The 55,343-nt window shown below is 54.1% G+C and carries 58 protein-coding genes, 1 tRNA gene and 3 pseudogenes (2 of these 62 only partly in view); 32 read left to right on the top strand and 30 right to left on the bottom strand.

Translation table 11 applies throughout. The features are described 5' to 3' along the window. Positions 1-1,086, top strand: partial view of a beta-N-acetylhexosaminidase gene (locus ACMGGH_RS07945; RefSeq protein ID WP_232948684.1) — the end only. It extends 1,299 nt beyond the left edge of the window; the window shows 1,086 of its 2,385 coding nt (coding positions 1,300-2,385); the start codon falls outside the window, past its left edge; its stop codon occupies positions 1,084-1,086. An 83-nt stretch (positions 1,087-1,169) separates the two neighbouring features. On the opposite strand, the gene gbpA is transcribed toward ACMGGH_RS07945, so the two are convergent. The 5 genes from gbpA to ACMGGH_RS07970 all read right to left on the bottom strand — a co-directional run bounded on the left by gbpA (position 1,170) and on the right by ACMGGH_RS07970 (position 4,766). Continuing rightward, complete coding sequence (gene gbpA, locus ACMGGH_RS07950) at positions 1,170-2,621, bottom strand: N-acetylglucosamine-binding protein GbpA (protein WP_232948683.1); 1,452 nt, start codon at positions 2,619-2,621, stop codon at positions 1,170-1,172. 139 nt (positions 2,622-2,760) lie between these two features. Next, complete coding sequence (gene ridA, locus ACMGGH_RS07955; protein ID WP_003863373.1) at positions 2,761-3,147, bottom strand: 2-iminobutanoate/2-iminopropanoate deaminase; 387 nt, start codon at positions 3,145-3,147, stop codon at positions 2,761-2,763. A gap of 73 nt (positions 3,148-3,220) precedes the next feature. Continuing rightward, entirely contained in the window at positions 3,221-3,682 is a 462-nt protein-coding gene (gene pyrI, locus ACMGGH_RS07960) for an aspartate carbamoyltransferase regulatory subunit (RefSeq protein WP_010427352.1), read from the bottom strand. Between the two features lie 12 nt (positions 3,683-3,694). Next, positions 3,695-4,627 (bottom strand): aspartate carbamoyltransferase, encoded by a 933-nt coding sequence (pyrB, locus tag ACMGGH_RS07965; protein WP_028015316.1) that lies wholly within the window; start codon positions 4,625-4,627, stop codon positions 3,695-3,697. A 34-nt stretch (positions 4,628-4,661) separates the two neighbouring features. Next, entirely contained in the window at positions 4,662-4,766 is a 105-nt protein-coding gene (locus ACMGGH_RS07970) for a pyrBI operon leader peptide (RefSeq protein WP_022646880.1), read from the bottom strand. On the opposite strand from ACMGGH_RS07970, the pseudogene ACMGGH_RS07975 reads away from it, so the two are divergent. Beyond that, a pseudogene (locus ACMGGH_RS07975) lies at positions 4,746-4,863 on the top strand (hypothetical protein). The gene ACMGGH_RS07970 and the pseudogene ACMGGH_RS07975 overlap by 21 nt on opposite strands. Positions 4,864-4,866: 3 nt before the next feature. Here ACMGGH_RS07975 and ACMGGH_RS07980 read toward each other — a convergent pair. From ACMGGH_RS07980 to arcA, 5 genes are all read right to left on the bottom strand, one after another. Then, positions 4,867-5,346, bottom strand: a complete 480-nt coding sequence (locus tag ACMGGH_RS07980; RefSeq protein ID WP_028015317.1) for an arginine repressor — start codon at positions 5,344-5,346, stop codon at positions 4,867-4,869. 80 nt (positions 5,347-5,426) lie between these two features. Beyond that, a complete protein-coding gene (locus ACMGGH_RS07985; RefSeq protein ID WP_045259604.1) occupies positions 5,427-6,830 on the bottom strand; it encodes a YfcC family protein in 1,404 nt (467 codons plus the stop codon). 47 nt (positions 6,831-6,877) lie between these two features. Beyond that, entirely contained in the window at positions 6,878-7,882 is a 1,005-nt protein-coding gene (argF, locus tag ACMGGH_RS07990) for an ornithine carbamoyltransferase (RefSeq protein ID WP_232948682.1), read from the bottom strand. Between the two features lie 26 nt (positions 7,883-7,908). After that, positions 7,909-8,820, bottom strand: a complete 912-nt coding sequence (gene arcC, locus ACMGGH_RS07995; protein ID WP_232948681.1) for a carbamate kinase — start codon at positions 8,818-8,820, stop codon at positions 7,909-7,911. Positions 8,821-8,829: 9 nt separating this feature from the next. After that, positions 8,830-10,050: an arginine deiminase gene (arcA, locus tag ACMGGH_RS08000; RefSeq protein ID WP_008501384.1), complete on the bottom strand. Its 1,221-nt coding sequence runs from the start codon at positions 10,048-10,050 to the stop codon at positions 8,830-8,832. Positions 10,051-10,725: 675 nt separating this feature from the next. On the opposite strand from arcA, the gene ACMGGH_RS08005 reads away from it, so the two are divergent. The 5 genes from ACMGGH_RS08005 (at position 10,726) to ACMGGH_RS08025 (ending at position 17,502) form a co-directional block, all read left to right on the top strand. Further along, positions 10,726-11,178 carry a YhcH/YjgK/YiaL family protein gene (locus tag ACMGGH_RS08005; RefSeq protein ID WP_028015322.1) on the top strand — a complete coding sequence of 151 codons (453 nt, stop codon included), beginning with the start codon at positions 10,726-10,728 and terminating at the stop codon, positions 11,176-11,178. 202 nt (positions 11,179-11,380) lie between these two features. Beyond that, positions 11,381-12,289: a 2-keto-3-deoxygluconate aldolase gene (gene yagE / locus ACMGGH_RS08010; RefSeq protein ID WP_232948680.1), complete on the top strand. Its 909-nt coding sequence runs from the start codon at positions 11,381-11,383 to the stop codon at positions 12,287-12,289. Between the two features lie 14 nt (positions 12,290-12,303). Next, the gene (gene yagF / locus ACMGGH_RS08015; protein ID WP_232948679.1) at positions 12,304-14,271 is read left to right on the top strand and encodes a xylonate dehydratase YagF; all 1,968 of its coding nucleotides are present in this window, start codon (positions 12,304-12,306) and stop codon (positions 14,269-14,271) included. A 226-nt stretch (positions 14,272-14,497) separates the two neighbouring features. Then, positions 14,498-15,880: an MFS transporter gene (locus ACMGGH_RS08020; protein WP_227441993.1), complete on the top strand. Its 1,383-nt coding sequence runs from the start codon at positions 14,498-14,500 to the stop codon at positions 15,878-15,880. Between the two features lie 11 nt (positions 15,881-15,891). Further along, a complete protein-coding gene (locus ACMGGH_RS08025) occupies positions 15,892-17,502 on the top strand; it encodes a glycoside hydrolase family 43 protein (protein WP_069733171.1) in 1,611 nt (536 codons plus the stop codon). Here ACMGGH_RS08025 and xynR read toward each other — a convergent pair. The 3 genes from xynR to argL all read right to left on the bottom strand — a co-directional run bounded on the left by xynR (position 17,487) and on the right by argL (position 19,498). Beyond that, positions 17,487-18,248 (bottom strand): DNA-binding transcriptional repressor XynR, encoded by a 762-nt coding sequence (xynR, locus tag ACMGGH_RS08030; RefSeq protein WP_100170992.1) that lies wholly within the window; start codon positions 18,246-18,248, stop codon positions 17,487-17,489. The genes ACMGGH_RS08025 and xynR overlap by 16 nt on opposite strands. 180 nt (positions 18,249-18,428) lie before the next feature. Continuing rightward, positions 18,429-19,433: an ornithine carbamoyltransferase gene (gene argF, locus ACMGGH_RS08035; RefSeq protein WP_232948678.1), complete on the bottom strand. Its 1,005-nt coding sequence runs from the start codon at positions 19,431-19,433 to the stop codon at positions 18,429-18,431. Then, the gene (argL, locus tag ACMGGH_RS08040) at positions 19,403-19,498 is read right to left on the bottom strand and encodes a putative translational regulatory protein ArgL (RefSeq protein WP_226848185.1); all 96 of its coding nucleotides are present in this window, start codon (positions 19,496-19,498) and stop codon (positions 19,403-19,405) included. The genes argF (ACMGGH_RS08035) and argL overlap by 31 nt, the downstream gene beginning before the upstream one ends. A gap of 99 nt (positions 19,499-19,597) precedes the next feature. On the opposite strand from argL, the gene rraB reads away from it, so the two are divergent. From rraB to ACMGGH_RS08065, 5 genes are all read left to right on the top strand, one after another. Further along, positions 19,598-20,023 (top strand): ribonuclease E inhibitor RraB, encoded by a 426-nt coding sequence (gene rraB / locus ACMGGH_RS08045; RefSeq protein ID WP_008501374.1) that lies wholly within the window; start codon positions 19,598-19,600, stop codon positions 20,021-20,023. A gap of 46 nt (positions 20,024-20,069) precedes the next feature. Continuing rightward, a complete protein-coding gene (gene miaE / locus ACMGGH_RS08050; RefSeq protein ID WP_232948677.1) occupies positions 20,070-20,828 on the top strand; it encodes a tRNA isopentenyl-2-thiomethyl-A-37 hydroxylase MiaE in 759 nt (252 codons plus the stop codon). A gap of 30 nt (positions 20,829-20,858) precedes the next feature. Then, positions 20,859-21,581: a topoisomerase II gene (locus ACMGGH_RS08055; protein WP_232948676.1), complete on the top strand. Its 723-nt coding sequence runs from the start codon at positions 20,859-20,861 to the stop codon at positions 21,579-21,581. A 106-nt stretch (positions 21,582-21,687) separates the two neighbouring features. After that, positions 21,688-21,772, top strand: a tRNA-Leu gene (locus tag ACMGGH_RS08060). Positions 21,773-21,972: 200 nt separating this feature from the next. Further along, positions 21,973-23,244: a tyrosine-type recombinase/integrase gene (locus ACMGGH_RS08065; protein WP_420299086.1), complete on the top strand. Its 1,272-nt coding sequence runs from the start codon at positions 21,973-21,975 to the stop codon at positions 23,242-23,244. A 327-nt stretch (positions 23,245-23,571) separates the two neighbouring features. On the opposite strand, the gene ACMGGH_RS08070 is transcribed toward ACMGGH_RS08065, so the two are convergent. The 10 genes and pseudogenes from ACMGGH_RS08070 to ACMGGH_RS08115 all read right to left on the bottom strand — a co-directional run bounded on the left by ACMGGH_RS08070 (position 23,572) and on the right by ACMGGH_RS08115 (position 33,564). Beyond that, positions 23,572-24,405 carry an ATP F0F1 synthase synthase gene (locus tag ACMGGH_RS08070; RefSeq protein WP_420299087.1) on the bottom strand — a complete coding sequence of 278 codons (834 nt, stop codon included), beginning with the start codon at positions 24,403-24,405 and terminating at the stop codon, positions 23,572-23,574. Next, complete coding sequence (locus tag ACMGGH_RS08075; RefSeq protein WP_420299088.1) at positions 24,402-24,965, bottom strand: hypothetical protein; 564 nt, start codon at positions 24,963-24,965, stop codon at positions 24,402-24,404. The genes ACMGGH_RS08070 and ACMGGH_RS08075 overlap by 4 nt, the downstream gene beginning before the upstream one ends. Positions 24,966-25,100: 135 nt before the next feature. Then, positions 25,101-28,016 carry a type I restriction endonuclease subunit R gene (locus tag ACMGGH_RS08080; RefSeq protein ID WP_420299089.1) on the bottom strand — a complete coding sequence of 972 codons (2,916 nt, stop codon included), beginning with the start codon at positions 28,014-28,016 and terminating at the stop codon, positions 25,101-25,103. Between the two features lie 55 nt (positions 28,017-28,071). Then, entirely contained in the window at positions 28,072-29,313 is a 1,242-nt protein-coding gene (locus ACMGGH_RS08085; RefSeq protein WP_420299090.1) for a restriction endonuclease subunit S, read from the bottom strand. Next, complete coding sequence (locus tag ACMGGH_RS08090) at positions 29,313-30,920, bottom strand: type I restriction-modification system subunit M (RefSeq protein ID WP_420299091.1); 1,608 nt, start codon at positions 30,918-30,920, stop codon at positions 29,313-29,315. Before ACMGGH_RS08090 ends, ACMGGH_RS08085 begins: the two co-directional genes overlap by 1 nt. 41 nt (positions 30,921-30,961) lie before the next feature. Beyond that, positions 30,962-31,549: a restriction endonuclease subunit S gene (locus ACMGGH_RS08095; protein WP_420299092.1), complete on the bottom strand. Its 588-nt coding sequence runs from the start codon at positions 31,547-31,549 to the stop codon at positions 30,962-30,964. Positions 31,550-31,725: 176 nt separating this feature from the next. Next, positions 31,726-32,154 (bottom strand): annotated as a pseudogene (locus ACMGGH_RS08100) (putative zinc ribbon protein). Beyond that, on the bottom strand, positions 32,142-32,570 hold the full coding sequence (locus tag ACMGGH_RS08105; RefSeq protein ID WP_420299093.1) for a putative zinc ribbon protein: 429 nt from the start codon (positions 32,568-32,570) through the stop codon (positions 32,142-32,144). The pseudogene ACMGGH_RS08100 and the gene ACMGGH_RS08105 overlap by 13 nt, the downstream one beginning before the upstream one ends. Positions 32,571-32,682: 112 nt before the next feature. Continuing rightward, a complete protein-coding gene (locus ACMGGH_RS08110; RefSeq protein WP_420299094.1) occupies positions 32,683-32,889 on the bottom strand; it encodes a helix-turn-helix transcriptional regulator in 207 nt (68 codons plus the stop codon). Between the two features lie 99 nt (positions 32,890-32,988). After that, a complete protein-coding gene (locus ACMGGH_RS08115; protein ID WP_420299095.1) occupies positions 32,989-33,564 on the bottom strand; it encodes a hypothetical protein in 576 nt (191 codons plus the stop codon). Positions 33,565-34,644: 1,080 nt separating this feature from the next. Here ACMGGH_RS08115 and ACMGGH_RS08120 point away from each other — a divergent pair. The 14 genes and pseudogenes from ACMGGH_RS08120 to ACMGGH_RS08185 all read left to right on the top strand — a co-directional run bounded on the left by ACMGGH_RS08120 (position 34,645) and on the right by ACMGGH_RS08185 (position 42,079). Continuing rightward, complete coding sequence (locus ACMGGH_RS08120; protein ID WP_420299096.1) at positions 34,645-35,571, top strand: hypothetical protein; 927 nt, start codon at positions 34,645-34,647, stop codon at positions 35,569-35,571. 96 nt (positions 35,572-35,667) lie between these two features. Continuing rightward, entirely contained in the window at positions 35,668-36,555 is an 888-nt protein-coding gene (locus tag ACMGGH_RS08125) for a GTPase family protein (RefSeq protein ID WP_420299097.1), read from the top strand. Positions 36,556-36,753: 198 nt separating this feature from the next. Further along, a complete protein-coding gene (locus ACMGGH_RS08130; protein ID WP_420299098.1) occupies positions 36,754-37,158 on the top strand; it encodes a hypothetical protein in 405 nt (134 codons plus the stop codon). 64 nt (positions 37,159-37,222) lie between these two features. Beyond that, the gene (locus ACMGGH_RS08135; RefSeq protein WP_420299099.1) at positions 37,223-37,687 is read left to right on the top strand and encodes a hypothetical protein; all 465 of its coding nucleotides are present in this window, start codon (positions 37,223-37,225) and stop codon (positions 37,685-37,687) included. A 131-nt stretch (positions 37,688-37,818) separates the two neighbouring features. Then, positions 37,819-38,052: pseudogene (locus tag ACMGGH_RS08140) on the top strand (DUF905 domain-containing protein). A 199-nt stretch (positions 38,053-38,251) separates the two neighbouring features. Next, entirely contained in the window at positions 38,252-39,070 is an 819-nt protein-coding gene (locus ACMGGH_RS08145; protein WP_420299100.1) for a DUF932 domain-containing protein, read from the top strand. Beyond that, the gene (locus ACMGGH_RS08150) at positions 39,070-39,324 is read left to right on the top strand and encodes a hypothetical protein (RefSeq protein WP_420299101.1); all 255 of its coding nucleotides are present in this window, start codon (positions 39,070-39,072) and stop codon (positions 39,322-39,324) included. Before ACMGGH_RS08145 ends, ACMGGH_RS08150 begins: the two co-directional genes overlap by 1 nt. A gap of 16 nt (positions 39,325-39,340) precedes the next feature. Continuing rightward, positions 39,341-39,811 (top strand): antirestriction protein, encoded by a 471-nt coding sequence (locus ACMGGH_RS08155; protein ID WP_420299102.1) that lies wholly within the window; start codon positions 39,341-39,343, stop codon positions 39,809-39,811. Positions 39,812-39,822: 11 nt separating this feature from the next. Then, positions 39,823-40,302 carry a RadC family protein gene (gene radC / locus ACMGGH_RS08160; protein WP_420299103.1) on the top strand — a complete coding sequence of 160 codons (480 nt, stop codon included), beginning with the start codon at positions 39,823-39,825 and terminating at the stop codon, positions 40,300-40,302. Between the two features lie 14 nt (positions 40,303-40,316). Then, a complete protein-coding gene (locus ACMGGH_RS08165; RefSeq protein ID WP_241950344.1) occupies positions 40,317-40,538 on the top strand; it encodes a DUF987 domain-containing protein in 222 nt (73 codons plus the stop codon). 23 nt (positions 40,539-40,561) lie between these two features. Continuing rightward, positions 40,562-40,921, top strand: a complete 360-nt coding sequence (locus tag ACMGGH_RS08170; RefSeq protein WP_420299104.1) for a type IV toxin-antitoxin system YeeU family antitoxin — start codon at positions 40,562-40,564, stop codon at positions 40,919-40,921. A 50-nt stretch (positions 40,922-40,971) separates the two neighbouring features. Further along, entirely contained in the window at positions 40,972-41,349 is a 378-nt protein-coding gene (locus tag ACMGGH_RS08175; protein ID WP_420299105.1) for a TA system toxin CbtA family protein, read from the top strand. Then, positions 41,346-41,837 carry a DUF5983 family protein gene (locus ACMGGH_RS08180; RefSeq protein WP_420299106.1) on the top strand — a complete coding sequence of 164 codons (492 nt, stop codon included), beginning with the start codon at positions 41,346-41,348 and terminating at the stop codon, positions 41,835-41,837. The genes ACMGGH_RS08175 and ACMGGH_RS08180 overlap by 4 nt, the downstream gene beginning before the upstream one ends. A 29-nt stretch (positions 41,838-41,866) precedes the next feature. After that, positions 41,867-42,079: a hypothetical protein gene (locus tag ACMGGH_RS08185; RefSeq protein ID WP_277284111.1), complete on the top strand. Its 213-nt coding sequence runs from the start codon at positions 41,867-41,869 to the stop codon at positions 42,077-42,079. A 34-nt stretch (positions 42,080-42,113) separates the two neighbouring features. Here ACMGGH_RS08185 and ACMGGH_RS08190 read toward each other — a convergent pair whose 3' ends face one another. Both ACMGGH_RS08190 and ACMGGH_RS08195 read right to left on the bottom strand, forming a co-directional pair. Next, positions 42,114-42,581: a hypothetical protein gene (locus ACMGGH_RS08190; protein WP_420299107.1), complete on the bottom strand. Its 468-nt coding sequence runs from the start codon at positions 42,579-42,581 to the stop codon at positions 42,114-42,116. A gap of 3 nt (positions 42,582-42,584) precedes the next feature. Continuing rightward, positions 42,585-43,556: a glycosyltransferase gene (locus ACMGGH_RS08195; RefSeq protein ID WP_420299108.1), complete on the bottom strand. Its 972-nt coding sequence runs from the start codon at positions 43,554-43,556 to the stop codon at positions 42,585-42,587. 463 nt (positions 43,557-44,019) lie between these two features. Between ACMGGH_RS08195 and ACMGGH_RS08200 the strand changes: the two genes are divergently transcribed. Both ACMGGH_RS08200 and ACMGGH_RS08205 read left to right on the top strand, forming a co-directional pair. Beyond that, positions 44,020-44,853 (top strand): DUF4942 domain-containing protein, encoded by an 834-nt coding sequence (locus tag ACMGGH_RS08200; RefSeq protein ID WP_420299109.1) that lies wholly within the window; start codon positions 44,020-44,022, stop codon positions 44,851-44,853. Between the two features lie 143 nt (positions 44,854-44,996). Next, positions 44,997-45,782 (top strand): helix-turn-helix transcriptional regulator, encoded by a 786-nt coding sequence (locus ACMGGH_RS08205; protein WP_420299110.1) that lies wholly within the window; start codon positions 44,997-44,999, stop codon positions 45,780-45,782. Positions 45,783-45,910: 128 nt separating this feature from the next. On the opposite strand, the gene ACMGGH_RS08210 is transcribed toward ACMGGH_RS08205, so the two are convergent. After that, entirely contained in the window at positions 45,911-46,780 is an 870-nt protein-coding gene (locus ACMGGH_RS08210) for a phosphorothioated DNA-binding restriction endonuclease (protein ID WP_232948674.1), read from the bottom strand. Between the two features lie 301 nt (positions 46,781-47,081). Here ACMGGH_RS08210 and ACMGGH_RS08215 point away from each other — a divergent pair, with 301 nt between their 5' ends. Next, positions 47,082-47,537: a SymE family type I addiction module toxin gene (locus ACMGGH_RS08215; protein ID WP_194386353.1), complete on the top strand. Its 456-nt coding sequence runs from the start codon at positions 47,082-47,084 to the stop codon at positions 47,535-47,537. Between the two features lie 44 nt (positions 47,538-47,581). Here ACMGGH_RS08215 and trpS read toward each other — a convergent pair whose 3' ends face one another. After that, a complete protein-coding gene (gene trpS, locus ACMGGH_RS08220) occupies positions 47,582-48,583 on the bottom strand; it encodes a tryptophan--tRNA ligase (protein WP_232948673.1) in 1,002 nt (333 codons plus the stop codon). Positions 48,584-48,781: 198 nt separating this feature from the next. On the opposite strand from trpS, the gene fosA reads away from it, so the two are divergent. After that, positions 48,782-49,207, top strand: a complete 426-nt coding sequence (gene fosA / locus ACMGGH_RS08225; RefSeq protein WP_232948672.1) for a FosA/FosA2 family fosfomycin resistance glutathione transferase — start codon at positions 48,782-48,784, stop codon at positions 49,205-49,207. On the opposite strand, the gene ACMGGH_RS08230 is transcribed toward fosA, so the two are convergent. Then, on the bottom strand, positions 49,193-50,200 hold the full coding sequence (locus ACMGGH_RS08230; protein ID WP_232948671.1) for a LacI family DNA-binding transcriptional regulator: 1,008 nt from the start codon (positions 50,198-50,200) through the stop codon (positions 49,193-49,195). The two genes, fosA and ACMGGH_RS08230, sit on opposite strands and share 15 nt — an antisense overlap. A 185-nt stretch (positions 50,201-50,385) precedes the next feature. Here ACMGGH_RS08230 and ACMGGH_RS08235 point away from each other — a divergent pair, with 185 nt between their 5' ends. Together ACMGGH_RS08235 and ACMGGH_RS08240 are read left to right on the top strand one after the other, a co-directional pair. Then, complete coding sequence (locus ACMGGH_RS08235) at positions 50,386-51,474, top strand: cellulase family glycosylhydrolase (RefSeq protein ID WP_232948670.1); 1,089 nt, start codon at positions 50,386-50,388, stop codon at positions 51,472-51,474. A 45-nt stretch (positions 51,475-51,519) separates the two neighbouring features. Next, entirely contained in the window at positions 51,520-52,944 is a 1,425-nt protein-coding gene (locus ACMGGH_RS08240; RefSeq protein WP_232948669.1) for an MFS transporter, read from the top strand. Here the strand turns inward: ACMGGH_RS08240 and ACMGGH_RS08245 are convergent. After that, complete coding sequence (locus ACMGGH_RS08245; RefSeq protein ID WP_044597222.1) at positions 52,907-53,728, bottom strand: alpha/beta fold hydrolase; 822 nt, start codon at positions 53,726-53,728, stop codon at positions 52,907-52,909. The genes ACMGGH_RS08240 and ACMGGH_RS08245 overlap by 38 nt on opposite strands. A gap of 30 nt (positions 53,729-53,758) precedes the next feature. Further along, positions 53,759-55,343 carry the 3' portion of an MFS transporter gene (locus ACMGGH_RS08250; RefSeq protein WP_232948668.1) on the bottom strand. Its footprint extends 35 nt past the window's final position, so 1,585 of the gene's 1,620 nt are visible here — the last part of the coding sequence; the start codon falls outside the window, past its right edge; its stop codon occupies positions 53,759-53,761.

The raw sequence follows: 55,343 nt of genomic DNA on the forward strand, positions 1-55,343 counted from the left end.
GACAGCGTCCAGAGCTGGGCTTTCTCCATGCCGCGCCTGAAGGGCAAGCCGGTGGAAGGCAGCTTTACGCTGGTGAAAGGCGACGCCGGCTGGCGCGGTTTTATTGATTTTGCCGGGAAATCGCGTCGGGCGGTGAATAACATTCAGTGGCGCGACGACAACCAGGTGACCTTTACCGTCGACACCTGGATGGGTGAAACGCGCCCGGTGGTCAACGTTGATAACGACAAACTCACCGGCTATTTCCTGGTGGGAAACACCCGCTACCCGATTAGCGGCGCGCGTCTGGACGACGTGCCGAAAGGTACCCCTCCGGTCGTGCCGGACGTGGCGAATCAGGCCAACCTGCTCGGCGGCGAAGCCGCGCTGTGGGCGGAAAACGTGGTCGCGCCGGTGCTGGACATTCGCCTGTGGCCACGCGCCTTTGCGGTGGCGGAGCGGCTGTGGTCCGCGCAGGACGTCAACGACGTCGATAACATGTATACCCGCCTGCAGGCGATGGACAGCTGGTCCACGGTGTCGGTTGGGCTACAGCAGCACACCCAGCAGTTGGTACAGTTTACGCGGCTGGCAAATAATGCGGATACCCTGCCGCTGCAAATCCTCGCTCAGGCGCTCGAGCCGGCCCAGTATTACACCCGCCAGCACCTGAAGTTCCAGGCCGGAAACTACCATCAGTTTGAGCCGCTTAACAGACTTGCAGATGCGTTGAACGCCGAAAGCGCCACCGTGCGTCAGATGCACAAGTGGGCGGACCGCCTGGTGAGCGACGCGGAAGACACGGAGAGCGCCGAGGCGCTGCGCCACGTCTTTAACCGCTGGCAGAACAACACCAGCGACGTGCTGGCCTTGAGCGAAAACAGCTATCAGCTGAAGGCCATTAAGCCGGTCATTCTGGAGGTGGATAAGCTGGCCTCGATTGGCCTGAGGCTGACGGATCTGGTGGCGCGTCAGGGGACGCTGGACGACAAAGAGATCGCGTCGATCCAGAGCGAGCTGGAGAGCGCGGCGAAGGTGCAGGATGAGGTGGTGATTGCGGCGGTCTATCCGCTGGAGACGCTGCTACGCGCCACGCGAAATCAGTAACACACATGCCCGGTGGCGCTGCGCTTACCGGGCCTACGTGGTGTAGGCCCGGCAAACGAAGTGCCGCCGGGCATAAAGGCCACTCAGTTCTTCAGAACCCACGCCTCTTTCCAGTGTGCGCCAACGCCTGGCTCATACTGGTTTGCGGTTGGGCTGTACTGCACGCAGAAGCCGCTGTACGGGAAAGGCTTACATTCGTAGGTCTTACCGTCTTTAGGCTGAAGCACCACGGTACCAGCCTTGTACGACGCGATATTGTCCGGGAAGGTAAAGTCGTGGTGGCCGGTGCTATCCGCAGCGGCATCGCCTTCCAGCATCAGGTTCAGGACGTCCTGCGCGAACAGGGTGCCGTCTTTATTGGTCGCGTAGTATTTCAGCATGTGGTGACCGGCGGTCACGTCGGTCAGGGTCATGGTGACGTCCTGATTGCTGTTGTTCATGTCCTGCTTCAGGTAGCCTTTTTCCGCACCGTGGTGGTTCATCACGTGTGCTTCAAAATTCACGTCACCCTGCGTATTCACGTGGAAGGTCACGGTCGCGTTGCCATGTTCGATTTTGCTGTATTGCAGATCGGTAACGGCAATGGTTTCGCTCACCTGCGCTTTCTGCTCTTTATAAGAGATAGCAACGGACTGCAGCGTGCTGCCGTCTTTCACGAATACGCTGTTGGCGCCGTGAACCGGGCTGATGTCACCGGCTTCATCCTTCACACCGACGCGCACGTCGTGCTGCGCGGTGTTGATCTTCTGCGCCAGATCGTAGGACCACTGGTTAGCGTCGCCTTGTTCAGCAGAGCCGATGGTCATCTCGGTGCGCATGGCGGTCACTTCGCCGTGGGCGTCGAAGAAGCGTGCGATAACTTTATCGCCCACGTTCAGGTTATTACCGGCAATCTGGCCGCTCAGGGTTTTGCTCCACTCGGACACAACCGCAGGCGTTTCGTCCGGGGTAACGTTGCCGCCATTCCCGAAATCAACGTCGATAGCCTGATAGAAGCTGTTTGTGGTATCTGCAATTTCCCATACGCCGTAAATTACCTGATAGCCTGTGCGTTCAGGAACATTACAGGTCATGGATTTAGTTACGGCTGGCGCCTGGCTATTTCCGTTAATTGTACAGAACGGGGTTAATTCAAACTGATCGCGGGTTAGCGGCTTATTTGGGTCCCAGTTTTGTTTGGTAATGTAATAACGCCAGTTGGTGGTTTTGTGCGGCGCAGTATGGTGCCAGACAAATTCATGCGGGCCCGCGGTCATCGGGTTTTTAGTCCACGCATTCAGGCTCTGCTTATCCAGCTGAGAATATTGAGAGATACCCGCGCTGGCGAGGTGTCCGTCTGCTGGCTCTGCCCCGGTCGGGAAGCCGGAGGTTTTCTCTACGCTCTGCGGTTCATACTGTACGGAGCCGCAATCAATATTTTGACCCAGCTTACACATATAGGCGCGGCTGGCAGGAGATTCAATATATCCGTGAGCAAATGCCGAAGACGCAACGGTCACTGTTGCGAGGGCAAGTGCAATTTTTGAAAGTTTCATTACTCATCCATTATTAGAGAATATTACTAGGCGAGGGAGAGTCTAATAATGGATCTGGCTCTGTGTCATTTTACCCGGAGAGTAAAAATAACCGAAATAAAAAAGGCAGCCCGAGCTGCCTTCTGTTTATTGAAATGTATTAACGACGTACGGCGATCGCTTCAATTTCAATTTTCACGTCTTTTGGCAGACGCGCCACTTCCACGCAGGAGCGCGCCGGGAAGGTGGCGTTGTGCTCGGTGAAGAACGCTTCATACGTAGCGTTAACGGTGGCGAAGTCGTTCAGATCTTTCACGAACACCGTCGTTTTGACGATATCACCCACTTTCAGGCCCGCAGATTCAACGATAGCCTGCACGTTTTCCAGCGACTGACGCGCCTGCGCCGCCACGTCGGCCGGTACTTCACCGGTTTTCGGGTTTACCGGGATCTGGCCAGAGGTGATGATCATGCTGCCCAGATCAACGCCCTGAACGTATGGGCCGATAGCCGCTGGTGCATTTTCCGTCGCGAGTACTTTGCTCATTTTTTCTCCAGAATTACAGCGTTAAGAATGTTCCCGGCCATTATAACAGCCGGGATTTCATTACCAACCTCAATTAGTTGGCCAGCACCACATAATGGGAAAACTCTTTTTCGCAGTATTTGCATTTGAGCGCGATGTCATTGGCGCGCTTTTTCACTGCAAAGCTGGACGAAACCGGCTCGGCGTGGCTGATGCAGTTGCTGTTCGGGCAGACCAGCACGCTTTCGATGCGCTCCGGCAGGCTCGGGCGGGATTTGCCCACCACGTCGTAATCGTCGATGCGGTTAACCGTGGCGTCCGGCGCGTACAGCGAGAGCTGGTTGACCTGCTCGTCGGTCAGGAAGGTGTTCTCGATCTTGATCAGATCTTTACGGCCCATTTCGCCGGACGGCAGGTTCAGGCCGATGGTAATGCGCTGGTCGGTTTCGGTCAGTTTGAACAGCGTCAGCAGCTTAAAGCCCACCTGCGCAGGGATGTGGTCAATCACGGTGCCACGCTTGATGGCTTCAACCTGGAGTTTGTTATCGTGTGTCATGGTCGTCTCCCCTTACAGAGCTAATTCGCGATTCAGAACCAGTGCCAGTAACGCCTGGCGGGCGAAGATGCCGTTCCCGGCCTGCTGGAAGTACCAGGCGTGCGGCGTTTTATCCACGTCGGTGGCAATCTCATCGATCCGCGGCAGCGGGTGCAGCACCTTCATGTTGTCGCGCGCGCCGTCGAGATCGCTGGCGCGCAGCACGAACTGCGCCTTCACGTTGGCGTATTCGGACGGATCCAGACGCTCTTTCTGCACGCGGGTCATATAGAGAATATCCACGTTGCCCACCACCTCTTCGATGCTGGCGTGCAGGCTCCACGTAATGCCTTTCTCGTCCAGCATGTCGAGGATGTACTGCGGCATCGCCAGCGCGTCCGGGGCGATGAAGAAGAAGCGGTTGCCGCTAAATTTCGCCAGCGCCTGGGTCAGGGAGTGGACGGTGCGGCCGTACTTCAGGTCGCCGACCATGGCGATGTTCAGGTTTTCAAGCGTGCCCTGGGTCTCCTGAATGGTGAACAGGTCCAGCAGGGTTTGCGTCGGATGCTGGTTGGCGCCGTCACCGGCGTTCAGCACCGGAATACCGCCAGAAAACTCGGTTGCCAGACGCGCCGCGCCCTCCTGCGGGTGGCGCATCACAATCGCGTCAACGTAGGTGCTGATCACTGAAATGGTATCCGCCAGGGTTTCGCCTTTTTTGCCCAGCGACGTGTTGCTGCTGTCCGAGAAGCCCACCACGCTCGCGCCCAGGCGGTGCATGGAGGTTTCAAAGGAGAGGCGGGTGCGCGTCGAGGCTTCAAAGAAACAGCTCGCGATCACCTTGTGCTTCAGCAGCTCTGGCTGCGGATTGGCCTTCAGTTTTGCCGCGGTTTCCAGAACCAGTTCCAGCTCTTCGCGGCTGAGGTCGTTTATGGAAATGATGTGTTTTTGATAAAGCGGATTCATGTTTATCTCCTGACGCCGGGCAAAAAAAAGCCCCTCAAATGAGGGGCTCTGGGAATAGGTTTAGCAACGGGAAGAAAAACGGCAGGCCAGCGTCTGATTTCAGACGCGGTAAGACGTTATGTCGTACACGCTTGACCATGCTTCCTCCCGGCAAATTGTCGGGCATTATACGCAGCTCGTTTTTGGGATCAAGCGATTTAATGCACGCTTTACTCAATGCAAACGGTTCTTTATGAATATTAATGCATTCTGAGTAAATAATTAATTTGCTTGTGCACCAGCGCGGTACGCTTCACCACCCGGGGCGCGACCCAGACGATACTGCTTCCCGCCACCACGCCTAAAATTTCCGGTAACTGGTGATAATCCAGAATACGCGCCACCGCGCGGCCATATCCGGCAACGGTATGAATAAGGATAAATTCGCTATTGTGCTCCACGCTCACCACCATTTCGGAGACGGTACGCGCGGCGTCGGGGGCAGGGCGCAGCTGGGGATTCAGCGAATAAATCTTTAGCCCTTTGGCATTGCGAATTTTTATGACGCCAAGCAGCTTGAGCAGACGTGAAACGGTGGACTGGCTGATGGTCTCAAAACCCCGCTCCTGCAAGTCGCGGCGGATCTCTTCCTGAGAGAGATAGCTCTTTTCCGCGATCAGACGCTGGCAGACCGTTAGCTGTAGTTGCTCTTTGGGAGAGTACTCTTCGTAATCCATCATAGTTCCCATATCAGTTCCCGAAATAACCGGTGGCACCGCACCGATCCGTAGGCCGGATGAGCGCAGCGCCATCCGGCAAATCACAACAACGCGCCCAGGCTTAACGCCACCATAATCACCACCGTCAAAATCCCCAGCAGCGGCGCGACCCATTTCAGATAACGCACGTAGGGCACGCGGGCGATAGCCAGCCCGCCCATCACGACGGCAGAGGTGGGGGTGATAAGGTTAACGATGCCGGACGCCGACTGGTAAGCCGTAACCACCAGGTCGCGGTTGACGTTAGCGAAATCGGCAAGGGGCGCCATGATCGGCATCGTCAGAACGGCCAGGCCGGACGAAGAAGGCACAAGAAACGACAGCACCACCTCCAGCCAGTACATCACGTTAATGAACGCCACCGTCGACAATCCGGTGACCATCCCCTCGGCGCTGTGCAAAATGGTGTGGGTAATCATGCCCTTATCCATAATCACTACGATACCGCGCGCGATGCCGATAATCAGCGCGACGCCCAGCAAATCTCGCGCGCCGTTGATAAAGGTTGAGGTCAGCTCCTCTTCGCTCATGCGGGCGATAAGCCCAACGATAATGGCGCTGGCGAGGAACACCGCCGAGATCTCCGCCATCCACCAGCCCAGCACCGCCACGCCGTAGATCATCACCGCGAAGGCGAGGGCGAAAATCACCAGGATGAGTTTGCGCACCGGGGTAAATTCCAGCGACTGCTCGCCCTTGTTGCCGAGGAAGTGGGCGAGGTTCTCCTCCTGTTTATCCGCCACGATCGACAGCGACGGATCTTTGCGCACCTTGCGGGCATAGCGCATCACCCACGCCACGCAGATGATCCAGCCGATGACCAGCAGCGCGATGCGCAGCATGATCCCATTGGTGAAGGGGATCCCGGCGGCGTTGGCGGCGATCACCGTCGCGAACGGGTTAATGGTGGACCCGAGCGTGCCGATCCCCGCCCCGAGCAGTACGGTGGACGCGGCAACCACCGGATCGAACCGCGCCGCCAGCATCACCGGCACCAGTAAGGTATAGAAGGGCAGCGACTCTTCGGCCATGCCGTAAATCGTGCCGCCTGCGGCAAACAGCGCCATCAGGATCGGGATCATCCACTCTTCGCGCCCGCGCAGCTTAGTGGTGACGCGCTCGATCCCGGCGTCAATCGCTCCGGTTTTGGTGACGATCCCGAGAAATCCCCCGATGATCAGGATAAACAGCGCGACGTCGATCGCCCCGGCCTGGCCGGACTCCGGATCGTACAGTCCGGCTATCGGGGCCATCAGCACCGACACCAGCCCCTGCGGGTGCGATGCCACGTGCGCATAGGTGCCGGCAACCGGCACCTCTTTGCCGAGCGCCTCGTTCATCGCCATATGGTACTGCCCGGCCGGAACAATCCACGTCAGCACGGCAACCACGGCAATCAGAAAAAAGAGAATGGTGTAAGCGGAGGGAAACTTGAACTTGCCCATGATGTTCTCCTGAAACCCGGCGCACCCCGCGGCGCGCCGGGCGGTGATTAGTCGCCGAGTGTCGCCACCATGACCGCCTTAATGGTGTGCATGCGGTTTTCTGCTTCGTCAAAGACGATGGAGTTCGGTGATTCAAAGACCTCTTCCGTCACCTCCAGTCCCTTCAGGCCGTACGCCATCTCGATCTCGCGGCCCACTTTAGTGTGCTCGTTGTGGAACGCGGGCAGGCAGTGCATGAACTTGACGTTCGGGTTGCCGGTGGCCTTCATCACGTCCGCGTTGATTTGATACGGCTTCATCAGGCTGACGCGCTCGGCCCAGGCCTCCTTCGGCTCTCCCATGGAGACCCACACGTCGGTGTAGAGGAAATCGGTGCCCTGCACGCCTTCTTCCACATCGTCGGTGAGGGTGATGCGCGCGCCCGTTTCTTTGGCGATGGCGCGGCACTGCTCAACCAGCCCTGCTTCTGGCCAGAAGGATTTCGGTGCCACGAGGCGGATATCCATCCCCATCTTGGCCGCGCCGACCATCAGGGAGTTGCCCATGTTATTCCGCGCGTCGCCGAGATAGGCAAAGCTCAACTCCGGCAGGGTTTTGCCCGGTGAATGCTCCAGCATGGTCATCAGGTCAGCGAGAATTTGCGTCGGGTGGAACTCGTCGGTCAGGCCGTTCCATACCGGCACGCCCGCGTACTCGCCCAGCTCCTCGACGATGGCCTGGCCGTAGCCGCGGTACTCGATGCCGTCATACATGCGGCCCAGCACGCGGGCGGTGTCTTTCATCGACTCTTTATGGCCGATCTGCGACCCGCTTGGACCGAGGTAGGTGACCTGCGCGCCCTGATCAAACGCGCCCACTTCGAAGGCGCAGCGGGTGCGGGTGGAGGTTTTTTCAAAGATCAGGGCGATGTTTTTCCCGACCAGCGTCTGCTTTTCGCGCCCGGCTTTTTTGGCCGCCTTCAGCTCGATGGCGAGGTCGATCAGGTACTGAATTTCCGCCGGGGTGTAGTCCAGCAGTTTGAGGAAGTTGCGTTTTTTCAGGTTGATGGTCATGGCTAAATCCTTTTTAAAATGAGTGATCAGTTACGAATCAGCGTGCCTTTCTCGCCCGCCAGGATCTCCGCGCCATCGGCCAGCGCGCCGATCCCGGCAATGCCGTTGCAGGCCTCAACAAATTCGCGGCAGGCGGCCACTTTCGGCCCCATCGATCCGGCGTCGAACGTCATGTCTTTAAGCAATTCCGGCGTCACCTGCGCCAGCGGGCGCTGGGTCGGCTTGCCCCAGTCGAGGTACACCGCGTCGGCATCGGTGAGGATCAGCAGGGCATCGGCCTCGATCTGGCGCGCCAGCAGGGCGGCGGAGAGGTCTTTGTCGATCACCGCCTCAACGCCGCGATAGCCGTTGGCGTTTTCCACTACCGGCACGCCGCCGCCGCCGTTGCAGATGACCAGGTGGTCGCGCTGGATCAGCGCCGTGATGGCGTCGCTCTCCACGATGCGCTTCGGCTGCGGAGAGGGCACCACGCGGCGGAAATAGGCGCCGTCTGCCCTGAACGTCCAGCCTTTTTCTGCGGCCAGCGCTTTCGCCTGCGCTTCGCTGTACACCGGGCCGATGTATTTGGTCGGGTTGCTAAAGGCCGGATCGGCAGCGTCCACTTCCACCTGGGTGAGCAGGACGCTCACCTCACGCTGCGGCAGATTGTTTTTCAGCGCCTGCTGGAGCATGTAGCCGATCATCCCCTGGCTTTCCGCGCCGAGAACGTCCAGCGGGTAGGGCGTCACTTTGTCGTAGGCGCTGTTCTGCAGCGCCAGCAGCCCGACCTGCGGCCCGTTGCCGTGCACCAGCACCACGCGCCACTGTTCTGTTAATCCGGCGATGGTGCGGGCGGCCTGCTCGATGTTCTGGCGCTGGATATCCGCTTCCAGCGGCTCGCCGCGCTTGAGCAGCGCGTTGCCGCCCAGGGCCACAACCAGAGTGGGTTTTCGTTCCATGATGGCTCCTTAAATTCCGTCGCGTTCCAGTGGGCAGCTCATGCAGCGCGCGCCGCCGCGACCGCGTCCCAGCTCGTCGCCGGGGATCGGCAGCACGGTAATGCCCGCTTTGTCGTACTTCTCGTTGGTCCAGACGTTACGCTCGTAGCCGATCACTACGCCCGGGCGGATGGTCAAAACGTTGTTGGCGTCGTTCCACTGCTCGCGTTCGGCTTCAAAGGCGTCGCCGCCGGTGGTGATCAGGCGGACCTGGTTAATGCCTAGGGCTTTCTCAATGGCGTGCAGCAGGTCGGTTTCCTGCGTGCGCAGCAGGCCGCCGCGTCCGTCCGGCGTGAGCGTCCAGCACTGGGCGTCTTTACGCACCACTTCCGGATAGACGGAGAAGGTATCCACGTCGATGTGGGTCATCACCGTGTCGAGGTGCATGCAGGAGCGGTGTTTTGGCAGCTCAACGGCAATCACGCGTTCGGCCTGACGGTGTTTAAACAGGCTGTTGGCGAGGAACTCCACGCCCTGCGGCGTCGTGCGCTCGGACATGCCGATCAATACCGCGCCGCGGCCAATCACCAGTACGTCGCCGCCTTCTAAGGTGGCGTGGTCGTAATTAATATTCTCGTCGCCGAAATACTTAATAAAATCGCCGTCGGCAAATGCCGGGTGCCAGCGATATATCGCGCGCAGATTATTGGTTTCACGCTGGCGGGCGGGTTTAGCCATTGGGTTAATGGACACGCCGTTATAAATCCAGCAGGAGGTATCGCGGGTAAATAAATGGTTCGGCAGCGGCTTCATAATAAAATCATTCGCCGTGTGGGTATCCACTACCATATTTTTAATGGCTGCCGGAATTTCGCCGTAGGTTAATCCCCCGCTTAATCGCCGCGCCAGTTCGCGGTGCGGCATATCCGCCAGCCAGCCGCGCACGTCGCCGGCAAAGGTTGGCCCGAGGCGATAGTCGGAAATTTGTGTTTCAAGAAGCCAGGCTTTCGCTTCTGCAATATCAAGCGTTTGCGTGAGCAGGTCGGTCAACAGCAGGACTTCCACACCCTGCTCGCGCAACGTGTTTGCAAAGATGTCATGCTCCTCACCCGCCCGTTCAACCGACAGTACATCATCAAATAACAGCTCCTGACAGTTTGAGGGGGTTAACCGCTTCAGACTTAAATTAGGGCGGTGCAGCATAACGCTACGCAATTGACCAATTTCAGAACCGACGTAATGCTTTTCCATAATTATTCCTTTAACTGTTTTTCAGAATAAAAAGGGCATGCGCCATGTGGTGTGTTTAATTACATGGCGGCTAAGCTCAATTGATTTCGTGATTTATACTAGGCAGTTAAATAATCCGTAATGTGATATTGCTCACGCGAAAATGGATATTAATGAGTTTGTTTTCATTTGCATGATTCGCATCAGATAATGATTAATTTCATATTATTGGGAGTTGAATAGCTAAGCAGGATCCGGTGGCATTATTTGAGGTTGTTATTATTTTGTAGAATTATACATTTTGTAATTATTATTTATCCATTTGATTTTAAACGATTAAATAAAGTGGAAAGAATGGCTATGCAATAATGACAATTAACTATTTTTGACTTAAGGAAAATCCATAAATAATTATGGGCTTATAACGGAAATTATCAAAGTCGTAAAATGTGATACGGCAGCGGGTTTTGTTATTAAGCTCTTTATTTCAGTGGGTTATGTTAGAACCTTAGCGCGCGCGAAATGAGGTTATGCATAACCGCTGCATAATTGCCTGGGCAGGATTAACAGTGGGTTAACACCTTTCCCGATAAACATGCGCTCGCGCAAACCTCGTCGAAAAAGGGCTGGTATGGCAGGCTTAACTCTCGTATAAAAGACAAAAATGAAACGTTGTTTTACATCGAGAGGTTTCCCATGATTATCGGCAACATCCACCATCTGCAGTCCTGGCTGCCTGACGCGCTGCGCCAGGCCATTGAGCACGTTAAAGCCCACGTCACCGACGCCACGCCGCTCGGCAAGCATGACATCAACGGCAACAGCCTGTTTTATCTGGTGTCAGAAGACATGACCCAGCCGTTCGCCGAGCGCCGCGCCGAGTACCACGCGCGCTATCTGGATATCCAGATTGTGCTGAAGGGCCAGGAAGGGATGACGTTCAGCACCCTGCCGCACGGCACGCCGGACACCGATTGGCTGGCGGATAAAGACATCGCGTTCCTGCCGGAAGGCGAGCAGGAGAAAACCGTGGTGCTGAGTGAAGGGGATTTTGTGGTGTTCTGGCCGGGTGAAGTGCATAAGCCGCTGTGCGCGGTGGGGGAGCCTGCTAAGGTCAGAAAAGTGGTTGTTAAAATGCTGGTGGAGTAATTTCCCCTCACCCCAGCCTTCTCCCACAGGGAGAGGGCTGGGGCACCAGACCGCACCCACGCATAATGTGATCCAGCTTAAACTTCCCGCACTCCCTCCTCATCTCCCATTTACCTCCCCTTTTTCTGCGTCATAGTATGATCGTTAAATTAATGAACGCTGTTCTATAATGTAGAACAAAATGATTCAACAAGGAGATCTTATGCCGCAGTCCGCGTTGTTCACGGGAATCATTCCCCCTGTCTCCACCATTTTTACCGCCGACGGCCAGCTTGATGAGCAGGGCACCGCCGCGCTGATCGACGATCTGATCGCAGCGGGCGTTGACGGCCTGTTCTTCCTGGGCAGCGGCGGCGAGTTCTCCCAGCTCAGCGCTGGAGAGCGTAAAACCATTGCCCGCTTTGCTATCGATCATGTCGATCGTCGTGTGCCGGTGCTGATCGGCACCGGCGGCACCAACGCCCGGGAAACCATTGAACTCAGCCAGCACGCGCAGCAGGCGGGGGCGGACGGCATCGTGGTGATCAACCCCTACTACTGGAAGGTGTCGGAAGCGAACCTGATCCGCTATTTCGAACAGGTGGCCGACAGCGTCACGCTGCCGGTGATGCTCTATAACTTCCCGGCGCTGACCGGGCAGGATCTGACTCCGGCGCTGGTGAAAACCCTGGCCGATTCGCGCAGCAATATTATCGGCATCAAAGACACCATCGACTCCGTCGCCCACCTGCGCAGCATGATCCTTACCGTTAAAGCCGCTCACCCGCACTTCACCGTGCTGTGCGGCTACGACGATCATCTGTTTAATACCCTGCTGCTCGGCGGCGACGGGGCGATTTCGGCGAGCGGCAACTTTGCCCCGCAGGTGTCGGTGAATCTTCTGAAAGCCTGGCGGGATAAAGACGTGGCGAAAGCGGCTGAGTATCATCAGACCCTGCTGCAAATCCCGCAGATGTATCAGCTGGATACGCCGTTTGTGAACGTCATTAAAGAGGCGATCGTGCTTTGTGGTCGTCCAGTCTCCACGCACGTGCTGCCGCCCGCCACGCCGCTGGACGAGCCGCGTAAGGCGCAGCTGAAAACCCTGCTGCAACAGCTCAAGCTCTGCTGAGCCGGACGATAACGATGACCATTGAGAAAATTTTCACCCCTCAGGACGATGCGTTTTATGCGGTGATCACCCACGCGGCGGGGCCGCAGGGCGCGCTGCCGCTGACCCCGCAGATGCTGATGGAATCCCCCAGCGGCAACCTGTTCGGCATGACGCAGAACGCCGGGATGGGCTGGGACGCCAATAAGCTGACCGGCAAAGAGGTGCTGATTATCGGCACCCAGGGCGGTATTCGCGCCGGGGACGGACGCCCGGTTGCGCTGGGCTACCACACCGGACACTGGGAAATCGGCATGCAGATGCAGGCGGCGGCGAAGGAGATCACCCGCAACGGCGGGATCCCGTTTGCGGCCTTCGTCAGCGATCCGTGCGACGGGCGCTCGCAAGGCACGTACGGCATGTTCGACTCCCTGCCGTATCGTAACGACGCGGCGATCGTGTTTCGCCGTCTGATCCGCTCCCTGCCGACGCGCCGGGCGGTGATCGGCGTGGCGACCTGCGATAAAGGGCTGCCCGCCACCATGATTGCGCTGGCCTCCATGCACGACCTGCCGACCATTCTGGTGCCGGGCGGGGCGACGCTGCCGCCGACCGTGGGGGAAGATGCGGGCAAGGTGCAGACCATCGGCGCGCGTTTTGCCAACCACGAGCTCTCCTTGCAGGAGGCCGCCGAGCTCGGCTGTCGCGCCTGCGCGTCGCCGGGTGGCGGCTGCCAGTTCCTCGGCACGGCGGGCACCTCGCAGGTGGTGGCGGAAGCGCTGGGGCTGGCGCTGCCGCACTCCGCGCTGGCGCCGTCCGGGCAGGCGGTGTGGCTGGAGAACGCCCGCCAGTCGGCGCGGGCGGTGAGCGAGCTGGATAACCGCGGCATCACCACGCGCGATATCCTCACCGATAAAGCCATCGAAAACGCCATGGTGATCCACGCGGCGTTCGGCGGCTCGACGAATTTACTGCTGCACATCCCGGCCATCGCCCACGCGGCGGGCTGCACGATCCCGGACGTAGAGCACTGGACGCGCGTCAACCGCAGGGTGCCGCGCCTGGTGAGCGTGCTGCCCAACGGCCCGGACTATCACCCGACCGTGCGCGCGTTCCTCGCGGGCGGCGTGCCGGAAGTGATGCTCCACCTGCGCGATCTCGGCCTGCTGCATCTGGACGCCATGACCGTCACCGGCCAGACGGTGGGCGAGAACCTCGACTGGTGGCAGACGTCCGAGCGCCGTAAGCGCTTCCGCCAGTGCCTGCGCGAGCAGGACGGCGTGGAGCCGGATGACGTGATCCTGCCGCCGGAGAAGGCCAAAGCGAAAGGGCTGACCTCGACGGTCTGCTTCCCGACGGGCAACATCGCGCCGGAAGGTTCGGTGATCAAGGCCACGGCGATCGACCCGTCGGTGGTGGATGACGATGGCGTTTACCGCCACACCGGCCGGGTGCGAGTGTTTGTCTCGGAAGCGCAGGCCATCAAGGCCATCAAGCGGGAAGAGATTGCGCAGGGCGATATCATGGTGGTGATCGGCGGCGGCCCGTCCGGCACCGGTATGGAAGAGACCTACCAGCTCACCTCCGCGCTGAAGCATATCTCCTGGGGCAAGACGGTGTCGTTAATCACCGATGCGCGCTTCTCGGGCGTATCGACGGGCGCCTGCTTCGGGCACGTGTCGCCGGAGGCGCTGGCAGGCGGGCCGATTGGCAAGCTGCGCGACAACGACATCATCGAGATTGCCGTCGACCGACTGACCCTCACGGGCAGCGTGAACTTTATCGGCACGGCGGATAACCCGCTGACGCCGGAGGAGGGCGCGCGCGAGCTGGCGCTGCGGCAGACGCACCCGGACCTGCACGCCCACGACTTTTTGCCGGACGATACCCGGCTGTGGGCGGCATTGCAGTCCGTAAGCGGCGGCACCTGGAAAGGCTGTATTTATGACACCGATAAAATTATTGAGGTAATTAACGCCGGTAAAAAAGCGCTCGGCATTTAATTATTTTTCACGCGATTGTCGTCTACGGAATATATTCCGTGGGCGGCTTTTGCGCATCTGTAATTTGTTAATTAAAACAATGTTTTGCGATATATCGTTGGCGTCACAAAAGCAAAATAACATAATTCAGAAATAAGATATGACCATTGCTGGTTAATTGAACAGCTCATTACACTCCATTAACACGATGTTGTAATTCAGCACACTACCAAAGGGTGTAATTCTGATGACGCAGTTAACCATGAAAGACAAAATTGGCTACGGGCTGGGTGACACCGCCTGCGGCTTTGTCTGGCAGGCCACGATGTTCCTGCTGGCCTATTTCTACACCGACGTGTTTGGTCTCTCCGCGGGCATTATGGGCACGCTGTTTTTAGTCTCCCGCGTGCTCGACGCCGTGACCGACCCGCTGATGGGGCTGCTGGTAGACCGCACCCGCACGCGGCACGGTCAGTTCCGCCCGTTCCTGCTGTGGGGCGCCATCCCGTTTGGCATCGTCTGCATGCTGACCTTCTACACGCCGGACTTCTCCGCGCAGGGCAAAATCATCTACGCCTGCGCGACCTACATTCTCCTGACCCTGGTCTACACCTTCGTTAACGTCCCGTACTGCGCCATGCCGGGGGTGATCACCGCCGACCCGAAAGAGCGCCACGCCCTTCAGTCCTGGCGCTTCTTCCTCGCCGCGGCGGGCTCGCTCGCCATCAGCGGCATTGCGCTGCCGCTGGTCAGCATCATCGGCAAGGGGGACGAGCAGGTGGGCTATTTCGGCGCCATGTGCGTGCTGGGGCTGACCGGCGTGGTCCTGCTTTACGTCTGCTTCTTCACCACCAAAGAGCGCTACACCTTTGAGGTGCAGCCGGGCTCGTCGGTGGCGAAAGATCTCAGGCTGCTGCTGGGCAACGGCCAGTGGCGCATCATGTGCGCATTCAAGATGATGGCGACCTGCTCCAACGTGGTGCGCGGCGGGGCGACGCTCTACTTCGTGAAATACGTGATGGATCACCCGGAGATGGCAACCCAGTTTTTACTCTACGGCAGCCTCGCCACCATGTTCGGCTCGCTCTGCTCCTCCCGACTGCTGGGCCGCTTCGATCGCGTCACCGCCTTCAAGTGGATCATCGTCGCCTACTCGCTGATCAGCCTGCTGATTTTCGTCACCCCGGCGGAGCACATCGCGCTGATTTTCGCCCTCAACATCCTGTTCCTGTTCGTCTTTAACACCACCACGCCGCTGCAGTGGCTGATGGCCTCTGACGTGGTGGATTACGAAGAAAGCCGCAGCGGGCGACGCCTGGACGGGCTGGTGTTCTCCACCTACCTGTTCAGCCTGAAGATTGGCCTGGCGATTGGCGGGGCGGTGGTGGGCTGGATCCTTGCGTATGTGAACTACTCCGCCAGCAGCAGCGTGCAGCCGGTGGAAGTGCTGACCACCATCAAAATTTTGTTCTGCGTGGTGCCGGTGGTGCTCTACGCGGGCATGTTCATCATGCTGTCGTTCTACAAGCTCACCGACGCCCGCGTGGAGGCCATCAGCCAGCAGCTGATCAAGCACCGCGCGGCGCAGGGCGAGGCCGTTCCCGACGCCGCGACAGCCGCATCCCATTAACCGGAGGCAACATGGAAATTACTAACCCGATCCTGACCGGCTTCAACCCGGACCCGTCCCTCTGCCGTCAGGGCGAGGACTACTACATCGCCACCTCGACCTTCGAGTGGTTCCCGGGCGTGCGCATCTATCACTCCCGCGACCTGAAAAACTGGTCGCTGGTCAGCACGCCGCTGGACCGCGTGTCGATGCTGGACATGAAGGGCAACCCGGACTCCGGCGGCATCTGGGCGCCTTGCCTGAGCTACGCCGACGGCAAGTTCTGGCTGCTCTATACCGACGTGAAGATTGTCGACTCGCCGTGGAAAAACGGCCGCAACTTCCTCGTCACCGCGCCGTCCATTGAGGGGCCGTGGAGCGAGCCGATCCCGATGGGCAACGGTGGGTTCGATCCGTCCCTGTTCCACGACGACGATGGCCGCAAATACTACCTCTACCGTCCGTGGGGGCCGCGTCACCACAGCAACCCGCACAACACCATTGTGATGCAGGAGTTTGACCCGCAGACCGGCACGCTCTCGCCCGAGCGCAAAACGCTGTTTACCGGCACGCCGCTCTGCTACACCGAAGGGGCGCATCTTTATCGCCACGCGGGCTGGTACTACCTGATGGTTGCCGAGGGCGGCACCAGCTACGAGCACGCGGTCGTGGTACTGCGTTCAAAAAATATCGACGGGCCGTACGAGCTGCACCCGGACGTGACGATGATGACCAGCTGGCACCTGCCGGAGAACCCGCTGCAGAAGAGCGGCCACGGCTCGCTGCTGCAAACCCATACGGGAGAATGGTATATGGCCTACCTCACCAGCCGCCCGCTGCGCCTGCCCGGCGTGCCGCTGCTGGCCTCCGGCGGGCGCGGCTACTGCCCGCTGGGGCGCGAGACCGGCATCGCCCGTATTGCGTGGCGCGACGGCTGGCCGTACGTGGAAGGCGGCAAACACGCGCAGCTGACGGTGAAAGGCCCGCAGGTGGTGGAACAGCCCGCAGCCGCTCAGGGTAACTGGCGGGAGGATTTCGACGGCAGCACGCTTGACCCGGAACTGCAGACCCTGCGCATTCCGTTCGACGACACCCTCGGCTCGCTCACCGCGCGCCCGGGCTTCTTACGGCTCTACGGCAACGACTCGCTCAACTCGACCTTCACCCAGTCGACCGTGGCGCGCCGCTGGCAGCACTTCACCTTCCGTGCCGAGACGCGGATGCAGTTCTCGCCGATCCACTTCCAGCAGAGCGCCGGGCTGACCTGCTACTACAACAGCAAAAACTGGAGCTACTGCTTTGTGGACTACGAGGAGGGGCAGGGCAGAACGATTAAGGTTATCCAGCTCGACCACAACGTACCGTCGTGGCCGCTGCACGAGCAGCCCATTCCGGTGCCGGAACATGCGGAGAGCGTCTGGCTGCGGGTAGACGTGGATACGCTGGTCTACCGCTACAGCTACTCCTTCGACGGCGAGACGTGGCACGCCGTGCCGGTCACGTATGAGGCGTGGAAGCTGTCAGACGATTACATCGGAGGGCGCGGCTTCTTTACCGGCGCGTTTGTGGGGCTGCACTGCGAGGACATCAGCGGCGACGGCTGTCACGCGGACTTCGACTACTTCACCTACGAGCCGGTATAGCCCAGCGCGCGTGACAGCTCGAGCCCGGCCTGCTGAAGCTCCTCGCGGAAGCGGGCTAGCTCGGCGTCGTCCACGCGGGAGGTGAGCGTCGACAGGCTCAGGGCGGCAATCACGCGGGATTCGTGGTTCCACACCGGCACTGCCACGCAGCGCACGCCCTGCTCGTTCTCTTCGCTGTCCAGGGCGTAGCCCTGCTCGCGGGTCTGCGCCAGGGCGGTCATTAACGCTTCGCGGGAGGCGAGGGTAGCGGGTGTAAAGGTGGTGTACTGATAGCCCTCCAGCAGGGCGTTAAGCTCGGCCTCGCCCAGCCAGGCAATCAACACTTTGCCGATGGCGGTGGCGTGAACCGGCAGGCGGCGGCCGATGCGCGAATAGGCGATGGCGGCCAGCTTGCCTTCAATCTTCTCGATATAGACCCCTTCACGCCCGTCCAGGATCCCCAGATGGGTGGTCTGTCCGGTCCGCTGTGACAGCTCCGTCAGCCAGCCTTTCGCCTTCTGGCGGATATCGATTGAGCCCACGACAAAATGGCCGCGCTCGACCAGCTTCATGCCGAGGCGATATTTTCCGTTCTCCGGGTTCTGATCGATATAGCCGTGAAGCTGCAGGGTTTTCAGCAGCGAGTGGAGGGTACTCTTGCTCAGCCCCATCAGTTTGCTGATGTCGGTGATCTTAAGCTCGGTGGCCTGCTCGTTAAACAGGTCGAGGATCTGCAACGCACGTTCAACAGACTGAATAATCGGCATAATGCTGGTATGTCCACGCTGGAATGAAGGCGAAAACGTACCTTTTTCGGGGTGAAAAATCAATGAAATGGAGCCGGTTTGCCCGGCGGCGCTTCGCTTGCACGGGCCTACGGGGTGGGTTTTCTCCCTCTCCCTGTGGGAGAGGGCTGGGGTGAGGGCACCAGCGCGCAGAGGACCCAATCACTCCCCAAGCGTCGCCACCATCACCGCCTTAATCGTATGCATCCGGTTTTCCGCCTGGTCGAACACGATGCTCGCCGCCGACTCAAACACCTCATCCGTCACCTCCATCCCGCCGTGCAGGTCGAACTCCTTCGCCATCTGCTTGCCGAGCGTGGTCTGGTCGTCATGGAACGCGGGCAGACAGTGCAGGAACTTCACGTTCGGGTTGCCGGTGAGCGCCATCATCTGCGCGTTCACCTGATACCCGCGCAGCAGGGCAATACGCTCCGCCCACTTCTCTTTGGCTTCGCCCATCGACACCCAGACGTCGGTATAGATAAAGTCCGCGCCCTTCACGCCCGCCGCCACGTCTTCCGTCAGGGTGATTTTGCCGCCGTGCTTCTCCGCCAGCGCGCTGCACTCCGCCACCAGGCTCTCTTCCGGCCAGCAGGCCTTCGGGGCCACCAGGCGCAGATCCAGCCCGGTCAGCGCCGCCGCTTCCAGCATCGAGTTGCCCATGTTGTTGCGCGCGTCGCCCGCGTAGACCAGCGTCATCTCGTTAAACGCCTTGCCCGGCAAGTGCTCCTGCATGGTCAGCAGGTCCGCCAGCAGCTGGGTCGGGTGGAACTCGTTGGTCAGCCCGTTCCACACCGGCACGCCCGCATACTGCGCCAGCGTTTCGACGACTTCCTGGCCGTGACCGCGATACTGAATGCCGTCGTACATCCGCCCGAGCACGCGTGCGGTGTCCTTAATTGACTCTTTATGCCCAATCTGGCTGCCGCTCGGCCCTAAATACGTGACGCGTGCGCCCTGGTCAAATGCGGCAACTTCGAAAGAGCAACGGGTACGGGTCGAGTCTTTTTCGAAGATGAGCGCGATGTTCTTACCGGTAAGCTTCTGTACTTCCTTGCCATTTTTCTTATCAGCCTTGAGCTGTGCGGCAAGGGTCAGCAGAGAAGTGAACTGTGCAGGGGTAAAGTCGAGCAATTTCAGAAAGTGTTTCTTGTACAAATCGGCCATTTTATCCTCGCATGGCGAACGCCACTTATTGAATTAAAATTCACTTTATATGTGTAATTATTCATTTGCAACCCCGTTTCACAAATCTTTCCAACAAAGGTGGAGGCAAACCCGTCCGTGTGTGAAAATAGAAGTATCTGCCGCACTTTAAAGAGGATTGAGCCATGGCAAACCCGGAATTACTGGAAGAGCAACGCGAAGAGACGCGTCTGATTATTGAAGAGCTGCTGGAAGACGGTAGCGATCCGGACGCGCTGTACACCATCGAGCACCATTTCTCTGCGGATGATTTCGACGCGCTGGAAAAAATGGCCGTGGAAGCCTTCAAGCTGGGTTACGAAGTGACCGAGCCGGAAGAGCTGGAAGTGGAAGAGGGCGACACCGTCATCTGCTGCGACATCCTGAGCGAAGGCGCGCTGAAGGCGGAGCTGATTGACGCGCAGGTCGAACAGCTGATGAACCTGGCCGAGAAGTTTGACGTGGAATACGACGGCTGGGGAACCTACTTCGAAGATCCGAACGGTGAAGACGGCGAAGAAGGCGACGACGAAGATTACGTCGACGAAGACGACGACGGCGTGCGTCACTAAGCGTTTCAGGCGGTGGCACGCGCCACCGCTTTTTCAAGGCAGAACCATGGATTACCCGCAGATACTCGCCCCCGTACTCAACTTCCTCCAGTGCCCGACCCCGCAAGCATGGATTGATAAAGCCCGCGACCCGGCGAACCTGCCGCTGCTGCTCACCGACCACATGGTGTGCGAGCTCAAGGCCGCTCAAACCGCGCTATTACTCGTGCGCAAATACGTCGCCGACGAAAGCGGTGCCGACGCGCTGCTCGACTGGCTCAAGCCCTACGAACAGTTCACCTTTCGCGACGGCCCGGAGCCGGACTTCATCGCCCTTCACAGGCAGATTGGCAAAAGCGTAATGCCCAAAACCGACGACCCGTGGGGCCAGGCGCTCATCGACAGCATGGTGCTGTTGATTAAAGAGGAGCTGCACCACTTCTGGCAGGTGCGCGAGGCGATGCTGGCCCGCGACATCCCGTACGTCAAAATCACCGCCAGCCGCTACGCCAAAGGGATGCTGAAGGAAGTGCGCACTCACGAACCGCTGACGCTGATCGACAAGCTCATCTGCGGCGCCTACATCGAAGCCCGCTCCTGCGAACGCTTCGCCGCACTGGCCCCGTTCCTTGACGATGACCTGCAGAAGTTCTATCTCTCGCTGCTGCGCTCGGAAGCGCGCCACTATCAGGATTACCTGACGCTGGCCCGGCAGGTAAGCGACGACGATATCTCACCGCGCATACAGCTTTTTGGCGAAATTGAAGCCACACTTATCTCGACACCGGACCACGAGTTTCGCTTCCACAGCGGCGTGCCGGTGTAAACCGGCATAACGCAAGGATAAGGATGCGAGATGAAAAAAACGTGGATCAGTACGGTCATTGTTGTTGTCGCGGCTGCCGCCGTGGCGTTCTGGGTCTTCTTCGACAGGCAGCGCGCTCCGGAAGCGCAAATTGATACCGCCCTTAACGCGATGCCCGCCTGGCAGGTGATCAAGGAGCAGGAGCCTGTGCTGCATCAGCGCATCCTTGACCAGATGGCCGCCCTGCAAAAGGCCGGCGAGCCTGAGCAGCACATTATCGACACCATCCAGCCGCAGATCCTGCATTTGCAGATGACGCGCCTGCAAAACGCCCCGGACGCCAACGTGGTGAACTACATGACCATCAACATGGAGCAGACCGCCGCCATCCAGAAGGTGAGCGACGACGCCTGCTTCCGCTTCCTCTACCCGATGGTGAAGGGCGGCGTGAACCCGATGCGCATGCTGGATAAAGACCTGATGACGCGGCGCATGCAGGCCGACGCCGACATGATGCGCGCGGCCTACGGCAAAAACCGCCACACCGTGACGCAGGCCGAGCGCGAGGCGGCCGTCGAGGATGTCCGACCGATTATGAAGGACCTTGCCGATAAGTACGGCGAGGACATCCAGCTGTTGCAGATGCCGGAGAAGGCGGCGGGCAAAGAGAAGCTCTCCTGCGATATGGTGCAGGAGATGTGGGCGAAGGTGCTGGCGCTGCCGGAGCAGAAGGCGGCAGGTGTGATTAGGCTGGCGGTGTCTGAGCTGGAGTGACAAAGGGCGCTGGTTTTTTGGGCACTTAGCGCGGGTTTCGCGCGTCGTCGCTTGCATGGCGGCGCGCGACAGGTATAATCCACAACGTTTCCGCATCCCCTTCAGTGCCGAAGTGGCGAAATCGGTAGACGCAGTTGATTCAAAATCAACCGTAGAAATACGTGCCGGTTCGAGTCCGGCCTTCGGCACCAAAATGATATAAATAGACGTCAACCGACGTCTTTTTTTATGCCTGAAATCCGCGGCCCACAAGGCTTTGCCCGCTTTCCTTCTCAACTAAAGTCAACCTAATTCAACCCACATCAACAAGCTTGTAAGTATACTAATGAGTATATTTTCCGATTCGATATTGCTTGTATACTCACGAGATACCAATGGAAGGAGGACCATTATGGCCCTAACAGATGCTAAAGTTCGTTCTGCGAAACCTGAGGAGAAAGAGTATTCACTTGTTGACGGCGACGGCATGTCCTTACTTGTAAAACCTAGCGGCTCTAAGTATTGGCGATTTCGTTTCCGTTTTGGCGGTAAACAACATTTGATGGCGTTCGGTGTCTATCCTGAAATTTCACTGGCGGATGCCCGGAAGAAAAGGGAAGAGGCCAGAAAGCTGGTAGCTACTGGTATCGATCCTCGTGAGCATAAACGTGCTGTGAAAGAAGAGCAGTCGAAAGAGATTATTACTTTCGAGAAGGTTGCCAGAGAGTGGCTCGTGACCAACCAAAAATGGTCGGAAGATCATGCCAATCGCGTAAAAAAGAGCCTGGAGGATAATATCTTCCCGGCAATTGGTACTCGTAATATTGCTGAACTGGGTACCCGCGATCTGTTAATTCCTATTAAAACCGTAGAGATGTCTGGACGTCTTGAAGTGGCCTCGCGCCTTCAACAGCGCACCACGGCTATCATGCGTTATGCAGTGCAGAGCGGGTTAATTGATTACAACCCGGCGCAAGAGATGGCAGGGGCGGTAGCTTCCAGTAATCGACAGCATCGTCCGGCGCTGGAGTTAAAGCGCATCCCTGAATTACTCCAGAAAATAGATGACTACACCGGCAGGCCACTAACCCGTTGGGCAACCGAACTCACTTTGCTTATCTTTATTAGATCCAGTGAACTGCGTTTTGCTCGCTGGTCAGAGATTGATTTTGAAACGTCAATGTGGACCATCCCTCCTGAGCGAGAGCCTATTCCCGGAGTGAAACATTCTCAGCGAGGGTCAAAAATGCGTACACCCCATCTGGTGCCGCTTTCAAAACAGGCGCTGGCGATCCTGAAGCAGATAAAACAGTTTTGCGGAGAGCACGAGCTCATTTTTATTGGCGATCACGATCCGCGTAAACCCATGAGTGAGAACACGGTGAACAGTGCGCTACGTGTCATGGGCTATGACACTAAAGTCGAAGTCTGTGGTCATGGTTTTCGCACAATGGCTTGTAGTTCGTTGATTGAGTCAGGACTATGGTCGAAGGATGCGGTGGAGCGGCAGATGAGCCATTTGGAACGTAACTCAGTGCGGGCTGCGTATATCCATAAAGCGGAACATCTGGATGAACGCAAGCTGATGTTGCAGTGGTGGGCGGATTTTCTGGATGCGAACCGGGAGGAAACAATTAGCCCATTTGATTATGCAAAACTCAATAACCCTATGTTAAGCAGGTAAATCGTGTAGAACACCAATTACATACAGAAGGCATCTGGAAGTTAAATTCCGGACGCCTTTTTACCTTTCAAAACCCAAAATCAGAAGAATAACAAAAGACTACGATATGCACGCAATCTGTTTCTGACAGTGCGAGTGAACGTAATATCGGCAGGACGGCAGGTGCACTCAGTGCGCAGGCACGGGGGCAGCAACAGGTTTTGTTACCTGTCCCCCCTAGATTATAGCCTCGACCTAAACTGTAATGGTAATAGCGAAGATTATACAGATTTCCTTCAGCTTCAGAATCCACAAATTCTGTTGATTAAGGTATCCATTACACCACTTTTATAATCTTTGTATTGAGTTGGCTAATCTCTTTTCATTACCAAATCTAGTAGTGTAAAATCTTTGTTCGATACCATACAGCAAATATTTTAACTCTTCTTCTGATGATACTTCGAATTTACTCTCAGTAGTGTCATATTTAAGTTTTTCAGCACAATAATCATTAATGTAATTCAGCATTTCACCTCTGTCTTCCACTGGCATCGTTGCAAGAGTATCCATAGCTAATGCAATTCTCTTTCGGTTTGGCTTTGATACCTTTTCTACATCATAGTCAGTTGAAAGTACAATGAAGGATTCACTTAAAAACGACTTAACTTCTTCTTCCGTGGCTTCTTTGTACAGGATATCGATACCTTTAAATATACTTGAGATTGTTGCGAGATTTCTGAATAATAATATATTTCTTTCCTTTAGATATACAGCATCAGGTATATGATTAACAATCAACCGCCCTTCATTTTCTTCTATTTCTGCTGATTCACCAAAAGCGATTGTTTTTCTCTTGATAAACAGGGATGGGGTTATTTTCTGAAAATAAAAGTCTTCATTCTGATGAGAGAATATATATGAAATCTTCGTGAAATATTTTTTTGTTAAATCGTCGAAGTCCTTAGAATCAAATTCATCCTTAATGCATGATAAGCAGAATGATTGCTGACTAAAATTTTCAATTTTGAACCATGAATCTTCATCAAGATTATGGTCAGGGTTATATGGAATGAGGCTAAGAGTAGATAAATCTAAAGCGTCAAACAAAGTGTAGTCTGATACCAATTTAAAAAAAGGTTTCTTACGAGGTCCTTTTACTTTCGCAAAAATGTTATTCATCATATTTTCCTTTCGATAAAGGTATAGTTGTTTATTCTAAATGCAACGGGGATCTTGATTTCTTTGGGGGTTTTGTATTTATGACGGCTAATTAAAAAAATGGATGCGCCGCTCTTGTTTTTAATGTTATAAAACTCATATCTAAACAGTAGAAATAAAGGGTTAAAGTATAATGCTTGAGACATAAAGGTAAAAATAAACAAAACGGCATAAACAAAAAACAAGGCAGACCAACTAGTTATACTTAAAGCTACAAAGAAATAACCAAGATAACTTGGAAGAAATGAGTTGTTCGCATGCTCCACCGAAACTATTTCACCTTCTTTAAACTCATCCTTGCCCAGTCTGGAACTTAAAAACAAACTAACCCAAGTTAGTAATATGGGGATTAGCATGTAAAATACGTATGATGTCATTTGTGGTAATAAACTCAACCAATGACTGTGTTCAAACCCTTGGAAAAAGTAATAAAGGGTGTACTTCTTTTGTACAAAGAAAATTATAGCCAACAACGATGTTGCGTTAAATGTTAAAAGAACTCTAAAAAGGAAATTTATTATCATAATGTATTCCTGTATCAAATACTGCGTATGATTATTTTATAGTATATCAATTAATCATTTACTTTCCACCTACAATATATCGCTTAACCGGGTAAATATATCAATAGCGAAGCCCCAATAGGGGCTTCGCTACCCTCAGAACCCACGCATTCCGTTGATAAAAGTATCAATCACGGCACAAACCTTGTCATATACACGTTTAAGCACCGTCTTCCTTTCAAGGATCCTGGGCGTCCATGTGAGAGCCTTGGCTACTTCGTCCTCGCGTGGGGTAATATCGGTAAACAGGTAATTATCCAGTAAAGCGGCAACTTTACTTTCATCCAGGCTTTCTTCAGCACACAGCGTTGCAACTGCTTTACGTTTTTCACGTTCAACGTAGGTTTCAAAGGTCTGGGTGATATCTTCATCATGCGAAACATGCAGCAGATTTTCTTCGATGAAGTTATCAATCAGCTCACGTTTGCTGCGCAGCGTGACGTCACTGTCAACGATATCCATGACCTTCTTCTTCTGCTCCTGCTGCTCTTCAGGTGGCATAGCCTGGATGCCAGCCAGTAGCCTCAGGATATAGCCGACATTAATTTCATCCCGATGAATCAGTGATACTTCAAAATCGACCTCATCCAGAATCGAGACTTTATCTTTGCCAGCGCGTTTTTTCACCTTGTCATAAATATCAAGATATTTACTGGTGTAATCGGCAAGAGTCTGATCCGATAAAGGCTTACTCACTTCATCAAAATCAGCAAAGCTCTCCAGGATATTCTTCAGTCGCATCATGTCACGGAAAGCCGTCACAAAAGCAAGCTGAGCTTTTTCATCCGGGAGGCTGTCCACGCTTTCCACTGTAGGTGTCAGGGTCAACATGGTATCTACAGCAGCCTGATAGTCGCTCAGGTACTCCTCAAAAGGTTTAACCAGCACGACTGAGGATGCGTCTTTGTTCGAGAATAACGCTATGGCATCATCAGTGGCTTTCTTGAGGTTGCGGAAGCAGACGATGTTACCGTGGCTTTTCTTTTCATTAAGAATACGGTTGGTTCGGGAGAATGCCTGTATCAGCCCGTGGTAACGCAGGTTTTTATCAACGTAAAGCGTATTGAGGGCCGGGCTGTCAAATCCCGTGAGGAACATATTGACCACCAGCAGGATATCAATCCCTTTTTCTTTGGTTCGTTGTGCAATGTTTTTGTAATAATTGTAAAAGCTTTGTGAATCATTAGCTGAATAGCTGGTGCCATACAGTGTATTGTAATCCTTGATGAAGCTGTCCAGATGGTCCCGACTGGAGATATCGATTTTCCCGCCTTGAGGTAGGCTGATATCTTCTTCATCCAGTAAGCCGTTAACTGCTTCCTTATCGCTTTTGTCCGCTTCGTTTGCTGCATAAGTAAAGATAGTAGCGATACGCAACGGTTTGTAACCCGGATCGGCCTGCTGAAGCTCTGTTTGTTTATCTTTAAAGAGGTTATAGTACTTAATAAGCATATCCACCGAGCCCACGCAGAACATTGCGGTAAACTCACGGCTTCGGGTCTTTGCATTGTGGTGAGCCAAGATGTAGTCGGTTATCTTGCCCAGCCGGATATCGCTTTCCATGACCTCTTTGGTGTCGATATCTTCCACATCGATATCGATCTCATTACTGGTTTCCTTACGGCGATAGGTTCCTACATACTCCACGGCAAAGCGCAATACGTTCTCATCACGGATGGCATCGACAATGACATACTTGTGGAGGCATTTATCAAACAGCATTTCAGTGGTCTGCTTGATACCATTGGTAATATTGACGTTATCGGCAAAAATCGGGGTCCCGGTAAAGCCAAACAGTTGTGCATTTTCAAAGAAACTGACGATAGCTTTGTGAGTGTCACCGAACTGGCTGCGGTGGCATTCGTCAAAGATAAAGACAATACGTTCCTTACGCAGGTGCTCCAGCTGTGCCTTATATCCTTCATGGGTAATGGCATTGTTCAGTTTCTGAATGGTGGTCAGTATCAGTTTACTGTTGTTAGCCTTTAGCTGCTTAATTAGTGTACTGGTATTGTTAGTGGTATCTACGCTGTCTTTAGCGAAACTGTTAAACTCTTTAGCTGTTTGATAATCCAGATCGCGACGATCGACGACGAAAATAACCCGATCAACTTCAGGCATGGACATGATCACCTGGCTGGCCTTAAAGCTGGTTAAAGTCTTCCCGCTACCTGTGGTATGCCAGATATAGCCATTACGGGGTTTGCTCTTTAGGTGAAGACTGTCCTTAACATGGCGGATCATCGCCTCACAGGCATAGTACTGATAGGGGCGCATGACCATCAGGCACTTACGAGTTTCATTCAGTACCGTGTAGTGAGTGATCATTTTTGCAATGTGACAAACTTTCAGGAAGGCTTCTGTAAACTTCTCTAGCGACTTAATGGGTTCATTTTTCTCGTCTGTCCAGAAAAAGGTCTGCTCGAAATGGTTAGCCCGATTATTAGCGTAATACTTAGTATCAACACCATTACTAATAATAAACAACTGAACATACTGGAACAGACCACTACCAACCCAGAATGCATCCCGATGGTAACGGTCAATCTGATTAAAGGCTTCTTTCAGGCCAAGCCCGCGTCGCTTAAGCTCAATCTGTACCAGCGGCAGGCCATTGATCAGTAGCGTAACGTCAAACCGCGTTTTGCGTGTGTTTTGTTCGGCGTTGTACTGCTTAACCTGACGGGTGACCTGAAACTCATTCTGGCACCACTCATCTTTGTTGATAAAGCTAAGCCATTTCTCCGTACCGTCATCACGCAGCAATTGGTAGCGATCGCGCAGGATTCTGGCGCGATCGATCACTTCATTACCTTTGGTCAGATGTAGAAAAACACGGTTAAATTCGCTGTCAGTGAGTGGGGCAGCCTCCAGCCGATTGTGAGTTTCAATCTGCTTGCGCAGGTTGGCTTTCATACTGGTTTCGTCGGTGACATTAACCGGTTCGTAATGCATACCCACCAGCTGGTTAACCAGCTGCGTTTCTAACTCGTATTCGCTTTGTGTAGCCATCAGCATTTAGTGCCTTCTACTGGATTGCAGCCCGGTATCGACCAGGCTGAAAATTTTATACGAACATTTTCTGAATTAGGGCTTGCTTCCAAGTCGTCAACTTATCCAATTCAGCTTTTTTAAGGATGATTTTATCGTCGATTGTGGCAAGGAAATTGGCAATTTTGGTTTGCTCACCAATGCTTGGTAGTGGAAGCATCAATTCTAATAAATTTTTCTTTGTGACACTTAATACAGAAACGCCCGTCGCAATTACTTTTATTTGCTTCCTGACTTCTGATGATTGCATCATGTAACTGCCGAAACCTAGAGCCATATTGGTGGACGGTCTTGCTAAAAAAGTGTGTAACCCGGCAACAATCTGTTGTTGCCCGACATTAACTATCTCAATACACTTACCAATATCATTATAATCCTCAGAAGCATCCGCAATTACTAAATCCCCTTTTCTACATAAGTTGTCCTCGGTTATTTTTATTTCCTTGGATATATAGGGAACCAATTCTTTATTAATATCAAACAGGCAGTTAAATTTCGTGTGTATATCACCGTAGTGAATGTTTTTAACTATTCCATTTTCATAGTTGAGTTCATTTCTGGATAGAGAATTAGTACCTAATAGACTGTATAAAGTTCTAAAGGATTTAATTTTCCATTCAGGAAATGCTTTTCCATTATCATCCTTGAATCGCAATTCTTGGCTAAAGATCTTCTGTATTACACCTTTTTTGTAATCACTTAGAAGAGCGTGCTGTTTATCCACTAGCTTAATTATTTCATCAACAGAATTGAGGAAGTCAGCAATTTTAGTTTGCTCTAAAATATCAGGAATTGATAAAACTAATTCATTGAAGTTTTTTTGCCCCAAAGTTTTGTTTCGACCAGCCCCACCTGGAGATGCGGATTCTAATAAGCTCTTCCCTTTTTTGGTTAAAAAATACCTTCTAATATAGTCGATATTACATTTATTTTCTTTTGGGTAATACATAGGGAATCGATGAGATGCAATAAACCCCTCATCTTCCGCAGAGGTAAGTGCAATAGCTTGCTCCCATGCAAAAACAATATTTAGGATTAAAGCATCTTTTTTTACCCAAAAAACACGTTTACTTCCTAATTCAGAACCCAAAATCTCATCCTTATGGAATAACCCTCTACCATGAGAGCGAATTCCTATTTCTCGATATTTTTGTGTTTTATTGACGAGAACTGGAGAAGTAAAACGTTCTAAGATATCCTCAACCTTATATTTAACTAAAGGGGTTGAGAATGATTGGAATCTTATCTTTGGCACCATTACTTACTCCCCTCTGCCTGCTTAAAAGGGGCGTCGATCCCCAGTTCCTTACAGAACATGGCAATGGTCTTATCAATCTCAGCTACTTTCCCTTCCAGCTTACGAATCTCTTGCGCAACGGCGTTGAGGTCAATTTCATCTTCCACTTCAAAGTTATCAACATAACGAGGTATGTTGAGGTTGTAATCATTACCACGGATCTCTTCAAGAGTAGCAATATGGCTGTACTTCTCTTTAGTTTTCCAGTCATTGTAAGTATCAGCAATCTTATCGATATGTTCCGGCAGCAAGCGATTTTGAGTTTTCACTTTCTCAAAGTCATTGCTTGCATCAATAAACAAAATACCGTTGTTGTGCTTGCGGCACTTACGCAATACCAGCACACAGGTTGGGATACTTGTGCCATAGAAGATATTGGCAGGTAGCCCAATTACTGCGTCAATACAGTTCAACTGCTCAATCATGAACTTACGAATATGGCCTTCCGCAGCACCACGGAAAAGAACGCCATGCGGCAGCACCACAGCCATCGTGCCGTCATCTTCCAGGTGATAGAACATATGTTGCACAAATGCCATATCCGCTTTGCTGGACGGGGCCAGTTTGCCGTATTGCGCAAAACGGTCATCGTTCATAAACAGCTGGCTGGCGCTCCATTTGGCCGAGAACGGTGGGTTGGCGACAATCGCATCAAATTTCAGATGCGTATGCTGCGGGTGTTCCAGCGTATCTTCCTGCATGATTTCAAAGTCAGCATAGTGAACACCATGCAAAATCATGTTCATACGTGCCAGGTTGTAGGTGGTGCGGTTCATCTCCTGACCGTAGATTTTACCTACGGAAGAGGCTTCACGTTTTACACGCAGCAGTAGAGAGCCAGAGCCACAGGTCGGGTCATATACGTTTTTCAGTTTGAGCTTGTGAGTAGTAACAATTTTTGCCAGCAACGTAGAAACCGGCTGCGGTGTATAGAACTCGCCCGCTTTTTTACCTGCACCTGAAGCGAATTGCCCAATCAAATACTCGTAAGCATCGCCCAGTATGTCAGAACTGGCTTCACTCAGATTAAAACTCAATTTGTCGAGTTCGGTGATAACCTTACCAATTAGCTCATTTTTTGCTTTGGCAGTATTACCCAGTTTGCTGGAGCCTAAATCCAGGTCTTCAAACAGGTTGCTGAAGTCATCTGCGGAGTCAGTTCCCAGGGTGCTCTGCTCAATATTACGTAGGGTAGTAGCAAGATCTTCGAGAATAAAACCTTCTCCTGCGCCTTTCTGATCTTTAGCTACACGCTGAGCCATGGTGTGGAACAGGTCAGTTGGGGGCAGAAAGTAACCCAGCGTCTGAATGCTGTCGTCTTTTACCGCATTAATGATGTCCTGATAAGCCGGATGCTCAGTGGTCAGCTCGTTATACTTAATCCCGTCTTCTTTCAGGATTTTGTTGGCATAAGTGACAAACTTCTCGGAAAGATATTTGTAAAAGATGAAACCAAGGCAATAGTCACGAAACTCATCGGCATTCATCTTGCCACGTAGCGTATCAGCAATATTCCAAAGGCGGCTTTGCAGTTCACTCAAATTTTGCGCTTCAATCTGGGGCGACATACTTCTTCCTGTTGTTCTTGTAAGTCCCGGTTAAGGGATAGTTACTGAATCATATCACTGAGCTGGCTCAGGATCTGTTGTTCGTTTAGTGCGGCCAGGCGCTCTTGGTAATGGCGTTTTTCAATAGTTGCCAAATAGAGCCCACCGATTGCCTTCTGCTTATTAAGAGGAGGCAGCGTTGCAGTAAACTGACGTACCTCAGTAAGAGACAAACGTAATACAAACGTTGACCCTTGCGTTGCCATAGCTTGCTGGCGGCGGCTTTCCCTGCTTTCATTGAAGTGCCAGACAAACCAAGCAGGAATAACCTTCCGGCTGTCAACTTCGACCCTGACATAGTTATTACTGAGCAGACGCCCGGCATGCTCAGGGCTGACGATAGCGGCCTTACAATGAATCAGGCTAATGACTACATCTCCCGTCTGGACTGACAGAACCGCTTGAGTGGGGCGTACAACCTGTTCTTTAACACCGTTGATGGTATTACCCGGTTGCCAGCAGTCACTCATAAATTGCTCGGTAGCATAAAAGCGACATGCTTTAGCCTGATCATTCTGTCTGATACGACTTACATGCGCACCGGGAGTAAATGAAGCAACGATGGAATAGGGGACTGGCTCAGTTTTCATTGAATAAACTTAAATTACAATGCGTGTGGTGAGTCTATCAATCCGGGGAGGGAAGTCAACTGAATTTAAATTTATTACGTAAAATGCTCGTTTTCAGGTTAGGTGGAAAGAACCACGTTGGCGAGTTGTATGTTAGTGGCAGGCAGCGCATCAGATACGCTGCAGATTGTGCCGAGCTAGTTTTCGTCATCAGGTTTGGGGAGACAGCCTATGAACCTCGGCTCCGTACTGTAGAGCCCGGATTTACAGATTCTGCAGTACTTATTCCCCTTATATGCGGTATCACACAGCACACAATGCCATTCCTGAGGCGGTCTTAAATTTTTGTCCACGGAATACACCTCCTGACGGAGCTTCTTTTCTCGAGCCCGTGCTTTTTCCTCAGGGTCCACCCATGCGCATTACATAAGCCGTTGATGGGGAGTGGAATGCCGTATGTGCTCAAACCAGGAGGCTTCTCCTGGTACGCCTATACGCAGGAGTAATTCACAGCCGCAACTGGCGCATGTCCAGTGCCCTGCACCATCACCGGCCTTAGCGGCTTCTTTGGCATTAACAAACTGATTACGGGTGTTGTTCGCCAGATAACATTTCAGTATGCGCATACCGTTACCTCCCTAGTCCGGTCTACTGCACCGGAGAGCGCCCGGCTGTAATCACCGGTACGACAGGTTAGGCAGTACCGTTCACCGTGATAATCCTCCCCACAGCTAGAGCAGTGCCAATCTGTTTTGCGCACCAGCGGTAAGGCATCCGGCGCATAGCGACGCAGCACCCGCACCCGCCTGGCTTCCTTAGGCTCAGGGCGTACATACGGGCAATGGTGGCGTCCGTTCTCCGTCAGGTCTTCCCATGTGTGCTCAAACCACGGGCGGTTAGTACCCCATTCAGGGTGGAATACCAGCGCACTGCCGCAGAGGTGGCAGGTATAGCGGTCGTAAGGGTGAAGCTGTGCAGTGACCGCACCCGTGAGGCGCTGATTGCCGTCAAGCGCGATAAAAGATTTTGCGTAAATCGTCATAGTATTGGTCCTTTGCCATACGACAGGCAGCAGTGAACCGTCCCGGGGAGGGCAGCAGTGCAGGTCATACGACTGGTGGTCTTAAATCAGGTAGGAGGTTGCGTTCGATAGATTACTGACGGGACTGTGCAATGCGTAGCTGTAGCCAGGCTTCCACTTCGCTTTCAAGCCAGCGAGAGCTTCTCCCCAGCTTGATGGGTTTAGGGAATTCACCGTCCTGTATGAGCTTATAGAACCATTTGTCGGTTAAGCCGGTAAGTTTTGTGATAAACGCCATATCGACAAATTTGTCGTTAAGAAGGCTGACAGGTGTGGTCATCGTTTTTCTCCGTTTGTGGGAAAGGAGAAGAAGTCAGGATTCGAATGGTGCAGACTTCTTCAAACGATATACCGATGGCGTATTTTTTTATCGGCGGGTTCAGCTGTACTTACGTCGCCTGCCACTCACTGCCGGTACCGGGACAGTGCTAACTCTGTAAATCCGGTGCGCTGTCCGCTGCGACTGCTTACCCAGGTAGCTCAGGATGTATTGCATACCCTCCCGCCCTCTGTTGTCGGAAAAACTGATAACACGCTCTCCCCTTACCCTGTAATGTCCCTTAGGTTCACACCGGTGTGCATAGCCTTCTCCGTCAGTAATGTCCCCCCACAGCGACTGAATGGCTTCCCAGAAGCACCAGACCTTCCTGTGACGCTGACCATTGAGATAAAATGCAGCATGGACGTGGTAACGGTGATCTTCTGTGTATTCCAGTACCCAGGCATACCCCACCAGCCCTGATAATGCCGAACTCTGTTCCGTCAGCCAGGTCATATCGGCGACCAGTTGATTCACGTCAGCGGCGTTAAATGAATCACTATTCTGGCGATAGGCAAAATCCACCCGCAGTATTAAGAGTTTTGAGTAGCTTTCAAAGAGCTGGTTCTGATGACTGAATAAAACATTCTGTAGAGAATTATCTGGTTGGTGATTTCTGTTGGTATTGTGAAGCATGATGTTATCCCGTGATGAATAGTGGTCATGGGATAACAGCGGTGTGTTATTTTTTACTGCGTGGAATGAATCGGATGGATGAGCAGGCTCATGCTGAACAAAGTTACCGGGACCGTCAGCTGCGTATTATCAGCGTGAGAGGATATTTGTTCATGTCATCCTCACGGTAACATCCGGGACTACTGTATAGCATAAGTGCATCAGGACCAGACGGGAGATAAGATTAATCACGCTGAGTGTATACGGCTAAACTCTGCTGATGGATGTGTCGTTGGAGATGGTTAATGGGTGGGGGTTCGTAAGCTTCTTTATAAAATAACACTAATAACCTAAATGAATCTATTTTGAGGGTTTCAGTCAGTCTCAGGCTAAATATTTAGCGTTGTATATTTCTGGCCATACACGTCGTCCGGGAGAACACTGTTAATCTGACTTCACCTGATTAACATCGCCGTGCATTCCAGTAATGCTACCGTACAGGTGTTATGCTACGCATACCTTCCCGCCACTTACGATAATACTCTCTGAGAATGTCGTTCACTGTGCTTACTCCTCTACACCTCAGCGTATATTATCTTCACCACTCTGACAGCAGAGTGATGTGTGTTCCACTCCCGGTCACTTATATTGACACAACGGCTACGCCGGTGTCGGTACCTGTAAAGGTAACGTTTCGTATAATTGCAAGACAGCGTAAAAAATGAAAGCACAAACGCCGCGGGTAAAGCATCCCCATCCAGACCAGATGCTCTCACACTGAACCTGTAGCATCATAATCCAGTTGTAATGAGAGATGGAATCTTATTAATAAGAATGAAAAACATGAAAGTATGCAAGCTAACTCATTGATTTAATTTTATTATAAAGATATGTGATTGCATGATATTCATCCGATATCTGTTTGATAACTCAATGAAAGCCACTTGGTTTTTGTAGTGAATCCAGCTTATGATTGTGGTTCTTCCTTCAGGTATTTCCATGTATATTCAGTTGAATTCTTTGTGATGTTTCACATTTCTGTTTTTATACTCAACGTATACTTGTCAATAATTTTTATTCAATGTTATCAGAGAGAGCTGTATGCACAGGTATATTGAAGTGAACTCAGTCAGGGAAGGGGGCTATCTTCTCTGGCGCCTTGGTCATGCAGAAGATGCCAGACGCTTTGCTTTCAGTGCGCAAAAGAACAGGCAACAAATTCAGGATAAAATTAACAGTATCATTGATGATGAAATACAAAATAATGACGGTGACGCACGTATTCTCAGAGCAGTGCTCCGGTATGCCTCAAATTACCGTGAACGTAGTGTTGATGAATCTCAGTTGTCATGGCTCAGGCGGGATGCTTATGGTTGTCTGTATTTCTGGTTAGGGTTAGTAAAAGAATACGTAACATTCGGGATGACGGAGAGTAATGAAGTGAACCCCCGATATTATTACCGACGGGAGGGGCATTTCTGGCTTATTGGTGAGCACATGTCGTCATCAGTCCCTGACACACCGGAACAATGTTATCTGGCAATATTATCCATCCTGGATATGCTACCTCACCGTATTAAACGCAAAGATGCCATTATAGCGGAACTAAGAGATGAGTATTTTTACAATAAGGAACGATTTAGAAAAGATTTTTCCTGGATAACTGACGCAGAGCCTGAAAACATTGAATGGATAATGGCTCAATTCGGTCTGCATCGAAAGATTCTTCGGGATTTTAAAAATATTAACCTTGTTCATGAGATGCAAAACCTTGCTGTTCCTGCACTATATTATCTCTGGGAGGAAGAGCCAGACACAAAACAACTGTTTCTTAATACGTTGCGCAAACGTTATGCAAATATGAAACATCGTAAGAAAGTAGCGGTTAAATCTCCGGTTAATATTCGTATTTCTGAAAGTGCAAAAAAGACGCTGGTAAAACTTGAGAAGCGCTTTAACCGAAACAGGGCTGATGTCATTGAATATCTGATAGAAAAAACCTGGCAAGAACTGAACCAGAAAAACTAAAAAAATCTGAGTTATATATCATCTTACTGAATTCCCTCCCGTCTATATCTAACAGGCCATCCCCTTCGGATGGCCTTTTTTCATTCAGAGGCCGATATGAAACATCCCTCAGGCTATGTCCTTATCCGTCGCCATCTGCGGCGTTATCCACACGCGCTACGCCAGCATTTGCTGCAGGAGCTCAACCGACTCGTTACGTATGAACCGGTGATTGGCATCATGGGGAAAACCGGCGTCGGCAAATCCTCGCTGTGCAATGCACTGTTCCGGAGCGAAGTCTGTACTGTCAATGCCGTGGAAGCCTGCACCCGTCAGCCACAGCGTGTCCGGCTACGTTTCGGTAATCACTTCCTGACGCTGGTTGATTTACCCGGTGTGGGCGAGAGTGTTACCCGTGATGGTGAATACCGTGAACTGTATCGTGACCTCATGCCACAACTCGATATGGTGCTGTGGGTACTCAAAGCCGATGACCGCGCCTATGCGGTGGAAGAGCAGTTTTATCAGGATGTCTTCGCGCAGTACAGCGGACCGCAGCCACCGCTGTTATGGATACTCAACCAGGTGGACAAAACCGAACCCGCCGAGCAGTGGAACTGGCCGTCGGCCCAGCCCTCGGCGTTACAGGCAGAGCGTATTGCACAGAAACAGCAAGCGGTGGCACGTCAATTGCAGATAGCAGAAATAGATATTCTGCCAGTCTCTGTCCGGGGGCGTTACCGGCTGTCGCGCCTGGTGGAGGCCATGATTACCCGCCTCCCAAAGCTGGCCCGTAGTCCGCTTGTGCCGCACCTGCAGAACGGGTATCGCACCGATGCCGTTATTAGCACCGCCAGCAACAGCTTTGGCGATGCCGTGGTGGAGGTGATTGATAAGGTCATTGACCTGGCCCCTCTGCCGCAGGTGGCCCGCACAGCACTGCATGCGGTGACCCACACCGTCGCCCGTGCGGCACGCTCCCTGTGGGGATTTTTCTTTGGTTAGATAAACATCTTCATTTATGTTGATAAGCGTTTTTGCTTCGTCACGATCGAATTCGTCGATCGAACAGATCGATATTCATCGTTGTACCTGATAAGCCCCTCAGTTACATAATCCATTGGGATTCATGTCATTACGTTATTTCTTCATTAAAAATCAATGAGATGACTCGCAGGAATTGTCATGTCTTAAGGAACCTTTATGACTAAATATTATACCGCTGCTGCAGCCATTATTCTGCTGGCAACCCTGTCCTCAACTGCCGGTGCGACTGAAAATGACATCATTAATGTCGATATTCAGAAGAACATACAGGGTATCAATGTCACCGTTACGGCTAAAACTGACACCGTTGTCATTAAGAATATTGACGTCAACCGGGGAAAATGCCCGCTGCTGACAAAAGGAACCGTCACATACCAGGGCAAAAGGCTTGAGGGCTGGGTGGCGCAGGGGGCTACCTTTACCCCCACCACTATGCATTTTGCTGACGGCCTGACCTGGCATTTCGGTCATACCTATCTTCAGCCACCCGCAGGCGTGGTCTGCAGCTTTCTTGAAGCCAGGGTATTCACCGACCAGGGCACCTTCACGGTGACCGAATAAACCGCTTTTAACATCAACCTCTAATGCCCCCAACTTTCTTATTGTTTATTAAAGGAAAATTATTTTGTTACTCAAATCGATACTCCCTCTTACCCTTGCACTCTGTTTCTCAGGGCAGGCGCTGGCGTTCGGTAGCCATGATACCTGGACCAGCGGCTTCGCACAGGGTACAGCGGAATATGTCATCCTCGGCAAGGGGCAGTCACAGCTGTACCTCGCCTGCGACAGCTCGGGGTCACAAGCCGCCACCATCATCTTCACCGACGCGACCGGCCATCAGGTCAGCATGGACAGCGGTCAGACCCTGACGATGAAAATTGATAATGAAGAAGAGGCAAATATCAGCGAAAGCGACTCTCACGTGGGAGAGAACAACCTCATGTGGGCATGGAACAAGCTGCGTACCGGTAAACGCGTGCTCGTCTCCGGCTCAGGTGCAAAACCTGCCGTCTTCACGCTGAAGGGAGCTTCAGGAGTCATACCGGCGTTCGGCGATAACGGCTGCGTGGCGAAGTTTGATATTCCGTAATGCCTTTAGCACCCACCACGATAACAACACCTCCGCCGCAATACCTTCCTGGCTTTTTAGCCAGCCCCGTCCAGCGCCCTGCTCATTGAGCGGGGCATTTATTTTTGTGCCGGATACAAGAGGAGCTCACCGTGCAAAACACTGACGACAGTCCATTACCACCCGGTCCGTTCACCCGCCGACAGGCTGAAGCTGTAGTGGTGTTTTAACGCAATATCGCCATAGAAGACGATCAGGCTACGCATTTTCGGCTGGTGATTCGCGACAGCGAGGGGCAGTTGATCTGGCGGGCATGGAATTTTGAAGCTAACGCTGGGGAATGGCTTAACCGCTACATCGCCAGCCACGGAGTCAGAAAGGGGTAAAAAAATGCCGGTACGGAGGTCGCCGGCGGCGATATGACACACAGGTTGCCCCGATCTGAGGCCGGGTGCGTCGCAATATAAAGCATCTGCAGCCAACGCGCGACAGAAATTATCAATACCACACGAACGGAATAACGGCGTCCGGGCTCACTGCCTGTGGCGCTTTTTTATGCTGTTTTATTAACCAGAGGTACTCACCATGAGATTAGCCAGCCGCTTTGGCCGTATAAACCAGATACGCCGTGACCGCCCCTTAACCCATGAAGAATTAATGCAGGTTGTTCCCAGCGTATTCGGAGAAGACAAACACGACTCCCGCTCTGAGCGCTATTGCTACATTCCGACGATTACCCTGCTGGAGAACCTGCAGCGTGAAGGTTTCGAACCCTTCTTCGCCTGCCAGTCGCGCGTCCGCGATCCGGAGCGTCGGGAACATACCAAACACCTGTTACGTCTGCGCAGGGCGGGTCAGATAAACGGTCAGCATGTACCTGAAATCATTATTCTTAATTCACATGATGGTGCGTCGAGTTTTCAGCTATTACCAGGAATATTCCGAAGCGTCTGCACAAATTCGCTCGTCTGCGGACAGTCGTTTGGCGAAATCAGGGTTCCACACCGGGGCAACGTGGTGGAAAAGGTCATTGAAGGCGCTTACGAGGTGCTGGGAATATTTGACCGGGTGGAAGCGAAACGTGGCGCCATGGAATCGCTGCTGATACCTCCACCAGCACAACACGCCCTGGCCGAAGCGGCACTGACATACCGTTTTGGTGAAGAACACCAGCCGGTCACCGCCACACAGATCCTGACGCCGAGACGCTATGAAGATCGCCAGAACGACCTGTGGTCGGTCTTCAATCGTTGCCAGGAAAACCTGCTGAAAGGTGGTCTGCCCGGGCGTACCGCGAAGGGCAAACGCAGCCACACCCGCGCGGTTAACGGAATTGATGGCGACATTAAGCTCAACCGGGCTTTATGGGTGATGGCGGAACAGATGCAGCAGGCTCTGAGCTGATGCGGTATGTTCCTGCGGACGCCCGCCAGGCCGGAATATATCCGGTATCTCTGGCGAACCAGCCAGGCTGCCGTGCCATCTCTGATGACGACCTGTGCGCGTGGTGCACCCATCTGCTCTACCGCCCCGGCGAACCCAGCCTCTGCCGGTTAAGCCTCACCGACGACCGCTGGCCCTCACACTGTGATGAAGACGGCTATGCGCAATCCTGCCCGTCACTCCGGTTAAACCGGTCTCCCCAACTTAATGAATGAACAAGGAAAAAACAACATGACCCGCAACACTCTGCCACTCTTCACCCCGGAAGAAAGCGTTCCGCTTGCAGCGCAACATCAGATTAACGCCACGCTCGTACCTGATGAGCAACGTGTGGGCTTCTGGCCGCAGCACTTCGGCAGCATACCGCAGTGGATAATCCTTGAGCCGACCATCTTCACGTGGATGGACCGCTTCTGCGCAGACTACAACGGCGGTATCTGGAATTTTTATACTCTCAGCAACGGCGGGGCGTTTATGGCCCCGGAAGCGGAGAACAGTGAGTCGTGGTCGCTGTTCAACACTATGAACGGCAACGGCGGTGAACTCAGTGCCGAAGCTGCCGGAATAGCCGTCTGTCTGATGGCATACAGCCACCACGCCTGCCGTACCGAATGCGACGCCATGACGGAGCACTACTACCGCCTGCGCGACTATGCGCTGAACCACGCGGAATGTGGTGCCATCATGCACATCATCGACTGAGGGATAAGAAGATGGAACAACAGTTACCGCTGTTTGCACGTGAATTAGCCCCTGCTGACCAGCAAACCATCAGGGAAGCCTTAACCCTGCTGGCGTGCCAGCTACGCGAACCTGGCGCGGCATTTACCTCCAGTAGCTCAGTACGTGACTGGTTGCGTCTGCAGCTCGCGTCACTGGAGCGCGAAGAGTTTACCGCACTCTTCCTTGATAACCAGCATCACCTGATAGCCCACGAAACGCTCTTTACCGGCACCATCAACCATACGCAGGTCCATCCCCGCGAAGTGGTGAAGGCCGGTCTGAAATACAACTGCGCCGCTGTCATTGTCGCCCATTGCCACCCGTCAGGGCTTGCCGAACCCAGCAAGGCCGATCGTCAGGTCACCACGCGTATTCAGCAGGCGCTGGACCTGGTGGATATCCGTCTGCTGGATCACATGGTGGTCGGCGGCATGGAAATAGTTTCGTTTTCTGAGAGAGGCTGGATTTAAGGAGAGAAATAGCGATGAAAATCATCAGCAAACGTCAGGCAATGGCGATATACCGCCAGCATCCGCAGTCCCGGTTATTTCCCTTCTGCACGGGTAAATACACATGGTCCGGCAGTATCTGCCACTACGCTGGTCGTGAGGTCCAGGATATCAGCGGAGTGCTCGCGGTCTTCGCGGAGCGTCGGCAGGACCGCAATGGCCCGTATGTCGTATTGCGCAGTGTCACGCTAAATTAACGTTAATTTAAGGAACGCTAAAATTGTCGAATGAAATACCGGCAGTAAACCACGATGTTTCTGAACCCTGGTGGGGACTTAAACGCAATATCACGCCCTGTTTTGGCGCTCGTCTGGTGCAGGAAGGCAACCGGCTGCACTATCTCGCCGAGCGCGCCAGTATCACCGGGCAGTTCTGCGACGCGGATTTACGCCATCTGGATCAGGCGTTCCCGTTACTTTTGAAACAACTGGAACTCATGCTCACCAGCGGCGAACTCAATCCCCGCCATCAGCACAGCGTCACGCTTTACGCGAAAGGTCTGACCTGCGAAGCAGATAGCCTCGGCTCACACGGGTACATTTATATTGTGATTTATCCAACACCTGCAGCAAGCACGTAAATCTTCGTACTACTTATCCTCGTTTAACCCATCAACAAAGAGATCCCACTATGCAAACCCAACCACTATCCCAAACGCGGGAGGCACCGACACGCCCGTCTCCCGTGGAGATCTGGCAACGGCTTCTAAGTCACCTGCTGGATCGTCACTACGGTCTGACACTTAACGACACGCCGTTTGGCAACGATGATGTCATTCAGGAGCATATCGACGCGAGTATCTCACTGTGCGACGCGGTGAATTTTATCGTGGAAAAATACGACCTGGTACGTACCGATCGTCACGGCTTCAGCGCGGCATCACAGTCACCGCTTATCAGCAGTATCGATATTCTCCGTGCACGGAAAGCCACCGGGCTGATGACCCGCAGCGATTACAGAACGGTGACCAACATCACCACCGGTAAATACCGCGAGGTGCAGCCATGAAACTGTCCCTCACCGTAGAAGCCGATACCATCAACGTTCTGGCGCTCAATATGGGCCGGATCGCTGTAGATATTGACGGTATTGAACTGGCAGACCTGATCAATGTGGTCTGTGACAACGGCTGCACGCTACGGATCGCCGATGAACCGGGTAAGGCAATCGTTGAATCACCACTGCCACCCTTTACGTCATTACCCGGTATCTGCTGCAGCACTGCGCACATCACGGCGGAAGACAATTCTCTGCTGTATACACTGTCGCACCAGCATGAAGATTTTGTAGAGTCTGAATGGATCCATTTTTTTGGCTCCGGCTATTTGATCCACCTGGAGGCGTGGTCGTTTCCGATCTTACGCCTCAAACGCCTCGGTCTGTCGAAAGTCTGCCGCCGGTTAGTGGTGATGCTTATTCGCCGCTACGCCGTTGGTATTATTCATCTGGATGCGGATGGCGATATCCTGCCGGGATTCGTCACGTTTGACTGGTAACCCCACCTCAAAAACATTAAGGAAAACTTATGCTGGCATTAACCACTGAAGCCGCTCTCAACATTCTGACTGAATGGCTTCAGGACAACATCAGTTGTGGCACTGTGCTTATTTTCGACAACGACGAAGACAGGACGGATTCTGCGACCCTGTTACCCTGGATAGAGCAGGCGCGAAAAGATGTCTGCGCACTGCACCAGTTACGGGCATTGCTGGTTCCTGGAACAGGCTATGTCCGTTAAACAACGTAAGCACCAGCATAGCTGGCGGGCGTTTTTAGCGGTGAGGTTGCTCCATCAGCAACAGGTATAACTGTTCGCTCACCCTCAGGGTATGCCGGTAACATCTGAATGGGGAGAGGCGTCTGTTGTAATGGATATCGCGACAAAAAGCCGCCAGAACCTCAGGAGCAGCGCCATTTATCAGGCCGGGAGCCATTTCCGGGGCGTTGAGCAAAATAAAGCATTTTTCCGGGTGCATACAGGCTGTATCGCTTTCCAGGAAATAGCCCTCCAGATACAGCAGCACTGCCAGCAGACGAAACTGCCGGGTGAGCACAACTTCGGTATTGCGGTAATGAACGGCTGTCCACAGACACTCGCGACGTATAAATCGTCTGGCGCGTTGGTTAAGGTTTCCACCTTTATTATACCAGCGCTCGACGATAGCCCTGGCTGACGGGATGTTGCCATGGCCTGTAACCGCAGTTTGCCATGCCCGTTCCAGAATATTCGCGAATTCCACAGATTAACCTTGCTCCTTCGATACAACGGTGGAGAAGTAAATTTTACGAATCAGCTTAAGGAGGAAAAAAACATCGCTCAGGCTGCTTATCCCGGACAGTAGCTGGCAACAGGCTATCCGTGTACGAAAGCGGATACGCAGCGCTTGCTGATGACTGACTTTGCGTCGATACAGCCCGAGAAAATGACGACACTCCACCAGAGCATGTCTGACCAGAGCGCGTCGTGTAGCGCAGTGTGGCTGTTGTTCACTCAGGGCGAGAATATCAGTAATCACGTCAATATAGCTGGTGGCCCGGATATCGTAATAATCCTGCCGGTGGGTAATGGACGCGGGATTGCTGATGTAGGTGTAATCTTTTCGGTCGGCAAAATAAAACCGACCATTTCCGGCTGCGAGTTGGATGGTCCAGAGAATGTCTTTGTGACTTTTGCCTTTCTGGAATCGCAGGTCATGCTCGCGGATATACGCCGAACGGGAGAGCTGCAGCCACAGATAATGCGGCCATTCCCGCTGCTTCACGCAATGGCGTATCCACTGCTGGCCGGTGAGCAACTGACCGTAAGGCTGTTTGCAGTGTACGGGCGAGCGCTGTAGACCGGCATTGTCGGCCCGCCAGCCATTGAACACGGCAACATCGGCCTGTGTTTCATGAGCAGCCCTTAGCCGTTCCTGCAAAAATCCGTCGGCTACCTGGTCATCCGCATCCAGGAACACCACCCACTCGCCGCCGTGCACCGCCAGCGCGGCGTTACGTGCGGCATATACCCCCTGATTTTCCTGATGAATAAGCATCAGCCGCTCATCGGTGATGGCGCTGAGTATGGTCCACGTTTCGTCGGTGGAGCCGTCATCCACGACAATCACCTCCATGCGGAGCGTTTGCTCGTTCAGGAGTTTGTGCACCAGGTGACCGATGGTAGCCTGCGCATTGAAGGCCGGGATAATGACGCTGACATCAATTTCAGGCTTCATACCGGGCTACGCTTTCCCCTGACTGTCATCTTTCTGACGCCTGACGGGGATAATATGTTTTTCCCTGATTTCCTGCTCGGTATCAAATAAGCACTCGTCGCAGAATTCTTTATCGAGTCCGAAAATCCGGTCCAGAACATACCTTTTTCGGTTACAGCGTGCGCATCTTTTCATCACATCATCCGTTACGTTATTTCACTGCCGTGTTCTCAGGACAAAAGGCAGTCGCCCCTCGTCGAGACAGGAAATGGATTGATAAACAATCATTTAAATTCGTTTTCGGGATTGTTGCACAGGGGCTGTACGGAGGGATAATTCATTTTGCAGATCAATTTTCGAAAATCGATCGGTTACATCGATCGATGGTTTCGCGCCCTGTTTTACCCGCAATCCCGCTAACCCCACTGATGCATAACCCCCGGCCCGCATTCGTTGCGGGTCTTTTTATTTATGGAGATTTACTATGCAGGCTGAAGCCGAAGTGTTAACCGACCATACCGACGTGATTTGTTCCACCAGCATTGAACGCATCGTCACCGGACGTAATGCCGCGCTGGTACAGATTGAAACGCTGATGCAGCAACTTGATGATATTTCGACGCTGACCCGCAGTATCGGCGGTAAAACGGCACTGGACTGGGCGATGAAGCAGGATTTCCGATGTGGCTGCTGGCTGATGGAAAAAAGAGAAGCGGCGATGAAAGCTATTACCCGCAATCTCGATCGCGGTATATGGCGGGATTTGATGAAGAAGTCGGGGATGCTCAGCCTGATGGATGCTGCTGCCCGTGAACAGTGGTACAACAGTCTGGAAAAGGACGATATTCCCGCTGTCAGTGAAGAGAATATTCTCAGCACCTTTGAGCAGCTTCATCACAACAAACAGGAGGTCTTTGAGCGTGGCATCATCAATGTGTTCAGGGGATTAAGCTGGGATTACAAAACCAATAACCCCTGTTACTTCGGCAAGAAGATTATCGTTAACAATCTGGTGAAGTACGATAAATGGGGCTATGGCCTGAATTGGGGCTGGCGGCGTGACCAGTTAGCCGATCTGGAGCGCATGTTGTTCCTACTGGATGGTAAAACCATTCCCGATAACCGGCACGATGTGACTATCCGAATGATGGATTTTATTCGCGATAACCCGCATCAGCAGGTCTTTGAGGATGAGCTATTTACTATACGCTATTTTCAGAAGGGGAGCGGACATATCACGTTTAAGCGTATGGATCTGGTAGAGAAGATGAACGATATCATCGCGAAGCACTATCCGGGAATGCTGGCTGCTAAGTGAGTATAAAAGGTCTTCTCTTTTGGGTAATGGTCTTTCAAATCTTCCACACTTATTCCGAATCCTCATCTGAAAACACATAAATGTGTTTTTACGCTTTTTTGTGTTTTAATGCTTGTCATCAATCTCATCAGAAGAGCGATACCATGGTACAAAACAATATCAAACAGCTTCGTACTCAACTGTCGATTACTCAGCGCGAGCTGGCGTATATGGTCGGCACCAGCCAACAGCAAATCCAGCGTATCGAAACCGGAAAGGTGGCAGCAAAGCTGGGCCTTGTACAGGCGATATGCAATGCCCTAGATAAGCCTTTAAATATCGTATTCCCGGAAAGCGATCAGTTGATTAACGACTTTCACAAGAAGCGCCGTAAAACTGATGAAGATCTTGAGGCGATAGCCACAAGCGGTATTGAAATGGATAGCGGTCTCTGGACCGTAAAACTCTGGCTACAGGGGCAGCAGGACTATTTATTATTGCCCATTTCTGCTGTGGATAAGCGGAGGTTTTATTATTATTTTCAGGAAATAGCTAGCCCGAATGTAGAGCGCTTCTTTGTCTTTGACTCGGACCAGTATCGCTATGCGTTAAATATGCGCGAAGTAGTATTTCACCAGTTCTTGTCTGATGGTCTACCGCCAATCGTTGCTGAAGAAGAAGATGATTATTTTAATGTCCATATCACCTTGGTGAACGGTGGCCCAGTGATTCCGCTGAGCGTTGAGCCTGATGCACCGCAAAACGAAGAGACGGATGATATCGGTCAGTTGAATGCGTTCTTTGAAAAGCTGGACTGCGAGCCTGAAACCACAGATCGTTATATGTTAACCGATGAAGACGGTGAAGATGCTTTTATCCGTATTGGTTCTATTGCCATGGTGCGAGTCGTACTTGACGCGCTGGAGCCTGTGGAAGAAGATGAAGAGTAGTTTTCAGCTAGCTGTATTCACAGGAAATCGCGTTGAGTATACATGTGAGTATACACAGTAGCTCGTTACTTTTATAAAGCTATTTATTTCAATGCTTTATGGCTTTAATCGCGGTGCGGCCTTCGCACTCATCCTCTAAACACCTCCCTACGATGCCACTCCACATACCCCTCCTTTGGATAGTTCCCTTTCACCATTGGCAGCGCAATCTGCTTCCCTGCAAAATCCCAGAACAACCGCCCAACGATCCCATTCCCATTCACCGCCTCTGACACCAGCACCCGCAAACTCTCATCTAGCCCAATCGACCCCTTATCAAACGCCTTATGATGAATCGCACACAGCGCCAGTCCGTTCGGGATCTCACACGGCCCGCCAAACTGCTTCCACTTAATATGCGCGGCTTCGAGTCCTACTGAGGCGTTATCATGCCGCATGTTGAATCCGCAGATGGCGCATTCATAATTGTAAGCGCGCAGCACCTGCTGGCGGAATAGCGGGTCGCGAACCTTACGAATCTGCTGGATATCAAAACCCATCTCATCCGCGATCTCTTCCTGAATGCTTTCAGGAAAGTGCGCTTCAAGGATCTGCTGCGCCAGCGAGCCGGTCAGGTTTTTGTTCTTATTCAGCAGCGCAAAGTGTTCTTCATCAAACCCGCCTGCGACGTTATGTTCCACAAGTTCTTGAACGGGCGGCTGCTTACTGCCAGTGGTCGAACAAAACTCTGTATTCTTCAGATCCCAAAATCCATCCCTTTTGAGCCGCCAGAAAGGCATATTCGGGTAATGCGCCTTCCGCTGTGGGCCAAAGCGTTCTAACAGGCTAAGCAACTGCTCGTGGACCTCGGTTCCGTAATTAAACAGTCGTGCATGCCCCTGCTGATAGTTCGCCAGTACGTACAGAAGTAATAAAGGCTTATGCGGCGCACGCTGTTCGCCTTTGCGCCAGATGGTGATGTCGGCAATTGCCTGTTCGAGAGTTTTGCTGGAAGCCATCGCGTTACGGAAGAAGGTAAATAATTGCGATGATGCTCGCAAAACTCAGGACAGGCAACCTACAATCAACTAAAACATGACCTTACCGCACACTACGCTATTTCCTGAATCCTCCTCGCAAATTCCAAATTTACCCCACACCAAACCGCTGTATTTATATTCAGCCCTGTATAATGAGCACCAGAAATTACGCCGAACGGCAAAGGAAGTATCAAGGAATATTTAAAGAGAGAATTCGCGATATGAAGGTGCTGCAACACCCCCATACCGCTAACCACAAACAACTATGAAGGAGTTGAAAATGGCTGCGACGAATTTTAAGCCAGAGTTTACTGTTTGCAAAACAGAATCAGACGCTTTCACCGGCATGATTGAAAACCGCGAGCTGGTACGCAAAAACAGCGCCCGTCGACTTCACGGCAACCAGCTCAATGCGGCGCCCGTCCATCCGCGCGCGGAAACGCCGCAGGACAGTGCCGCCTGCTGCGAACTGTATGCACGCATAGACATGAAATACCTTCTTCTGGGCGGCGAGTGGTTAACCCGTGCAGGCTTTATCAACGGTATGCCCGTAAAAATCCGCGCCATGAAAGACTGCATTGTGATTACGCCGCAGCATACAAGAGAATTATGGGGATGCCTGGAAGGGATGAGTGTGGTGAATATAAATAAAAAGAAAGTCGCACAGTGGTTAAAAACATTTCCGGGTGCGTTAAATGACACCGGCGATATTCCGGTGATTAAGCGCAACGTCTGATAAATATCCCGGCCCTGCGCCGGGATTATTATTTAAGCTGTGTTTTAAAACACCAGCACCCCCAGCCCAACCTTCACCTCCCTCAACGTCGCCTGCGTCACCCCCTGCGCCCGTTCGGTCCCGCGCTTCAGCATCGCCATCAGCTCCCCCTTATCCCGCATATACATCGCTCTCCGCTCCCGCATCGGTGCAATCAGTTCCTGCAAACACGCCTCCAGTTCGTTCTTACAAACCCGGTCACCCAGCCCGCCCGCCTGATAGTGCGCCTTCATCGCCGCCACTTTCTCCTTGTCCGGATGAAACGCGTCGAGGTACCTAAACACCACGTTCCCCTCAATCTGCCCTGGGTCGCTCACCTTAAGGTGGTTCGGGTCGGTGTACATCGCGCTGACCGCACGGTGAATGGTCTCTTCGCTGGCCGAAAGGTGCAGCGTGTTGCCCAGCGATTTCGACATCTTGGCGCTGCCGTCGATGCCGGGCAGGCGGCTGGTGTCGCTCAGCATCGCTTTACAGTGGCGCAGCACCGGGGCGGGCAGCAGGCTATTCATCTTGTGCACAATCTCGTTGGTCTGCTCAATCATCGGCAGCTGGTCGTCGCCGACCGGCACGCACTCGGCCTTGAACGCGGTGATGTCCGCTGCCTGGCTGATGGGGTAGGCCATAAACCCGACCGGCAGCGAACGGGCGAAGCCCTTCTGCGCAATCTCGTTTTTCACCGTCGGGTTACGCTCCACGCGGGCGACGGTGACGATGTTCATATACAGCATCGTCAGCTCGGCGAGGGCGGGCAGGGCGGACTGCAGGCAGATCGTGGTCAGGTTCGGGTCGATGCCGGCGGCGAGGTAGTCGGCCAGCACTTCGGGGATGTTGTCGCGAATTTTTTGCGGGTTGCTGCCGTTGTCGGTCAGCCCCTGCAGGTCGGCAATCAGCACAAACTGGTTGTGTGTGTGCTGGAGCGCCACGCGCTGGCGCAGCGATCCGACAAAGTGGCCAAGGTGCAGCGGGCCGGTTGGGCGATCGCCGGTGAGGATGGTGGGTGCGTTCATAAAGACTCCTTAACGTTGTAATGCCGAAAGGGGTCTTAAAATGTGAAAGCCGCCTTTCGGCGGCTATCTGAAAATGGGGAATACTACTCCGTGCCGCCTTTAAGAAGGCAGCCACCAGCGGTTTACGGTGAGGACGGCGTGGTTTATGTTCATCTCTTTACCGTATCACGTCCGGCGCGAAAAACAAAAGGGCACGTCATGCTGCAATCTCTCAACCACCTGACCCTCGCGGTCAGCGACCTGCAAAAAAGCATCAGCTTCTGGCACGAGCTGCTGGGGCTGACGCTGCACGCCCGCTGGAATACCGGGGCCTATCTTACCTGCGGCGATCTGTGGGTCTGCCTGTCGTACGACGAGGCGCGCCGGTATGTGCCGCCGCAGGAGAGCGACTATACCCACTACGCGTTTACCGTGGCGGAAGCGGATTTTGAACCGTTCTCGCAAAGGCTTGAGCAGGCGGGCGTCACCGTCTGGAAGCAGAACACAAGCGAGGGGGCGTCGTTCTACTTTCTCGACCCGGACGGGCACAAGCTGGAGCTGCACGTGGGCAGCCTCGCCGCGCGGCTGGCGGCGTGTCGCGAGAAGCCCTACGCGGGCATGGTGTTTACCTCAGACGAGGCTTGAGGCGCGCACTTTCAGCCTGCCCGCCAGCGTCACGTGCGTGGCGGCATCTTCCTCATTGCACAGGTACTCTACCGCCAGCCGTCCCAGCTCGCTGTAGGGCAGCTGAATACTGGTCAGCGGCGGGGTGAGCTGCTCGGAAATCTTCTGGTCGTCGTAGCCCGCCAGCAGCATGTCCTGCGGAATGCGCACGCCGTTCACCGCCAGCGCCTGATAGCAGCCAATCGCCAGCCAGTCGCTGGCGCAGAAGATGGCGTCTGGGCGCTCGGCCAGTTCCAGCAGGGCCGTGGTGGCGGTAAAGGACTCGCTGAACTGCCAGTTGGTCTGACGCACCAGGCCGTCGTCGCACGCTAATCCGGCCTGCTGTAGCGCCGCCCGGTAGCCCGCCAGACGCTGGCGGGAGGCCTCCATCCAGCTCTCGCCGGTGATGTGGGCGATGCGCGTGGCCCCGCAGGCGATGAGGTGTTTAGTCACCTGGAAAGCGTTGGCGTAGTCGTCCGGGATAAACGACGGCAGCAGCGGCGAGCCGGGGTCGCGCTGGTTGAGTAGCACCAGCGGGATGCGGGTGCAGTCGTGAAACGCCGTCATGTCCACCAGCGTGGTGACCGGAGAGGCGAGAATAATCCCGATGCAGTTGCGCTTCTCCAGCTGGCGGATAATGTTCAGCGCCAGCTCCACGTCGTCGCCGTAGTCGTAGACGGTGAGCAGGGTCTCGTTGCGCCACGCCGCTTCCCGCGCCTGGCTGATGGCGTCGATAAACGGGTCGAAGCTCTGCATGGAGCTCACCAGCAGGGCGATCTCTTCCTGGTTGCGCGGGGCGTGAACGGCGGGGAGGCGGTCATAGCCGAGCTCGGTGGCGACGCTAATCACCCGCTGGCGGGTGTCGTCGCTGAGCTTGATGTTGCGGGACTGGTTGAGCACCAGCGATACCGTTGCCTGCGACACCCCTGCCGCCCGCGCAATATCGTTCATCGTCACTTTTGTTTTTCGCTTCATCCGTCCTCTCCCTTTCGCGACTTCGCATCATACCCTAACCGCACGCTTTAGCGCCGTCGATCACGTTTCTCATTCATCGAAGCGTGAACTTTGTGAGGGGCATCGCTTTTCTAAACGCCGTAATTTGCGCATTTATCCCGCAGCTAATATTTATTAGCTAAACATTATCAGTAAGAGGATGCGTAATGAAAGAGCAGTGGAGCAGGGAGCAGGCACAGTCGTGGTATGAACAAAAAGGCTGGCTGTGCGGGTTTAACTATTTGCCGTCGACGGCGGTGAACTGGACCGATATCTGGCAGGCAGAGACCTTCGATGCCGGGACGATTGACCGCGAGCTGGGCTGGGCGGCGGAGGCGGGTTACAACACCCTGCGCATCAACCTGCCGTTTATCGTCTGGGAACACGATCGCGACGGGCTGATGGCGCGTATCGATCGTTTTTTGACGATTGCCGACGGTCACGGGTTCAGCACCATGCTGACCCTGATGGACGACTGCGGCTTCTCCGGTGACGAGCCGTACCTTGGCCCGCAAAAGCCGCCGGTGCCGGGCAAGCATAACAGCCAGGCGGCGGCGAGCCCCGGTCGCGATAAGGTGTGCGATCCCGACTGCTGGCCGCAGATTGAACGCTATATCCGCGACGTTGTTCGCCAGTTCCGCGACGATAAGCGCGTGCTACTGTGGGATCTCTATAACGAGCCGGGCAACCGCGGCATTTTCGCGACGGGCACGCAGGAGGTGCAGTACGACGCGAAGCTGGAGACCTGCGCCCACGCGCTGATGAAGCTGGCGTTCCGCTGGGTGCGTGAAGAAGACCCGACCCAGCCGCTCACCGTCTGCGCGTGGCGCGTCCCGCCGGAAGAGGAGGGCGAGACGTTCTTCCAGCACCCGCTTGACCAGACCGCGCTGGCGCTCTCGGACGTGGTGAGCTTCCACGCCTACACCCACACGGGGCGCATGACGGCGATGATTCAGCAGCTGCAAGCGCTCGGTCGCCCGCTGTTCTGCACCGAATGGCTGGCGCGCCACGTGGGCAGCACGATTGAAGAGCAGCTTCCGCTGATGTACATGGCGAAGGTTGCGCCGTATCAGTGGGGGCTGGTGCGCGGCAAGACCCAGACGTGGCTGCCGTGGCCGGTGGTGATGAAAGAGTCCACGGACTACTGTCGCCTCTGGTTCCACGACGTGTTTGAGGAGAACGGGATTCCGTTCTCACGCGCTGAAATTGCGCTGATGCAGAAGCTGCGCAAAATCGCCCCGAATCCGCAGGGCTAATAATAACGACCCGGCGCGCTGTCGCCGGGCAACCAGGTACGCACTATGGCAACGACAATGAAAATACCGTCTCGCGAGTTGTGGTCTTATTTTGGCTATGGTTTAGGTCAGTGTTTTAGCTTTGGTTTAGTGGGTTCGTTTATTAACTATTTTTACACCGACGTGCTGGGGATCTCGGCGCTGGCGGCGAGCACCATCTTCCTGATTGCCCGCGCGTGGGACGCGGTTCACGATCCGCTGTTTGCCAGCATTATGGATACCATTAACAGCCGGTTCGGCAAGTTTCGCCACTTTTTGCTGATCGCGCCGCTGCTGATTACCGGCGTCACGCTGCTGTCGTTTTATAAAATCGAAGCGGACATGACCACCAAAATCCTCTACGCCGGGGTGACGTATATCCTGTGGGGGACGCTGTACGCCATCTCCGATATCCCGTTCTGGTCGATGTCGTCGGTGATGACCAACGACTCCGCCCAGCGCACCCGCGCGGTGACGGCGGCGATGCTCGGGGTGAACGCCGGGATTGCCTGCGCCAATATCTTCTTCCCGAAGCTGGCGGCGTTCTTCGCCCAGTACAGCAACGATAAAGGCTACTTTATGGCGGCGCTGGTGATGATGCTGGTGGGCCTGCCGCTGATGCTCAACGGCTTTATGCAGATCAAAGAGCGTGTGCCGCCGAGCCCGGAAAAGGTGACCATTCGCGACACCTTCCACAACCTGCGCCAGAACAAGCCGCTGTTTATCGTCCTGCTGTCGTTCTTTTTCTGCGTGTTCCACAACGTGGCGGGTGGGCTGTATATCTACTTCTTTATCAACAACCTGGGCGACGGCAGCCTGCAGATGGCGATTGGCGTGATGGGCATTGTGGCGGCGGTGCTGTGCCTGGTCGCCCCGATGCTGACGCGCCGGATGCAGAAGCGGAAGCTGTTTATGATCCTCTGCGGGCTGGACGTGGCGGGGCGCGTGGTGATGTGGTTTGTCGGATATCAGCAGGTGACGATGCTGTTTATTCTGCTCGGCCTGAGCACGCTATTCGTGATGATGACCAACATCCTCACCTCATCGATGATTGCCGACACCATTGAGTACGCGGAGTACCACACTAACAAGCGCTGCGCGGCGATCACCTTCTCCGGGCAGACCTTTACCGGCAAGATGTCGGTGGCGGTGGGCGGCGGGCTTATTGGCGTGTTTCTGACGATGATCGGCTACGTGCCGCAGGCGCAAATCCAGAGCGAAGGCGTGCTGTCGGGGCTGTTCTTTGGGATTTGCCTGCTGCCGGCGATTGGGTCGCTGATCCGCATGGGCTTTATGTCGCGCTTTACCTTTACCGAGGAGAAGCATGCGGAGGTTTGTCGGCTGCTGGCGGAGCGGAACGCGTCTGCAAAAGCGCCGGGCGGCGGCTGCGCCTTACCACCCGGCCTGGAAAAAATTACAGCGACTTCACAAACGCCAGCAGATCTTCGTTAAGCTGGTCCTGGTGAGTCAGCGCGAAGCCGTGCGGCGCGTTGTCGTACACCTTCAGCGTGGCGTTTTTGATCATCTCTGCCGCCAGCTTGCCGGTGCTTTCAAACGGCACGATCTGGTCGTTGCTGCCGTGAATAACCAGCGTCGGCACGTCGATTTTCGCCATATCCGGGCGGAAGTCGGTTTCGCCAAACGCGGTCACGCAGTCGATGGTGCCCTTCAGGGATGCCAGCAGGGCGATGTTCAGCGTCTGGGTCAGGGCACCGGCAGAGACGGTCTGCCCGGCGTTGGTGCCGTAGAACGGCGTCGCGAAGTCGCTGATGAACTGGGCGCGATCTTTACGCAGTCCGTCGCGAATGCCGTCGAACACGCTCTGATCCACACCCTGCGGGAAGGAGTCGGATTTACCGAAGATCGGCGTGACCGCGCCCAGCAGCGCCAGACCGGCCACGCGCGCGCTGCCGTAGTTGTTGATGTAGCGGGTCACGTCGCCGCCGCCCATGGAGAAGCCCACCAGCGTCACGTCCTGGAGGTCCAGGGTGGTGATCAGGTCGTTAATGTCGGACGCAAAGGTATCGTAGTCGTAGCCGTTCCACGGCTGATCCGAGCGGCCAAAGCCGCGACGGTCAAAGGCGATGGCGCGGAAGCCGCGCTCCGCCAGGTAGTTCAGCTGGCTATCCCACATGTCGCCGTCCAGCGGCCAGCCGTGGCTGAAGAGAACCGGTTTGCCGGCGCCGCAGTCTTTGTAGTAAATCTGCGTGCCGTCTTTTGCCTTAAACGTTGCCATAGTGTGTTCCTGTACAGGTGATGGTTATGGTTATACCGGCGCGACCAGATAGCGAATTGCCGGTGATGTTGTGCCCTGATGAAAAGCCAGAACGCGGCTCTGCAGCAGGAGGTCATTCATGGTGTGGCGCTCCTGCTGGCGCAGATGCTCAATCCACGAGCCCATCAGGAAGGTCTCAATAAACAGGCCGGGGCGCTCAATATCTTCATATACCGCCCAACTCATCGCGCCGGCGCGGCGTCGCACCCGGCGCAGCTCGTGTACCGCCTCCAGGAAGGCTTTCGCTTTCTGCGGGTCGATGATGTACTCGTGCGACACCAGCACCGGGCCGCGCTCGTTCGGCAGCTCAATCTCCACGCCGTCCAGCGGCTGGCCGCTCAGGTCGAGGTTCAAATCAGGATCTTTCTCCAGCTTCCAGCGGAACACCGTGGCGCTTGCCAGCACCATCCCCAGCGTGGCGACAACCAGCGAGGTCGGGGTGCCAAACTGAGAGGCGATCTGCCCCCAGATGGCGCTGCCCGTGGTCATCGAGCCGAAGAACACCGTCAGGTAGACCGCCAGCGCGCGGGCCTTCACCCAGCGGGCGGCGCTGCGCTGCGCGCCGAGGTTGAGGGTGGAAAGCACCGCAATCCACGCAAAGCCGGTGAAGAACTCAAACAGGTTGAGCAGCCAGACGTGGCGCACGAACGCCAGCGCTAGCATGGTGAGGGCAAAAACCAGGCTCGCGGCCACCATCAGCCGATCGGCGTTCAGCCGCTGGCGCAGGCGCGGCAGCAGGATCGCCCCGGCAATCGCCCCCAGGCCGATGCACGCCAGCATCACGCCGTAGCCCGCCGGGCCTAAGCCCAGCTCGCGGCGCGCCACCAGCGGCAGCAGCGCCCAGCCCGCGCTGCCGAAAACGAAGAAGGCCACGGTGCGCACCAGCACGTTGCGCAGCACGGGCGCGGCGTGCACGTAGCGAATGCCGGAGCGCACCGCGGAGAAGAAGTGTTCCGGCGGCAGGCGCTGCACGGACGGGGCCGGACGCCAGCGCCACAGCACCCACGCTACGCCCACCACGGACAGCGCGTTCAGGGCAAACACCATCCACGGCCCGGCGAGCGAAAGCAGAAAACCGCCCAGCGCGGGACCAATCGCCCGGCTGATGTTCACCCCGAGCGAGTTCAGCGCCACGGCGGCACCCAGCTCCGGCTTGCTCACCAGATCGGGCACCACGGCCTGGAACGGCGGCGAGCTCATCGCCGCGCCCACGCTCAGCAGGAACGTCGCCACCAGCAGAACCGTAGGGGTGACGTGTCCGGTGAAGGAGAGCACCGTCAGCCCGGCGGCGGCGATGAACACCCACAGCTGGGAGAAGAGCAGGTATTTACGCCGGTCAACGATGTCCGCCATCACCCCGGACGGCAGGGCGAAGAGAAACATCGGCAGGCTGCTCGCCGCCTGCACCATCGCGATATCCAGCGGATCGGCGCTGAGCGTCAGCATGCTCCAGTTGATGCCGACGTCGCTCATCCATGAGCCGACGTTAGAGACCACCGTGGCGATCCACAGCATGCGGAACACCGGCTGGCTCAGCGGCTGCCAGGGCGAAACCGCCCGCGCGGGCGCCGTCTCG

Origin of the sequence: Enterobacter sp. BNK-16 (assembly GCF_048684955.1) — a bacterium.
Lineage (GTDB): Bacteria > Pseudomonadota > Gammaproteobacteria > Enterobacterales > Enterobacteriaceae > Enterobacter > Enterobacter bugandensis.

What these genes read in the sequence shown, in the direction of transcription:
- ACMGGH_RS07985 (WP_045259604.1), bottom strand. Translation starts at nt 6,830, where the DNA reads ATGGGCAAGTTCAAGTTTCCCTCCGCTTACACCATTCTCTTTTTTCTG.
- yagF (WP_232948679.1), top strand. Translation starts at nt 12,304, where the DNA reads ATGACCATTGAGAAAATTTTCACCCCTCAGGACGATGCGTTTTATGCG.
- ACMGGH_RS08165 (WP_241950344.1), top strand. Translation starts at nt 40,317, where the DNA reads ATGAAAATCATCAGCAAACGTCAGGCAATGGCGATATACCGCCAGCAT.
- ACMGGH_RS08130 (WP_420299098.1), top strand. Translation starts at nt 36,754, where the DNA reads ATGACTAAATATTATACCGCTGCTGCAGCCATTATTCTGCTGGCAACC.
- arcC (WP_232948681.1), bottom strand. Translation starts at nt 8,820, where the DNA reads ATGGAACGAAAACCCACTCTGGTTGTGGCCCTGGGCGGCAACGCGCTG.
- ACMGGH_RS08235 (WP_232948670.1), top strand. Translation starts at nt 50,386, where the DNA reads ATGAAAGAGCAGTGGAGCAGGGAGCAGGCACAGTCGTGGTATGAACAA.
- ACMGGH_RS08175 (WP_420299105.1), top strand. Translation starts at nt 40,972, where the DNA reads ATGCAAACCCAACCACTATCCCAAACGCGGGAGGCACCGACACGCCCG.
- ACMGGH_RS08215 (WP_194386353.1), top strand. Translation starts at nt 47,082, where the DNA reads ATGGCTGCGACGAATTTTAAGCCAGAGTTTACTGTTTGCAAAACAGAA.
- gbpA (WP_232948683.1), bottom strand. Translation starts at nt 2,621, where the DNA reads ATGAAACTTTCAAAAATTGCACTTGCCCTCGCAACAGTGACCGTTGCG.
- argL (WP_226848185.1), bottom strand. Translation starts at nt 19,498, where the DNA reads ATGAATAATTACACATATAAAGTGAATTTTAATTCAATAAGTGGCGTT.
- ACMGGH_RS08020 (WP_227441993.1), top strand. Translation starts at nt 14,498, where the DNA reads ATGACGCAGTTAACCATGAAAGACAAAATTGGCTACGGGCTGGGTGAC.
- ACMGGH_RS08080 (WP_420299089.1), bottom strand. Translation starts at nt 28,016, where the DNA reads ATGGCTACACAAAGCGAATACGAGTTAGAAACGCAGCTGGTTAACCAG.
- ACMGGH_RS08110 (WP_420299094.1), bottom strand. Translation starts at nt 32,889, where the DNA reads ATGACCACACCTGTCAGCCTTCTTAACGACAAATTTGTCGATATGGCG.
- ACMGGH_RS08185 (WP_277284111.1), top strand. Translation starts at nt 41,867, where the DNA reads ATGCTGGCATTAACCACTGAAGCCGCTCTCAACATTCTGACTGAATGG.
- ACMGGH_RS07980 (WP_028015317.1), bottom strand. Translation starts at nt 5,346, where the DNA reads ATGATGGATTACGAAGAGTACTCTCCCAAAGAGCAACTACAGCTAACG.
- ACMGGH_RS08205 (WP_420299110.1), top strand. Translation starts at nt 44,997, where the DNA reads ATGGTACAAAACAATATCAAACAGCTTCGTACTCAACTGTCGATTACT.
- argF (WP_232948682.1), bottom strand. Translation starts at nt 7,882, where the DNA reads ATGACCATCAACCTGAAAAAACGCAACTTCCTCAAACTGCTGGACTAC.
- argF (WP_232948678.1), bottom strand. Translation starts at nt 19,433, where the DNA reads ATGGCCGATTTGTACAAGAAACACTTTCTGAAATTGCTCGACTTTACC.
- ACMGGH_RS08155 (WP_420299102.1), top strand. Translation starts at nt 39,341, where the DNA reads ATGACCCGCAACACTCTGCCACTCTTCACCCCGGAAGAAAGCGTTCCG.
- ACMGGH_RS08125 (WP_420299097.1), top strand. Translation starts at nt 35,668, where the DNA reads ATGAAACATCCCTCAGGCTATGTCCTTATCCGTCGCCATCTGCGGCGT.
- ACMGGH_RS08240 (WP_232948669.1), top strand. Translation starts at nt 51,520, where the DNA reads ATGGCAACGACAATGAAAATACCGTCTCGCGAGTTGTGGTCTTATTTT.
- ACMGGH_RS08245 (WP_044597222.1), bottom strand. Translation starts at nt 53,728, where the DNA reads ATGGCAACGTTTAAGGCAAAAGACGGCACGCAGATTTACTACAAAGAC.
- ACMGGH_RS08210 (WP_232948674.1), bottom strand. Translation starts at nt 46,780, where the DNA reads ATGGCTTCCAGCAAAACTCTCGAACAGGCAATTGCCGACATCACCATC.
- ACMGGH_RS08105 (WP_420299093.1), bottom strand. Translation starts at nt 32,570, where the DNA reads ATGACGATTTACGCAAAATCTTTTATCGCGCTTGACGGCAATCAGCGC.
- ACMGGH_RS08180 (WP_420299106.1), top strand. Translation starts at nt 41,346, where the DNA reads ATGAAACTGTCCCTCACCGTAGAAGCCGATACCATCAACGTTCTGGCG.
- miaE (WP_232948677.1), top strand. Translation starts at nt 20,070, where the DNA reads ATGGATTACCCGCAGATACTCGCCCCCGTACTCAACTTCCTCCAGTGC.
- trpS (WP_232948673.1), bottom strand. Translation starts at nt 48,583, where the DNA reads ATGAACGCACCCACCATCCTCACCGGCGATCGCCCAACCGGCCCGCTG.
- yagE (WP_232948680.1), top strand. Translation starts at nt 11,381, where the DNA reads ATGCCGCAGTCCGCGTTGTTCACGGGAATCATTCCCCCTGTCTCCACC.
- ACMGGH_RS08005 (WP_028015322.1), top strand. Translation starts at nt 10,726, where the DNA reads ATGATTATCGGCAACATCCACCATCTGCAGTCCTGGCTGCCTGACGCG.
- ACMGGH_RS08085 (WP_420299090.1), bottom strand. Translation starts at nt 29,313, where the DNA reads ATGGTGCCAAAGATAAGATTCCAATCATTCTCAACCCCTTTAGTTAAA.
- ridA (WP_003863373.1), bottom strand. Translation starts at nt 3,147, where the DNA reads ATGAGCAAAGTACTCGCGACGGAAAATGCACCAGCGGCTATCGGCCCA.
- radC (WP_420299103.1), top strand. Translation starts at nt 39,823, where the DNA reads ATGGAACAACAGTTACCGCTGTTTGCACGTGAATTAGCCCCTGCTGAC.
- ACMGGH_RS08090 (WP_420299091.1), bottom strand. Translation starts at nt 30,920, where the DNA reads ATGTCGCCCCAGATTGAAGCGCAAAATTTGAGTGAACTGCAAAGCCGC.
- rraB (WP_008501374.1), top strand. Translation starts at nt 19,598, where the DNA reads ATGGCAAACCCGGAATTACTGGAAGAGCAACGCGAAGAGACGCGTCTG.
- fosA (WP_232948672.1), top strand. Translation starts at nt 48,782, where the DNA reads ATGCTGCAATCTCTCAACCACCTGACCCTCGCGGTCAGCGACCTGCAA.
- ACMGGH_RS08025 (WP_069733171.1), top strand. Translation starts at nt 15,892, where the DNA reads ATGGAAATTACTAACCCGATCCTGACCGGCTTCAACCCGGACCCGTCC.
- ACMGGH_RS08075 (WP_420299088.1), bottom strand. Translation starts at nt 24,965, where the DNA reads ATGATAATAAATTTCCTTTTTAGAGTTCTTTTAACATTTAACGCAACA.
- ACMGGH_RS08055 (WP_232948676.1), top strand. Translation starts at nt 20,859, where the DNA reads ATGAAAAAAACGTGGATCAGTACGGTCATTGTTGTTGTCGCGGCTGCC.
- ACMGGH_RS07970 (WP_022646880.1), bottom strand. Translation starts at nt 4,766, where the DNA reads ATGGTCAAGCGTGTACGACATAACGTCTTACCGCGTCTGAAATCAGAC.
- arcA (WP_008501384.1), bottom strand. Translation starts at nt 10,050, where the DNA reads ATGGAAAAGCATTACGTCGGTTCTGAAATTGGTCAATTGCGTAGCGTT.
- ACMGGH_RS08195 (WP_420299108.1), bottom strand. Translation starts at nt 43,556, where the DNA reads ATGAAGCCTGAAATTGATGTCAGCGTCATTATCCCGGCCTTCAATGCG.
- xynR (WP_100170992.1), bottom strand. Translation starts at nt 18,248, where the DNA reads ATGCCGATTATTCAGTCTGTTGAACGTGCGTTGCAGATCCTCGACCTG.
- ACMGGH_RS08095 (WP_420299092.1), bottom strand. Translation starts at nt 31,549, where the DNA reads ATGAAAACTGAGCCAGTCCCCTATTCCATCGTTGCTTCATTTACTCCC.
- ACMGGH_RS08145 (WP_420299100.1), top strand. Translation starts at nt 38,252, where the DNA reads ATGAGATTAGCCAGCCGCTTTGGCCGTATAAACCAGATACGCCGTGAC.
- pyrB (WP_028015316.1), bottom strand. Translation starts at nt 4,627, where the DNA reads ATGAATCCGCTTTATCAAAAACACATCATTTCCATAAACGACCTCAGC.
- ACMGGH_RS08120 (WP_420299096.1), top strand. Translation starts at nt 34,645, where the DNA reads ATGCACAGGTATATTGAAGTGAACTCAGTCAGGGAAGGGGGCTATCTT.
- ACMGGH_RS08200 (WP_420299109.1), top strand. Translation starts at nt 44,020, where the DNA reads ATGCAGGCTGAAGCCGAAGTGTTAACCGACCATACCGACGTGATTTGT.
- ACMGGH_RS08150 (WP_420299101.1), top strand. Translation starts at nt 39,070, where the DNA reads ATGCGGTATGTTCCTGCGGACGCCCGCCAGGCCGGAATATATCCGGTA.
- ACMGGH_RS08230 (WP_232948671.1), bottom strand. Translation starts at nt 50,200, where the DNA reads ATGAAGCGAAAAACAAAAGTGACGATGAACGATATTGCGCGGGCGGCA.
- ACMGGH_RS08070 (WP_420299087.1), bottom strand. Translation starts at nt 24,405, where the DNA reads ATGATGAATAACATTTTTGCGAAAGTAAAAGGACCTCGTAAGAAACCT.
- pyrI (WP_010427352.1), bottom strand. Translation starts at nt 3,682, where the DNA reads ATGACACACGATAACAAACTCCAGGTTGAAGCCATCAAGCGTGGCACC.
- ACMGGH_RS08065 (WP_420299086.1), top strand. Translation starts at nt 21,973, where the DNA reads ATGGCCCTAACAGATGCTAAAGTTCGTTCTGCGAAACCTGAGGAGAAA.
- ACMGGH_RS08115 (WP_420299095.1), bottom strand. Translation starts at nt 33,564, where the DNA reads ATGCTTCACAATACCAACAGAAATCACCAACCAGATAATTCTCTACAG.